A 41,756-nucleotide genomic window follows, 5' to 3' on the forward strand; every position below is an offset into this window, starting at 1 on the left:
GCTACTTCGTTCGACATGCATGTATTAGGCACACAGCCAGCGTTCATCCTGAGCCAGGATCAAACTCTTATAAAAAAATTGACGATTATGGTATTTATATCCAGTTTTCAAAGAACTATTTTCTTGTAGAACTCTCAAGGTCTACAAAAACAATTATAGCATAATTTGTTGTTTGTTTTAAAAAAAATAAATTATTTTTTAATTGTTTATCAACTTGTTTGAACTTGCTAAAAATTGCTTTCTAATTATACATTAAAAAAATAAAAAAAATAAAATCTCAGCGAGATTTTATTTACGAATGTTTAGTTCTTGAATTAAGTTTAGGTATTCGTTATAGTTAGTTCTTTTTAAATAAGCTAATAATGATTTACGTTGGTTAACTTTTGCCATAAATCCACGCATTGAGTGTAAATCTTTTTTGTTGTTTTGGAAATGAACTTTTAAACTTTCAATGTCAGCTGTTAATAAAGCAATTTGAACTGCTGCTGAACCTGTGTCTTTATCGTTTTTTCCGAATTTTTTAATTAATTCAAGTCTGGTGTTTTTGTCTACCATATTTTCTCCTTTACAACCCAGCAATAAATTTACTTTACAACCGAGCAATAAATTAATGTATTATTGATGCACTACATTATACTAAAAAATTTAAAGGCTTGTTTTATTTCGTCTTTGAAAACTTTGTCATCCGCCATGTGATTAATAAATCTTAATTGTTTAAGAATTTCAACAAAAGTTTCGACTTTGGGCAAATATTGTTTTTTAAGGTCTAGAAAAACGATTTCATTTTTTTCTAAACCAATTTTGACAATTGCATGATATTCAACATTTTCAATTACTACATTGGCCAAATAAGTTCCGGCATGTATTTTTTCTAAATTGTTAGGTCATTCAAAAGAATAATCATCAGTATTTAATTCAATAATAAAAGCATACTTTTCAATTAGCAAAGTATTTAGTAACTCGATTGAACCATCCTCAATGATTTGTCTAATTGTTGAAGAAGCTATTTTCATGCCATTAATTTTTTTAAGACTAGCAATCTGGCAATTAAAGTTAGCTTTTAAAGCATCAACATTACCTAAGCGATTGAAACCAAAACGAAAATCTTGGCCACAAACTATATCACTGACATTCATTGCTTTCAATTTATCAATAAATGTTTGGGCAGAAAGATTACGAAAATCTTGGTCAAAGTGAATAATAACAGCTTCGTCTATACCTATATTATATAAAGTATATAAACGCGTCTTGATTTGGAACATTTTCGCTTTTTGCTGATGTTTGTTATCAAACAAAAAGCAAACAATTTCTTTTTCAGGATTTTGAGCTTTTAAATTTTTAGCGATTTTGAATAGTTCATAATGACCTAGGTGCAAAGTTTCAAAACTTCCTAAAATAGCAATTTTTTGATTTTCAAAAGTTTTGTCAACTGGCCAATTATAAACTTTCATAATTATTTAATAAATCCTTTTTCTAGTAAGTAATTGTATGCTCCGTGGTCACTTACATCACCACAAACATCATCAGCTACTTCTTTAAGTTCTTCTTCGGCATTACCCATTGCAACACCTAGTCCAACTTCGCTTAACATTTCAACATCATTTGAAGAATCACCAAAAGCTATAACTTCATCTAGTTTAATATTTAGTTTTTCACAAAGAATTTCTAGTCCTCTAGCCTTGTTAACATCTCTTGCTGAAATGAAAACCCCATTAGTTCATTCTGCTAAAACTCACATGTCTAAATTATTTTTAGCAAAAAGATCATCATAAAATTCTTTAAGTTCACGGCTAGCATCTGAATTTACAGTAATTAAATAGTTTGTATCAGTAGAATTTTCATTATATTCACTAATGTCATAGAAATCTTTTTTGAAAGGTTCATAGAATCAGTGGTTAATGTCAAAAAGATTGTTGTAGTATCCTTTTTGTTTACCAACAAAAGTAAAAGGTAAATTACGAGCTTGAGTTGCTTCTAAAAATACTTTGTAATCTTGATAAGAAATTGATTTTTCAAATAAGTATTCATTAGTTTTTAAGTCAATAATAAATGAACCATTAGCTCCAATGAAATAATCAACATTAGGAGTCTCAATTCTGTTACCAACAGTAAAAATGTCTCTTCCGGTACATAGAACTGTAATGTATCCAGCATCTTTTAATTTTTTAAACATTTGCACAATAACTTGACTTAAGTCATTGTTTTTTTTACCATCTTCAAATGGTAGAATAGTACCATCAATATCAAAGGCTACTAATTTGAATTTTTTCATTATTCCTCCCTAATAATAGCTTCTAGTAGGGGTCAAAAAATTTTGATGACTTTTAATTGATCATCAAATATTTGCACTATTCCTAAAAAATTATTATTATGTTTTAATAAGTAATTAGCGTTTGGTAGATTGTATTTTTTTCTTACCACGCGCTCTTTGAAAAGTGTTTTTAATTCATCCTTGTTTAGGGTAACTATATTTATACCAAATAATTGCTCAATATTGTCAATTTCGCTAACTTTTCTTTGCTCATCTAAAAGTACATTTCCGACCTGAGTACGTTTTAAATCAACCATAATTGCATCAGTATTTAAAAGCAAAGCAACATCATGCACAATCGAGCGAATATAAGTACCTTTCGAAACAAAAGCTTCGAATGTAACTTCATCATTTTCTAAGTCATAGTTAAGAATTTTTAGTTCATGAATTTTAATCTTGTTTGGTTTTAGACTAACATCTATATTTTTACGCGCTAGTTCATAAGCTCGCACACCATTAATTTTTTTGGCGCTGAAAACTGGAGGTATTTGTTCTTCTGAGTTTTTAATTTGCTCGAAAGCTCGTTCTAATTGATTATGAGAAATTTCTTTTCATTCTAAAATGCTGACAATGGAGTCACTATCCCAAGATGCACTGTGGCGAAAAAGTCGCATTGTACAAATATAGCGTTTGTCTTGACTTAGGATGTAATTTAAGAGTTTTGTATCTTGATCAGTTGCAACAATCAATAGACCAGTTGCTAAAGGGTCTAAGGTTCCACAGTGACCAATTTTTTGAATGTTGTTTTGTTTAGCAAAATCTCTAATTGCTTTAAAACTTGACACACCTTTTGCTTTATTTATTTTGAAAAACATGTTAGTAAGTTTTTTTGATTGGAAATTGGCTTGAAAGTTTTAAAACTTCTTTTTTAATGATTTGATGTAAAGCAACATTATCAGGCTCACTTAGTGCTTTGTGAATTAAATTGGCAATAGTAACGAATTCATTTTCTTCAAATCCGCGTGATGTCATAGCTGCAACACCCAGTCTTATACCACTAGTAACTGTTGGTTTTTCACTATCGAAAGGAATAGCGTTTTTATTGGCAGTAATTGAAATTGAAGAAAGGATGTCAGCTGCTTGTTTTCCAGTTAAATTGTAAGAAGTTTTTGTATCAATAATAAATAGGTGGTTTTGGGTAAGACCAGAAACAACTTTGACACCTTTTGACATAAAAGCACGACAAAAAACATTGGCATTAAGAATAATTTGGTTAGCATAACTACTGAAAGCAGGACTTAGTGCTTCTCTAAAAGCAACTGCTTTGGCTGCGATTTGATGCAATAAAGGTCCACCTTGATATCCTGGGAAAACTGAGCGATTAATTTTTTTAGCCAATTCTTCGTCATTAGTTAAAATCATTGCTCCCCGTGTTCCTCGTAATGTTTTGTGAGTGGTAGTCATTACAACATCAGCATAAGGAAAAGGAGAAGGGTGAACTCCGGTAACAATTAATCCGGCAATGTGACTTACATCGGCAAGTAAATAAGCACCAACTTTTTTAGCAATTTCACCAAAACGCTTAAAGTCAATAATTTGTGAGTAAGCACTATATCCTGTAATAATCATTTTTGGTTTTACTTCTAAAGCTATTCTTTCAATTTCATCGTAGTCCAGAATTCCATCTTCATTAACTGTGTAAAAGTGTGGTTCATAAAATTTACCACTAAAAGAAATTTTGAATCCGTGAGTTAAATGTCCTCCCGATGAAAGCTGCAAACCTAAAACACGATCATTTGGTTCCAATAAGGCCATGTAAATTGCGGCATTAGCAACAGAACCTGAATATGGTTGTACATTTGCATATGCACAATTAAATAATTGACAAGCACGATCAATAGCAAGCTGTTCAATTTGATCAACGTATTCGCAACCATCATAATATCTTGCACCTGGATAACCTTCGGCATATTTATTAGTCAAGCAAGATCCTGCTGCTTTCATAACATCATCAGACACATAATTTTCAGAAGCAATAAGTTCAATATTAGTTTCTTGACGTTGCAATTCCTTATTAATTAATTCAGCAATTTCGTTATCTTTTAAATCAATTTTGCGATACATAGTTTCTCCTTTAGGGATTATGAATATAGTTTCATAATAGCTTTAAAATTATATAATATGTAACCAAAAAATGCTAGGCGACAAAAAGTCAAAAACTCAAAATAAAAGAAATTAGGTTTTTTGTTATATAATGAATTGTGTTTTCAGACTAGCTGTTGCTTTAAAAAAATAAAATTATTTGCAAAAGAAAAAATTTTATGTATAATATTAAAGCAACAAGCAAATGCGAGTGTAGTTTAATGGTAGAACTTCAGCCTTCCAAGCTGACTGTGAGGGTTCGATTCCCTTCGCTTGCACCATATGTTAAATCACCAAAAAGTGGCAAAAGGCCACTTTTTTAATTCCTTTTTGGCATTTTTGGTTTTTATGCCATACAATTCTAATGAAGAGAAAGGATGAAAATGAATAAAGTATTAGTTATTTTATCTTCAGTAAACGGACAAAAATCAATTACTAACCAAATGGCTAAGGTTTTTGTAAACAAATATCAACAACTAAATCCTCAAGATGAAGTGCAATATTTAGATTTAAATGAATTAGAAGCTGCTAAACAAAGTTTAAACAAGCAAAATTTTGTTCAATTCTTTGGTTCAGAAAGTGATGAACTAATTAATCAATTAAAAAGTGTTAATAAAGTAGTTATAACAGCTCCAATGTATAATTTCAACATTCCTGCAACATTAAAAAATTATTTAGATAGAGTTTTAGTAGCGAATAAAACATTTAGTTACAAATATTCAAAAAAAGGAGACGCTGTCGGGCTGTTAGATCATCTAAAAGTTCAAATCTTAGCAACTCAAGGTGCTCCATTGGGATGATATGAATGAGGAAACCATGTTAAATATCTTGAAGGAACGTTTAAGTTTGTTTATGCAGAACTGAATGAAAGTTTTTTAATTGACGGAACAAAAGTTGGTGAACTAGCAACCAAATCAGCGCAAGAAGTTGTTGCCATGCACCAAAACGAAATTGAAAAACTTGCTTCACAATTCTAAGACTGGGAAATTTTATTTTCTCAGTTTTTTTTTTTTTTTTTGCTGTTTTTTTACTTTAATGAGTAGATGGAACAATTACAACAAAAAACAAGAGATTGTGGTTTATTGTGTTTAAGTAAACTGTATAAATACTGGTATAAAAAGAGTTTGAATATTGAAAGCATGCAACAAGCCACAAATTATGAAGAAAAAGGAATAAATCTTTTGGAACTCAAACATAAAGCTAAGCAGTTTGGCTTAGATTTTAAGATTATGCAAGGTGAGTGAAATAGTTTTGTTAATCTAAAATTAGAGCATCCAATAATTATTGTCCTTGCAAAGCAAAATTTATTGCACACTGTTGTAGTTACAAAAAAGACAGATGATTATGTTGTTATTTTCGATCCTGCTATTGGTAAGTTAAAAATGAAGTTAGAAACATTGCAACAACAATATGCTTCAATAATCATTGATGTCACCAAAACTAGTTGTGAACAAAACTCATATCAAGAAAACAGTGTAACTTATTTCCAAACTACTTATAAATACACATTTCTAAATTCAATTATGAGTTTATTGGTATTTGGGTTGTCAATTCTTGCTTCACAAATAAGTAAATATCTTTTAAACAGTGCTCTTAAAGAAACAAGAGATTCCTACTTTTTGCATTTTTTAATCATTTTGGGTTTTTGCAGCTTACTGAAAATATCGTTTTCAACTATTAATGAATTTTGCACAAGAAAAATAGTGAATTTTTATCTTTTCCAGTATCAAAAAATATTCAATCATAAATTGCTGTATGGAAGGGTACATCAAATACAAAAATATAGCCAGCAAGATTTGATCAAAATTTATAGTTCTTTTGAGTTTTTAGCTTCGTATCGAGCATCTCTTAGCCTTCAAACTTTTGCTAATTTCGCTTTCATTGTACTATCAGGATTTTTTCTAGTCACAATCAATTTCAAAATCACACTTCTCATTGTTTGTGCAATAAGTTTTTTGTTTTTAGTTAACATTTTGGCTAATTACATGCGAAAAAAACCATGGCAAGAGCTTTTGATAAAGAACAGTGAAGTTGTTTCTGATACTCTGTTTGTTATTAATAATTTTCAACAAACTAGAATGCAAAATGTGCCTAATTTCATCTTCCAAACTAATACAAAAAATACTGAGAATCAAATAAAAGCAACAAATAAGTTTTTTTATTTAAATTCACTTTTTGCTACATTATCAGACGTTATTCTTGCTATTTGTCCTGTTTTAATAATTTATTTGTTTTGATATTCTCAAAATGACAATAAAAATGTTGGTGATTTCTTAATTTTTGTCAGTTATTACAACTTTTTAATTAATCCTGCTAAGCTGCTAGCAAACAATATTGCTCAATATTCAAACTTTATGCAAGCTAGTAAATTGTGAAATAGCTTTAACCATATAAATTTGGAAATTGATAATAAATACTTTAATCAGAAAGTTGAAATCAAAAATATTACTATCAAAAATTTAGCTTTTGGATATAGTGAATATAATCATCTATTCAAAATAGGTAACTTAGAATTAAAAGCTCAAAATCACTTAATAGGTAAAAATGGGTGTGGAAAAAGTACATTTCTTAAGCTTTTGTTAAATTTCTTTGACTATCATGGCTCCATTTTGTTTGATGGCGTTGATATTCAGAATTTAGATACATCATTTCTTAGAACAAAAATAAGTTATATCAATTCATCGCAATCACTTTTCAACAATACAATTGCTAACAATATTCATCAAAATAATCCTGTTCTTAAATCTAGATTCGAACAAAGTTTTATTGAATACAATCTTCAAGAATTTTTTGACTACTTTAAGTTATCTCTTGCGGACCAAATAGTTTTGAATGGTGAAAATTTTTCAGCAGGACAAAAACAATTCATCCAGCTTTTGAAGTTATTTGCTAATGAGAATGAAGTTGTGCTCTTAGACGAATGCTTTGAGAATATTGACTTAAACATTTTTGAAAAATTAAAACCTTTCCTACAAAAACTTTTGAGTAAAAAAATAGTCATTGAAGTTTCACACTCGCAAAAATATATTTTTGAGAAAGCAAAGGTGGTGAATTTTGATGAATTTAAAGCTTAAAAAATGAGAATTATTAATCTTGATAATAAGCCTTATTGTAATTTTTGCCATTATGTTTGTTTTAACAACTTGAAAAATGAAAGTAAAACAAGAACTCAAAATCATTAATTTCGATGAAAGACAAAATATTATTCAGTTCCAAAATTTGACAAATCATGAATTTGATTTTAATCAAACTATTAACTTGAAAATAAACAATAAACTTTGAAAAGCAAAGATTTTGTGAATACAACCAGTTGATTTAAACCTTTTTGAAGCAAAAATATCTTTCACTGAAGATGTTAACTTTACAAAAATCGTTAAGGCTTGCATTGAAATAACGGAAGAAACAAAAAAATATTGAGAGGTTATTTTCAGCAAATAAAAAACTGGCATTGCCAGTTTCTATGATTTTGTGATCTTAAAGTATTGTAAGCTTATTGCTGTTCGCAATTTTCGATTGATGATTTGATATAGAAACACTTTGTAATCATCACTTTGCTCTGGTTGAATGTACATTGACTTAGCAACTTCGTCACTACCGAAATATCATTTTTCAATGAAAGCAAAAATTCCTTGATTAGCTGGAGTGTAGTTGATGTAGTCAAAGTTTTCTACTTCAACCGCAATGTTATCATCTGTAAATGCTTCAGCAAAATAATCAGATAAAGCATCTTCATTTTCCATGTGCAATCCAAAAATTTTGTCAATGTCTTGCTGTGAAAATTGCTCTTTATCTTCTTTTAAAATATTTAAAATTTGCATACTGGTTTCATACAATGAGCTGTCTTCGTCCTTTATTTTTTCTAATTCTTCTTTAATCTCTTCATTTATTTCAGAATTAGAAATAAGAAGATTTTTCAAAGTGTTAATGTAACTTTGTTCAAGGTCTAAAACTCTAGACTGAGATGATTGTTGGGCATCAATGTTGCCAAAAACATATTCACCAATAGTTTTTTCTAATTTGATAGATTCATCATCAGTCATCACATTTGCTTGAATTCAGCCATCCATTAGTAAGAAATTATCCTTAGGTCTTACGTATCTTACCAATCCTTCTTCTTTTAAAGAACTAAAATTGTCAGCCGAATAGTAAGCATCAATTGCATCACCGTTATACATAACAGCAACATCAGCACGTCCTTCTTTTGGCTCAATAAGATTATTTGCTAGTTCTAATCCATCACCAATTAAAAAGTTGTGCTTTGTATCTCTAAGTGAGTATCCTGATGCTGCTTTTACATATTCTTCAAAACCTTTTATCGCTTCTAGATAGTTATCCTCATTAAAAGGTTTTAATTTGTTATTAACTACTCACTGTTTTTCGCCTTTATCATTTTCATAAAAAGCACCGATCATCATATTGTCGTAGTATGCATTATTTCATGCAAAAACTCTGTAATTGAATTTTTTTAGTGTTTCCATTATCCCAGTTCAAGAAAGGTCTTTAAAAATAATTGATTCATTTTCTTCATCATATAAACCTTCGTCAATCAATTTTTGTTTTTGTTCGGCCGAAAGTTTTAGGTAAGGTCGATTTTCATAATCAATACTATAAGCAATAACCTTGTCTTGAGTGTAGTAAGGAATTATGTATTCTCAGAAATGGTCTTCTTTTCCATCTCTGTCAACATCATATGCAACCATTTTCTTCGAAACAGGATCTAAAATTCTTTTAGCTTTGTATTCGTCATTAGCTGCAATGAGGTCAAAAATCATTTGATCATATTCTTTCAAGTGTTCAATTACACTTGGACGATAGACATTTGCCAACTGTTCAATCAAAGGTTTTGAATCATTTGTGTTGAAAACATTGGCAAAATTAAATTTTTTCAAACGATTTTCAATTATTAGTTGGGCTGCTTGAAAATCGCTTCCAACTCCACCTGCTGCTTTTCCATTATTTAAAGCAACAGTAAAATCATTTATGTCGTTGAATACTTTGTAATTATATCCACGACTCTTAACTTTGTCAATGATGTCTTTTTTCAAGTAAGAACCATAGTTATAAAGACTTGGTGAATATGGGTGTTTAGCTTTAAAACCAAAAGATAAAATTGCAATAAGTAAAATAGATAGAAATACTATGAATGTTACAAAACGTTTTAAATTACGTTTTAGAAATTCCTTAATTTTGTTTACCTGATTTCTTTGCAAAATATGCTTTGGTTTTGTTTTTTAGAAGTGTTAATGCTTTTGTTGCAGTAATAATGTAAATTAAATTAGCAACTAAAACAATCATTAAACATATTGCACCCAATGCTAAACTTCATGCTTGGAATTGTCCTTCGTAAAGTTGAGTTCCTAAAGTTTCTGTATTTGAGACAATTCTGGTAACAATGAAGTCATCGAAACTTAAAACCATTGAAACTACAAATACAAATCCAATTGAACCTAGCATATAAACAAAATAAGTCTTGAATCAAGTTCTTACTTTTGAATAACCTAAATCTTGACTAGCCTCAAAAATGTTTTTTGAAAACTTGTCAGATTTTGGCAACATTATCATAATTGCATATGGAAGAATGATTACTGTATGAGCTACAATAACACGAACAAATCCCTCACTTGTAGCACTTAAGACTCCAAAGAAGGCAGTCAAAACGATTGTTAGCGTTAAAGCAGTAACAACATCACTGTTGATTAAAGGAATGTTTGCTGTTCCTTGAACTACTTGTCTAGGTTTTTTGTTTTTTTGTCTTCACAAACCATAGACAGTTAGTAGTGAAATTGCTATCACTAAAACCGAAGCACACAATCCTATTAATAAAGAATTAATGAATGCACCAGCGTGATCTGCTGAAAAAAGTGCTTTATATGCAGCAGCTGAGGTTCTGTTTCAAGTTGTAACACTGAAGACACCTTTATCACTTGGTGTATTAAATGAATAAATTGTTCCAAAAACTATTGGAATGTAGAACAAAATTAAGATTATTACAATGTATGATCTTTTGAAAAAGGTAGAAAACTTACTCATCTTTACCTCCTTTGAAACGATACTTGTTTAAAAGTAAAGGCAGTAGATAGGTTACACTATACAACAACATTAAAATCGCTAATGTTATTAAAACAAGTGTTGAAGCAACAGCCAAATCAAATGGATTTGATGCATTAGCAAAGTTTTGAATCAAGTTACCGATCAATTGATTTTGACTTCCATGTGGAAGCAATCTGTCACTCAAAATAATTGAAGTTGCAGTTATCAAGAACACTGTGCTAAAACCTGCTAGCAATGCTTTCATGCAGTATGGAACTACAACTTTTCAAATTGTTTTAGCTTTTGAATAACCTAAATCTTCACTTGCTTCCAAGATATTTTTAGGCATATCTTTTAAAACTTGATATAAAGGCATGATCACGAAAGGTAAATACAAGTAAACAACCCCTAAAATCATGAAAGCTTCATTATTCAAACTATTTTCATCAAACATCACACTAAATAATCCTCTAAGTGATAATGCTTTTGAAATAGTAAAAATAAACAAAGGTGAAAAAATTAAACTTAAACCAACATTTTTTGTTATTTTTGATTTTGCGGTTGCCAGGATGTAAGTGTATGGAAAACCTATTAATAAACAAAATAGTCCACCTACAGCCCCTACTCAAACGCTTCTTCACAAAATTTTTCAAGTACTTTTGTCTTGAATAATGTGTCAGTTGTCTAACTGACCATCGATTGGACTGAATGCTTTTATAAAAACAAAGATTAATGGTAGAACAATAAATATTGAAGCAAATAATATGTAAGGTAGAATCAGCGATAAACGAAGATTAAACCCTAATTTTTTATTGATTTTCTTAAACATTAGACTTGTTCGTTATTTCATTCTTTAGAATCTTTGTTCATTAAGTGAATTGCATCAGTGTCTCAAGTTAGATAAACTTGTGTACCGGGTTCAAATTTTCTGGTTGTTTCAACATAAACGATTTTTCCGTCTACATCAACATCGATGAAATAATAACTTCCCTTGTAAACAATTTTTGTAACAGTTCCTGATAATTTACCTTTAGATTTATCACGTGAAATAATCATGTCTTCAGGACGAATTAAGGCATCTAATTGTTGTCCTGGTTCGAACTCATCGTGAATAGTCATAAAGTTTTTGCCCATAAAGTGAACTTTTCCTTTTTGCACAAAAGAAGCATCGAAAAAGTTTGAATCACCAATGAAATTAGCTACTCATTTGTTGATTGGGTAATCGTATAGTTCATGTGGTTTAGTATATTGTTCAACTTGCCCGTCACGGATAACTGCGATTCTGTCACTTAGTTGCAGAGCTTCATCACGATCGTGAGTAATAAAAATAAATGTTAGTCCTAATTTTTGTTGAATACTACGCAACAAAATTTGCATTTTTTCTCTGATTTTTGCATCCAATGCACTTAAAGGTTCGTCTAAAAGTAAAATTTCCGGTTCAATGACTAGTGATCTAGCAAGGGCAACACGCTGTTTCATTCCTCCACTAAGTGCATTAATTGGCTTTTGGTCATTTCCTTCTAGCCCTACCAGTTTAACAATGTCAGCAACAGCATTATCCATTTCTTTTGGACTAATTTTTCTAGTTGTGTGTTTCTTTTCAAAAGCTTCAGTTTTCAAGTCTACATAGTTTTCTCAGTATGAGTAGTTGAAATCACTATCATCAATTCATGATTGAATTTTTTGACGTTTGCTTTTGCTTAGTTTTTTGTTTTCTAAGTCTTTTTCGTACTCAGCCATTTTTTTGTCAAGTTCTTGCATTTTTTGTGCAGCATATTTTTTTCATTGTTGCTGTTGACGTTCTAATCTCACTAAAAGCTCAGATTTAGCTGTTTCACTTAAAGTGATGTGTCTTTTTTCAAATGCTTCAGTTTTTTGTTGCACATAATTATCTCATTCTAAGCATTCTTGATTAACAGCATCAATTTTTGATTGAATCTTTTGACGTTGACTTTGGCTTAGCTGCATATTTTGCAATTCTCTGTTGTAATCTTCTACTTTTTTATTTAATTTTTGTTTTTGCTGAGTAGCATGTTTTGTTCATTGTTTTTGTTGGCGAGCTAGTTTATCTAAAACCTCTGGAGTTGGAATATCTTTAGCAATACGTTTTAATTTCAATCCGTATTTAATGTTGTTTTCAACGTTTAGATGTGGAAATAGGGCATAATCCTGAAAGATGGTTGAAACATTTCTTTTGTGTGGTGATAAATCTTTAATGTCTTTTCCATCAAATTTTAATTCCCCACGAGTAGTTCATTCAAAACCACCAATTAAACGCAAGATTGTAGTTTTTCCTGATCCAGAAGGTCCTAGCAATGTTACAAATTCTCCACGATTAATTTTTAAATTAACATTGTCTAGAACTATTTTTTCGTCATATTCTTTAGTAACGTCTACTAACTCAATAATTGGATATTTCTTTTTGTCTTTTTTAATATCGTTATTAATTTCCATTATGATCCTTTACTTTGATTTAAAAATGTAAATTTGTAACCAAAATGAAACTAAATCGCGACTTATAAATTTGCCTTGATTTAATTTCAACTAAAGGAGGGCGAGATCGTACATATTTTGACTATATTCTTCAATTAGTCTCTTAAGAGTGCTAAAAGATAAGTGAAAAACTTCAATGAAGAAAATTCACTTGATTGCATTTTTTAGTTTTAGTTTAGTACTCTTTAGCATAAGTAAAATTTTACCATAAAAAACATAGTTTTTTGGGGCTCAAAAAAGACATAAAAATTCGCCCGATTTTTGGGCGAATAATCTTTCTTAAGAAACAGTTTTGTTGTAGTATTCCTGAATGATTTTGCTTCTTAGTTTATTGTCAGTAGGTTGATATATGTGGTGGTAAATTTTTGCACCTTGATTTTCAGAATTTTCTTCAACTTTATAGATATCTAACGCTTTTTCATCGTTAGTCATATCTTCATTTCTGAAGTAGTATTTCTTGATAAATTCGTATGTGCTTTTAACTGTTGGAGTGTAATTTATTGCATCAAAGTTAATGATTGAATCAGTGAAATCAAATGAGTCTGAAAATACGTCATAGTGGTCTTGGAAAAATTCTTTGTTTATTTCAGAGTTTTCATCTTTAGGATTGACATACATTGCATTTTTGACTGAGTTTTTAACTTCTTCTTCACTCAAGGTATTGCTTTTTTCACTCAAAATTTGCTCCACAACTTTTTTTTCAATTTCTTCGTAGTAAAGTTTTTCTAATTCTTTTACTGAGTATTTTAAGTCAGTGAACAAAATATCAGAAACATATTCAAGGAAATTGTCAGCTTCTTTTTTTGGAGTTTTTGTTGAAATGATTCAAGCATCCAAAAGAAGCATGTTTTCACTTGGACGAATGTATCCTACACTTTGCCCGTCTTCTAACGACGCAAAGTTATCATTTGAATAATATGCATCCAAAACATCACCGTTATACATTAAACCAACATCTAATTTAGTTGAGTCGGGATCGATTAAGTCTGTAACAAGTTGTAATCCATTCGAAATTAACTTGTTATTTTTTGTTTCTTTAAGATCATGACCAGTTGCTTTTTGCACGAATTTAGCAAACATTTCAATTGAATCTTTGTAATTAGTTTCATCAAAAGGAATTAATTGGTGATTTTTATCAATTCATTGCTTATAGTTAGGATCTGAGTGTGAAAGTGAATTTTGATAGAATGAACCTAGCATCAAATTATCTAAAAATGAGTTAGTTCAACCATAATTGTGGTAACCAGCATTTCTTAATACTTGATAAATTTCATTTCAATCAGCATAGTCTTTATTTTTGATTTCAAGCATTTTTTGTTCAACGTTTTCAATGTCTTTAATGTATGGCCTTGATTGCTTATTAATGTTATAAGCAACGATTTTATCTTGGTAAAAGTAAGGGATAACATATTGATAAAATTCGTCTTTTTTGTCATCTCCGTCAACACTGTATCCTACATATTGATTGTTTTCATCAAACAGTAAGTGCGGCTTAATCTTGACATTCTTAGGGTTTTTCTGCTCAATTTCTCTTTTGATAAAATCATCAAATTTAGCCATATGTTTAACAACGATATCATTGAAAAGTGACAAAATTTTTGCTTTATTATCTTCTTCTTGCTGTTTGGTTTTTACATCGTCTCAGTCTAATATGTTTTTGTTCAGTTTTGAATAATTGATTTTGCGAATTTGATTTTGATAAATTAATTGTGCAATTTGATAATCACTACCTACTCCTGCCAATGCTTTTCCTTGGTCTAGAGCACGGGTAAATTCATTAACTTCACCAAATAAACGATATGAGTATTTTTGGTTAATTTTGTGAATCAAATCTTTTGACATGTATGATTCATAATTATAAATACTTGGTTTGTAGCGTGAGCTAATTTTAAAACTCACTCCTAAAATAGCAAAAAGTCCTATGAATATCAAAATAAAAATCATTCATAGTTTTTTGAACTTAAATCGTATCTGTTTCACTAATTAATACCCCATTTGTGTAATCTTATCTTCTTTATCAACTCAGTCTTCACTGACTTTTACTCTTGTTTCTAAGTAAATCGCATGGTCAAAAAGCACTGCTAGTTTTTTTCTTGACTGCATTGAAATATTTTTAATCATTTGCCCACCTTTACCCAAAACAATACCTTTTTGTGAGTCTTTTTTCACAAAAATGGTGGCATGGATTACATAAGGCTTGTCTTCTTTTTCCTCAAAACTATCAATTACAACAGCAATAGAGTGAGGTAGTTCTTGTTTTAAGTATTTTAGAGCAGTTTCACGAATAACTTCCTTAGCAATGAAACGCATTGAAATATCAGTAAATTCTTCTGGATCGTAAAATGGTTCTTGATCTTGTAAACGGTCTGCGAATTCATGTTTAATTAGATCTAAAAGATGTTTGTATGATGGATCAATGTTTTGGCCAACTCCAACAACAATTTCAAAACCAAGTTGTTTAAGTTGTTCAGCTTTTTGGCTTGCTATGTCGTTATCAATTAGATCTAATTTTGTGATAACTGCAACTTTATTTTTAATGTTTTTAATTTTTTCAATAATGAATTTGTCACCCTTACCAATTTCTTCATTTCCTGGTTGTAAAAATAACACTAAATCAACATCTTCGAGTGAGTCATACGAAGCTTTATTAAGTTTTTCATTGAATAAGTGAGTAGCTTTATGGATTCCAGGAGTGTCAGTAAAAATTAATTGGTAATTTTCGTCAGTGTAAATTCCTTTAATTTGATTACGTGTTGTTTGAGCAACATTTGTAACAATTGCCAAATCATAACCAATTATTGCATTTAAAAGAGTACTTTTCCCAACATTTGGGCGCCCTACAATCGAAATAGTGCAAACTTTCATTATCTGTACACCTTGATTTTGTCCATGATTTTATCAACTAAAGCATTCATTTCCTCTTCCTCTTTTTCGGTTTGATGATCGTATCCAAACAAGTGCATTACTCCATGAGCAAAAATATAACAAAATTCTCTTTGAATTGAGTGATTATATTCATGTGCTTGTTGTCTTATTTTCTCATATGAAATAATAATTTGGCCTAAAAATTTGACATCCTCCATAAAATTCATCTCATCATCGGCAAAGGGAAAAGACAAAATGTCAGTTGGATAGTCTTTGTTACGGTATTGTTTGTTTAATTTGTGCATTTCTTCATTATCAACAATCACTAAATCAACAAACAAGGCTTTTCTAGTTTTTTGAATTTGAGCTGCTGCATCTAGAATTTGATGATATTTTTTTAAATATTTAAATTGATAATCAGTTTCGTTTGTTAATTCAATCTGATTGGTTTGCTCTTGTTTTAACATAAGAAAAATTATAAATATTTACAAGTAAATATTTCAAAAAAATATCAAAAATAAAAAAGAAAAACCAAGCATTTTTAGCTTGGTCTTTGGGCTTAATTTAAAGTGATTTTTGTTCCGGTTTTTTCTGCAATAATGTCTTCTAAATCTTTTAAGTCTCCGATGAATGCGGCTTTTCCGCCTTCTTCAACGAATTTAATAGCAGCTTGCACTTTTGGAAGCATACTTCCAGGTGCAAATTGATTTTCTGAGATGTATTTTTCTAACTCAGCTTTTGTTGCATGTTTTAAAGCTTTTTGATCTGGTTTGTTGTAATTTACCATTACATTATCAATAGCAGTTAAAACTACAAAGTAATCTGCTTTAGCTAGAGAAGCTAATTTTGCTAGAGCGAAGTCTTTATCAATAACTCCATCAACACCTTCAACATCACCATTTTCGTTGATGATTGTAGGAATTCCTCCTCCACCTCCAACGATTACAGTAGCACCTGCTTCAATTGCATTTTTCATTTGCTCAAATCCAACAAATCCTAATGGTAGTGGTGAAGCAACTACTTTTCTAAATCCACGTCCAGCATCTTCTTTAATTATGCTTCCTGGATTTGCTTCTTGTGCTTTTTCTAAACTGTCGTAAAAAGGTCCGATTGGTTTGGTTGGGTTAGAAAAAGCTTTGTCGTTTGCATCAACTAATGTTTGAGTAAGAATGTAAAGAGGTTCGTGTCCTTTTACACCGTGTTCTTTAAATGCGTTAGTAATAGCACTTACCATGTGGAATCCAATGTAACCTTGTGACATTGCTCCTGATTCTGGTAGCGGAATTAATGGAGATTTTGCATTTACTTCATGAGCTGAAACAAATCCGTTGAAAATCATTCCAACTTGTGGTCCATTTCCGTGCCCAATGATAACTTGGTGTCCTGCTTTAACCATTTCAGCAATTTTTTGTGCTGGAATTTTAACTAATTCTTTTTGTTCAGCAGGATTATTTCCTAGAGCATTTCCCCCTAAAGCAATAACTATTCTTGCCATCTTATTAGTATCCGATTGTAGCTAGAATAACTGCTTTAATTGTATGCATACGGTTTTCAGCTTGATCGAAAGCTTTATTGTGTTTTGATTGGAACACTTCGTCTGTTACTTCCATAGCTCCTGTAGCAACTTCTGGGTGTTCTTTTCCAAATTCAGCTTTAATTTTTGCTGAGAATTCAGTGTGATCATCGTGGAATGCAGGCAAGCAGTGTAGGAAAATAGCTGTTGGTTTAGCTGCTTTCATCATTGCCATATCCACTTGGTAAGCTCCTAATTGAGCAATTCTTGGTTTGAATAGTGAGAAATCTTCTCCTAGTGATACTCAAACGTCTGTGTAAATAACGTCAGCATCTTTAGCTGCTTCGATTTTGTTGTCACTGAACGAAACTGATCCACCATTACGTGCGAATAGTTTTTGAACCTCGTCGTAAACTTCTTTGAATCCTTCACCATTTTTAACTAAGTCGTGCATTTCTTTTGGTCCACACATAACAATGTGAGCTCCAACGAAAGCAGCACCAATCATTAATGAACGAGCAACGTTGTTTTTAATGTCTCCAGCGAAAACAACTTTTTTGTCTTTCATGTTTCCTAGGTGTTCTTCCATTGTCATGTAGTCAGCTAACATTTGTGTTGGGTGTTCAGCATCTGTTAGTCCATTTCATACTGGCACACCTGAGTGTTTAACTAGTGCATCAACATCTGATTGTTTGAATCCACGGAATTCAATTCCATCGTAGAATCTTCCTAAAACAGCAGCAGTGTCTTCGATTGATTCTTTCTTACCAAAGTTTGAACCTTGTGGTCCGATGTATGTAACACCTGCTCCTAGGTCGAAAGCAGCAACTTCAAATGCACAACGTGTACGAGTTGAGTCTTTTTGGAACATAATAGCAATGTTTTTACCAGTTAAAGGACGTGAATTTGTGTGTAGTCCTTGGTATTTTGACTTTTTAAGATCTTTTGATAGATCTAATAAGTATCTAATTTCTTCTGTTGTGAAATTTAGAGCTGTATCTAAACTTCTTCCTTTCAAATTAACAGGCATTTTGCCTCCTTTAGAAATTTAAAATGTATAAATAAATTTTTAAAAATAGCATATTTATATAAACCATATAAACATACCTTAATTTTACTAGTTTTGAATTTTTTGTCAAATATTTTTGTTGAAAATAATTGCTTGATTTGCTTAAAAATGTAAAAAACAAACAGGACACTTAAGTCCTGTTTGTCAGTATATTAATCAACTGTTTTAGTGTCAAAATCGCCGCGAATGCGCATTATTGGTTGAATGCTTATTCAAGCTTTTGGATCAATTTTTAAAATTTCCTTTTCCAATATTTGTTGTTCTAAGAATAAAGCAATAGTTTCAATTCTTTCTTTTTCCATACCAGTGAATCCGCTACGATCTTTAACAATGTTATAACCGTGTCAATAATTAATAGCCTTAAAGTGCTCACAAATTTCATTAATTTTGGTTGTATAAATGGTAATTTTGATTTTGCGATATTTAGGATATATAAAGGTAATTAGAAGATTGTAAACTCCAATGTAAAGAATTGTCGAAATAACTCTAACAACAAAAGTTGAAAGATTTCAAGGGTGATCTTTTACTAGTCCACCAAGCTCAACTCCACCAATCATTAAAATTGAAAATCCAGCAAACATGCAGGCTACAAAAAAGCTAACTTTACCAACTGACATTTTCTTTACTTTTGAAATGTAATAAATAATAACGTCGCTTCCGGCTGTTGAACCTGAATTTTTTCAAGCAATTGCTGCTGCTGTTCCACCTAGCAGTGCTCCTGCAAGGGTATAAATGATAATAGGTCAAGTTTCAACTGAAACATTGAAGTTTGGATTTAGAGCACTAAATTCTTTTCAACCTTTTAGTGAGCCGCTTGCGTGTATGATGTTGCCACTACTATCTTTTATATCTGAAACTAATTTTCATGATTTTCAGGTTCCAACAATTTTATTACCAAATTCATCAACTTGCCCATTATAGAAAGTTCCTGAATAAACATTTCATGCTATGTGAGTTTCATTATTTTGTCCAAGTGAGTGACGGGTATAGAAAATACTAAAATCATTATCTAATCATTCTTTGATTGGATAGTTTTGACCAACACCATTGAATATTAGTTCACTAATTACTTGAAAAATTAGTCAATATGTTGTCAAAATCATAAATAAACGAGAATTTTTCTTTCAAAAAATAATGATGAACGGAAGATTTAAGCACAAGTAAAGTAAAGCAAAGTAACTTCTTAAAAAATCAAGAGTATAAGTTAAAGATTGAATTAAGGCACTGAAACCAGAAGCAACTGTGGCTGCTTTTCCTAAGAAAAAGGCAATCCCAATGTTAAATAATAAAGCTGAAATAAACATTCAAGCCAGTTTTTTAGGAAACTTTTTTCAAACATTCAAAAAATTGACATTGTAAGGATTTACATCAAAATAACTAGGTACTTTTTTTGCCTTTTTAGCTTTTTTGGCACTCTTCTTATTTATTTCTTGATTGTCTGCGTCTTGAATTGTTTGCTCTAACTTGCTCATAATTACCTTTCTTACTTCTTAAAAATACTTGAAAATTATACAAAAAAACATTGCCATTAAGACAATATTTTAATCGATCGAGCTAGTATTAAATTTTCCTTTAACTTCACTTATCGGAACTACACTAATTCAAGCATATTTGTCCACTGAGTGAATTAAAGAAATGATGAAATCTTTTTCTAAATACAGCGATGTAATTTCAATTCTTCCAATGTCTTTGTGTGTTTTACCACTAGTTCCATAGTAAATATTTCATGAGTGAGCAAAATCTGTTTCACGCAATTTCATTGAAATCTTTTCAAGTCTTGTTGAATATATTTCAAATTTGATTTTTTTGTATTTTGGATAAACTTTATCAACAACAACATTGTATAGACCAATGTATAGAATTGTTGCTATGACTCTAACTATAAATCTTGTTTGTGGCTGATCTTCAACTCTTCAAGGGCGAGATTTAATCAAATTACCAATTTCTAGTCCACCTAACACAATAGTTGAAAATGTGGCAATACACAAGTTGACGATGATTCCAACTTTACCTACCGAAATCTTTTTAACTCTTGAGATATAGTAGATGATAATATTAGAACCAGCAATTGAACCCCCACCTTTTCAAGCAATTCCAGATGCTAAACCATCCAAAGCGGCCCCAATAAATGCATAAGCAAAAATAGGTCAAGTTTGTCCATCGTATACTCCATTTGCTGCTGCTCCATCATAATTAAATGCTCTTCAGTAGGTTTTTGTACCCTCTTTAAGACCATCAATGTGCGGAGAGTAAATGGTAACTTCAGCCTTAATGAAATTATCAATAACTTTGATATTACCGATAATTAATTGGATAATAACTTGGAAAATCATTCAATAAATTGTTAATACCATGAAAAGTCGAGGATTTCTTTTTCAAAAGAAAAAGATGATTGGTAAGTTTAAAAGCACATAGAAAAATCCAAAGTATCTTCCTCAGTCCATTGTATAAGTAATAATTTGTGTAAGAGCAGAAACTCCAGTAGAAACAGCTGCAGCCTTACCTAAAAATGTTCCGACAGCTAGGTTTCAGAAAAATGCCGAAAGAAACATGATAATTACTTTCATTGGGAATTTTCTTCAGACATTGATCATGTTGACATTGTATGGATTCATTATTGCTTTTCATTCAGCATCAGCAAGCTGTTTTTTTTCGCGGTTAAGAATCTTTTCGGCCTTTTTTTCTTCTTTTGTTTTTTTATTCTTAGATTGCGAACTTGAAAGGCTTTGCTCGGTTTTTTTATTTTTTAAAAAGTGTGATTTAGGCATTCATCTCCTTTCATTTATTAAGTTTTAAAAATTATTTTCTTGAGTATCTTTGTCTTTAAATTTGTTAGCTTCACGGAAGAAAAGAATTTCTGCTTCTCCTGTTGCACCGTTCCGGTTTTTTGCCACAATGACATAAGTTAAAGATGCTTCAAAAGTTAAATTTGAAGAACTGTCAACTGTAAGGGTAAAGGTTAGTGGTGATTGCTTTGATGTAGAAGCTGTATCATTAAAATCACCAAGTGAATTTGCTTTTTTATCTAAGCGATAATAATCAGGACGATATAAGAATAAGACACTATCGGCATCTTGCTCAATCGATCCTGACTCACGTAAATCAGAAAGTACTGGTTTTTTGTCTTCACGCATTTCAACTCTTCTTGATAATTGACTTAGCGAAATGATAGGACAAGCCAATTCTTTAGCTAACTGTTTTAAAGAGCGTGATATCTTAGAAATTTCTAACTGACGATTGTCTGAACTTGTTTTCGAATCAGTAATTAATTGCAGATAATCAATAACTATTAAATCAATCTGCCTCACACGACTGAAACGACGACAAATAGCAATTAAATCATTCAACGTTAAAGCTGATTTGTCATTTAGGTAAAAATGTCAATTTTGAAATTTTTCAGTCGTTGCATCAATCTTGATTCAATCTTCTTCAGTGACGGCACCAGATTTCATATTCGATAACTTTACTCAAGAATTCATTGAAACCATTCTTTCAACAAGCTGCTGGTTAGTCATTTCTAAACTGAAGAAAAGAACAGTTTTATTTTGTTCTGCTACATTACTTGCAATATTAAGAGCAAAAGCAGTCTTACCCATTGAAGGACGCGCAGCTAAAATCACTAAGTCTCCCGGATTGAAGCCTAGTAACAAAGCGTCTAAATTGCGGTATCCAACTTTTAGACCAGTTGATTCTAAATTATTTTGACGTTGGTGCAGAATGGTTGTAGTCTCCTGGACTACTTCTGAAAGGGATTGATAATGAGCTTTATTTTCACTCAGATCAATGTTAATCAAGCTTAGCTGTAATTCGCTTATTACTTTTGAAACTTCCATTGGACTTTGCAAGTTTTGTTGTGCCTTTTCCATCGCTAAAAGTAATTGTCTTTTTTTAGCAAATTCAGTTAATGCTGAAATATATTGCGAAATTAAATCTTTGTATCCGGCATTTTCGATTACATAATTAAAGTAATCTTCACCTTTTATGTCTTCAAATTCGTTTAGTTTTTCATAAATCTTATTTTTGATTAAGAAGGTAGTGATAACTTCAATATCGTACGCTTCATTGATAGTTGAAATTTCACACAGTGCTTTATAAATTAAAAGATTGTTTTTAGAATAAAAAATATCATCAGTGATTGAATCATTGATGTCACTTAAGACTTTGTAATCTCTAATCAAAATTCCTAGTAATGAAATCTCATTATTAAGAATGTTATTTAACTCTGATTCACTGAATGACATTTTTCTCCTTTACTACTTTGCTTCGTTGATTCTTACTTTTAAGAATGCTTTAACTTCAGGGTGAAGAGTAATGGGAACTCCGTGGATACCTAAAGTTGCAATTTTCATTGATGCTAATGAATGAGCTGGAAGTTTAATATTATGTTTTTGTTGTAATTCTTTTTCAATGTTTTTCGTTGTTATTGAACCATGAACTACATCTTTGTTAACTTTTAGCTCAAATTCTAAAGTTACGCTCTCGATTTGTGCTTTTAAAGCCTCAGCTTCTTGAATTCTTTGTTTTTCAGTTTCAGCTAAATTTTTAAGCACGTTTTTTCGGTTTTTTAGAGTTGCATCATTTAATGGTTGGGCATAACCATTTTTAACTAAGAAATTTTTAGCAAAACCATCTGCTACATCGATGATTTCATTAACTTTGTATTTTTGATAAGGTTTAATTATTATAACTTTCATTTTTCACACTCACTATTGCTTGAATTATATTATCGACAAATGTTTCCATTGGTTCATTTTCATCGCTAACGGCTGCTGCAGCTGCAAAGTGTCCTCCTCCATTGACAGCTTCAGCAATAATTTGAACATTAGTATCGATTCCTCTGGCTGACATTTTATATTGTTTCATTCCTGGGATTTTAGCAACCACAAATGCTGCTTTTCTTCCTTGAATTCTTAAAATTTCATCGGCTGCTATAGAAACAACATCGCTTTCCACATCACCTTCATAAGTTGCCAAGAAATATCCTGGTTTTACTTCTCGTAAATTACTCAAAATTTTGCTTACTATTTCATAAACATTTTCATCCATTTTAAGTGTTTCTATACTTGTTGCACTTGAAGCCCCCAGTTCTTCTAAGAAACTAGCAGCGAAGAATGTTCTTGATGATGTTGTTTTTAAAAATCTATTGGTATCCATGTAAATACCATCTAAAAGCATCTGTGCTGCTTCTTTTGTTATTGCTTTTTGTTTATGACTAAACATAATGAATTCAGTCACTATTTCTGATGCACTTGAGGCTCCGGTATCAACATATAAATTCTGTTTTAAAACATAGTCAGGACTACGACTAATTCGATGGTGGTCGAAAACAAAAATATTGTCTTGAGAAACGTTTTTAAAAGCATTTTTGTTTTCAATTCTATCTTCAGTAGCACAATCGACTACTAAAACCATGGTTGAATCACTATTAAGCTTAGTTGCTTGTTTTGGGGTGATAAAAATATTTTGATTTTTGTTTAAATAGCGGTTGATTGATCGCTGACAAGTAGGATCAAAAGTTTTATTTTGAATAAAGGCTCTTTTGTTTAAAGAGTGAGCAATTAGATAAAATGCGTATGCTGAACCTAAAGCATCCAAATCAGCAAGTTTGTGACCATAAATTAAAACGGTATCTATCTTGCTACTACGCATTTTTTCCATCACTTCAGCAGTAAAGTGGGCCATTCTTGTTCTATTGGTAGTGTGAGCAACTTCGTAACGCGACCCAAAATAAATTGGTTTGTTATTTTTTTCGATTACTGTAATCTGATCGCCACCACGCGCCTTAGACTGACTTAAAGCATCTTTAGTTTTTTCAGTTAAATCATTTAACTTTTCTAAGCCATAAGCAAAACCTACTGAAATTGGAATTCTTATATTTTTGTCACGAATATCATTACATTCGATATTAGTCAGTTGTTTAAAGTCTAAAGACATTAATTTTTTTAGTGTTTCATTAGTTGTAATAATGAAAAAATTGTTATTTACATACCGACGATAAACAAAATCATGCTTTGCGGTCAAATCATCTAAAACACTAACTACAGCATTATAAATTTTAAAAATTTCTTCTTCTGAATAAATCGATTGATATAAAGACATATTGTCAATTTCAACTTCTCCAAAAGTAATTTTTTCATTGTCGTAAATTCTAAAAACGTTCAATTCATCAGTCACATCTTTTATAACTGCCACATTCTTAGTCAAGTCTACATTCATTTCATAGTCAAAATCTTCGTAATTTATCTTACGCGAAAATTGCTCTGAATCAATGTTGTCAAAATCGACATAATTTTTTAAATTTTTACCGATTATTGACGAACCGAAACGCTGACTTATGAATTTTGACACTCATATAATTCTGGTTCTTTCGTCAAAAATTACTACTCCTACCCCTTCTTTAGCAATTTCATTTTCAATATGATAATTCAGTGTGTTTTTGATCAAACTATTACGCTGAAAAATGACAATCAAGTTGTAAATTAACAGTCCAAGACTCGCAATCATCATTGCTGAAAAAATTGAAATAAAAACTACGCTTAGTGTTTGGTTAGTGCTATAAAGACTTTTAAAAACAAAAAATAGAATAAAAGGAATAACAAAAAGCAATGTTATTCCCAATCATATTCTGATGTTTTTTCAAGTTTTAGATCTACTCTTTTTGTTCATGTCTATATCTATATTATTATAGTCCAAAAAAGCTGGCTTTTAGTTAGATAACTAAATGGCTATTTTTTCTTTGAGTGATTCTAGATTTTTTTTGTTTTTTGAACTTACAAAAATAATATCCATGTCTCTGTACAGTGTTTGAATATCTTTTTTGGTTTGGTGCAATTGTTTCTGATTCGCTTTGTCGATTTTGGTGGCTACTAACAAGATTTCAAGATTTAATTCGGTGCAATAATCAATCATTTCGCTGTCAATTGGAGTAATTCCAATTTTTGAATCTATAAGAACACAAATCTTAGTTAAATTTTTTGATTTTTCTAAGTAATTGGCAATCATTTTCGAAATATGCACTTGCTCGCTTGCTGACATTTTTGCAAACCCATAACCTGGTAAGTCGACAATAATTTTTTGATTATCAGTTTGAAAATAATTTAATAGTCTTGTGCGTCCAGGAGTGGAAGAAACTTTGGCGATTTTTTGATTTGCTAGTGCATTTAACAGCGAAGATTTACCAACATTTGAACGACCTCAAAAAGCAATTTCTTCATTGTTATGTTGATATCAAGAATCCATTTTGTCAGCACTTTTAATAAAATTTCACATAATATAACTCCTTAAAACTATTTAAATTGTAAAGAAAAAGAGCCGAAAAGGCTCTTAAAAATTATTTTTTGTTAGCTTTGTTACTTCCAATGAAAGGTAGTAAAGCAACAAGTCTCGCTCTCTTGATTGCTGTAGCTAAATTTCTTTGGTGACGAGCACATGTTCCTGTAATACGTGAAGATAGAATTTTTCCGTGTTGGTTAACATATTTTTCAACCAATTCTCTGTCTTTGTAATCGATGTATTGGTGATCTGAAAGACAGAATTGACATGGACGACGACGAACAAAAGGTTTTTTAGAAACTACTCTTGCCATATAAAAATCTCCTTATTAATCTTCGTCAAAAACGTTTTGGAAATCGTCAATATCAAAATCAACGTGTTCTTCCTCGTCTTGACTAAAACTTTCATTTTTAAAAGAAGTGTTAGTTTGTTTTTTATCCATTTCGTAGGCATTTTCTAGATTAATTCCTACTCTTTGCTGGGTTTGTTGGAAGCTTGGTCTTGGATTATCGTTGTTTGTTTTGTTACGACGTTTTTCAGCAATTTCTCTTGTTTCAAGGAAATCAAAGCTATCAACTAAAACTGAATAGTTTGTAATTCTTTGCCCATTGGCAATTGAAGAAGTTACTTGTAAAGAACCTTCGATGCTTATTAAGGCCCCTTTGTCTAAGAATTTGTTGATGCTTGATGCTGTTATTCCAAATGCAACACAAGAAATATAATCTGTTAGTGGTGGATTTGGTCCGTATTGACGTCTTGTAACAGCAAGTGTAAATCTAGCATACTCACGATCACCAGCTTTAGTTTTTCCGCCTTGTGGATCGTCAGTTAATCTTCCAATTAATAAAATTTTATTCATAACACCCCTTATTAGTTAAAACTACTCAGCTGAAGATTCGTTAGCGTCTTTTTTGTCACGTGGTTGTCTGTTTTCCACTGGTCTTCTATCTGCCTGTTTTTTTGGTTTTTGGAACTTTTTAGCACTGTTAACTTTTGGTTTTCTTTGTAATGCTCTTTCTGTATCTAGATTAATTACTAGGTTTCTTAGAACTTGTTTTTCTAGATTTGCACGACGTCCAAATTCTTTAATTTCTTCGCCTTGAGCATCTACTTTAACAACAAAGTATTGTGCAGTATTTTGCTTTTTGATTGGGTAAGCTAATTGGGTTTCTTCTAACTTAGTAACTTCAGCTTTGTTTTTGAAAACTGAAGATAAAAGTGATGACAATACACTTTCGTTAGCAGTTGAATCCAATAGTACCATAATTTCGTATTTTGCCATTGTTCTCCTTTTGGACTTTAAATTGGATCTAATTTTAGATCAAGGAGTTTAACTTACCTTGATTGTTATTTATAAAAAATAACTATGTTATTATACTTGAAAAAGACTTATTTTAGTGCTACTTTGCTAAGTTTTTAGCATCAGTTGCAATTACTAATTCTTCGTTTGTTCTAATTACATACACAGGAATTTCACTATCTGGTGTACTAATTAAAATGCAATCGTCAAATTTTTGGGTATTTGCTTCACTCAATTTAACGTTATATGAGTGAATTCTGTTGATAATATTTTGTCTTGTTAATGGGTCATTTTCACCAATTCCGGCTGTGAAAACAATTGCATCTGGTTTGTTAGCAATTTTGTTCAAGTAAACCGCTAAATAATCAGCTACTTTTTGGGCAAATAAGTCTAGTGCAAAACGTGCATTTGGATCAACTAATTGTTTTGCTTCTAGATCGCGCATATCGCTTGAGATTCCACTTACTCCTAGAAGTCCTGACTCTTTGTTAAGAATGTCAGTTGCTGCTTTTGCGTCAATTTTTAGTTCGTTTGCTAAATATGCTACGATTGATGGGTCTACATCTCCAGAACGTGTTCCCATCATAACCCCTGCTAATGGTGTGAATCCCATCGAAGTATCGTATGATTTTGAGTCACGAACAGCACATAGTGATGACCCGTTTCCTAGGTGTAAACTAACAAAGTTAACCGGTTTTTTATTTAAAATTTGCTCTAATCTTTCAGTCATGTAACGGTGACTAATTCCATGGAACCCATATTTACGGATATTGTGTTTTTTAGCAATTTCACGATTAATTGGATAAACGTGGTTAATTTCTGGAATAGTTGCGTGGAAAGCAGTGTCTGTATTCATTGTTTTCTTTGCATTTGGTAATAACTTATCAAAAGCTTTGATAGCTTGAATTGCTCCTGGGTTGTGTAATGGAGCTAATTTTGTGTATTTTTCAATAGTTTCAACTACTGAATCATCAATTATCATTGATTTCATCAATTTTGGACCAGCGTTAACAACTCTGAAACCAACAACATCGATTTCATCAATTGATTCAATAACGTGATTTTCTTGTCATTGAACTAGAGTTTCACGAACTGCATCTTCGTGATTTTTTAGTCCAATTTTCTTTTCAAATTTTTGTCCTTGGTATTTGCAAATTAAATTACCATCAATATTAATTCTTTCAGCTAATCCTGAAGCAATTAATTCTAATTTATCTTTTGTAAAAAGTGATCACTTCATCGATGAAGAACCAGCATTAATAACAAGTATTTTTTTGCTCATATAATATTCCTTAAAAATGTGTTTTATAAATACTTTTTAATTATAAGACTTTTAATTTTTTTTAACTTAGAAAGTCAATAGTTGATTTGAATTAAAATTTTTTTTGTGAAACCAAACTACTTTAGTCATGTTTTTGGAAAGTAAAAAGTAACAAAAAGACAGGTAAAACCTGTCATTAATTAACTTTTTAGATAAGAGAACAAGCTAAGTGTTTGTAAAGTCAATGAGTATAAATTGGTGTACAAATCAAAACCAAAAAATAGTCCAAGATTTCACATGCTAACGTTGTCTAAGTTATTCTTAGTAGATTCAGTTGCTAGTCTTATTGCTCTAAAGTTGATACCTATTGATATTGTTGCAATAACAATAAATAAAACTGATAGGAGAGAATAAGCTTTTTGATTTCTAAAAACAGTGAACATTGTTGTTATCATAACTATAAAGCTAGCAACTAGACAAACAATTATAATAGGTCACAGTTTTTCAAATTTGATTATTCCGAAATATCCTAACAAACCAGTTACAACAAAAATTGCAAATGGTATTAAGAATGAAAGTGTTAGTGTTGATCCATCAAGATAACCACTTCATTTCAAAAAGGTGGCCATGATAGTCAAAATTATGGTTGAAGATGCTACATAAATTGCATACCCAACTGCAAGTCATACTGTTTTGATACTACCTAATTTTTTAATATTAAAGAACGATCTAATAACTATTGATACACCAATCTGAGCTGCTAAAGCAATTAAAATAACTAATCAAGGTTGAAAAGTATCTTTGCTTTCAGGCCGAACAATTAATTTTCCTAAAGCCGGAATGTATGAAAATAGTCCGGCAAATAGAAAAGTGATAAAAATCCCCAAACTAAATCAAAGCAAACTGATTGAAAGTAGTTTGTTTTGTTTCTTTTTTAACAATTTAGTTGCTTCTGATTGAGCAAAATAGTTAGTGTTATCATCAATTCTTGAACCAAAATCCATGTTTATCCCTCCTGATTATTTAAGTAAATTTTTGATAGCTTTTTCAAATAATAATACAATGTTGATTTTGACTTTAATTCGCCATTTTGCGACATTAGCAAAACTAAGTCACTTAGACCTAAATCTAAATTTTGTTTTTTCAGTTCGAAAAAGTCTAACATATCTTGAGTAAATTGGTTAACTAAATTATTATCCAAAATGAATTGATATTGCACTAAAAAATCAGTATTTTTGCTCGCAAGTCTTTGCTGGTTGTAAAAATCAAAATTAGTTAAGCGATTAACTGCATTAGTATAGTCACGATTGATTTTGGCTTCCTCGAACTTCATGTAAGCATTAATTGCACCTATTGCTTTAAGAAAATCGCAAATGCTTTCTACTTTTTTGATGTATAGAATAAATTGTTTTTTTCTTTCAATTAATCGAAAACAAATGTCGTATTTTTCCAAAAAATTCTGAATCATTTTAGCTTTTTGTTGGCTTGAAAACTTAACTTCCAAGTGGTACATGGTTTGACTTACATCACTAACACTGCCTGTCAATAGAAAAATAGCGGCAAAGTAATCATTTTGTTTGACATAATTGGCTTTTTTAATATCTTTTGGCACTACAAAACTAATTTGATTTTTGCGTGGTTGACTATATTTAATTTGCAAGGTTTGTAAAATTTGAAAAACAAATTGTCTTATATATTCTTTATTTATTGTAAAGAAACAGTTTTCATCTTTTTGTGTTGCTAAAAAGCCGTGAATAAAATTAACGGCAACATTTTTAGTGATTTTTCTACTAATGATTTCTTGTTTAATTTCTGATGTAAATGTTTCTTTCATTTTTTACTCCACTAAAATTTTAGCCTTGCAATTGCAAAAGTAATAAAAAATGGCCGGTAGTAAGGGATTTGAACCCTTGAATGTATTGCTACATTATTTGTTTTCGAGACAAACCTCTTCAGCCACTCGAGCAACTACCGACATATATTTGTAAATTATAGTTCAATACTTAAAAAAGATAATAAAAAAAAGCGACGCCCTATTTTCCCTTGGAGGTATCGTCGGCGCTGAAGGGCTTAACTGCTGAGTTCGGAATGGGTTCAGGTGGACACCTTCGCTTTGGTCGCTATGTTTATATTCTAGCACAAAAAAATATTATTTGCAATTTTTTATTTTTTGTTTTTCGTATTCTATTTAGTTCATAATTAATGGATATGAAAAAAGATAAATTATTGCATGATGCTTATTGATTATCCTTATACCAAACTGACAAAGGTTTTGTTTATGCCCAACGTCGTAATGTTAATTCAGTAGCGGTTTTATTATTTAGAAGAAAAGGAAATAACGAATTTGAATTTTTAATTCGTTATCAACCTTTGCCTGAAATTGTTGAAAAACAGAAATGAGATGATTGCTTCCCTTGCCCAATAACTGGTGGATTTGAAAACAATGAAACTGATAGTTTGAAAGTTGCTATTCGTGAAGTTGAAGAAGAAGCGGGATTTGTTGTTAACAAAAATAATGTTTTTGAAACTTTTAAGTTTTTAGCTTCAACACAAGCAAATGAAATTGTTTTTGGTTACATTTTTGATGTTACCGGCTTAAAGCAGCATGAAGCTTTAGGGGATGGAAGTATTTTCGAACAAATAAGTTACAACCGTTGAGCTAGTGAACAAGAATTACAAAACATAATTAATAGTGGAATGGTTCTTACTGCATTAGTGCACTGCTATTATTTCTTCAAACAAAAAATGAACTTAATATAATAAAAAAGGCCTCAGTCATAACAACTGAGGTTTTTTACATTTTGTTTCTGAATTTATGTATTGCCACAGTTTCATTTGCTATTAATGAAACAGTAAGAATTAATGTAATGATTGAAACTTTTATTAAAGTAGTGAAGTTATTTATTTCAACTATTAAAGCTATCGAAAACAATACTCTCATCACATGAGTACTGGATCTAGAAAATTCATTTTTAATGAAATGCTTTTTTATTAGCTATTTATAACTTGTAGCAAATTTTTTGATTCTTTCTCAGTCATGGAATCGAAATTTCAGTACTGTTAGTATTGCGTGTGCTCATGTTGTTCAAGTGACAGTTGTGATTCACTCACCTTTTGTTTGTAAAGTTTAAAGCTTAAAATTTTGGCCACACATTCAATCGTTATTGATAATACAACAAGTGTAATACTTGAATTTAGTAAGATTTAGAACTATTTTACTTGTTTGTTATCTCTCTATAATGTACGAAAATACAACTAAAATAAGTGTAGTACTGGTTTTAAATAGGCCTTTGCAACAAAGAAATAAGTGAAACCACTGCTCGAAAACAAATAATAGAAAACGTCCAAAGCAGAAAATAATTCACTCTAATTTGTGTCTTTTTCTTACATCCAAAATTTTAATGATTGCAAGGAAGTAAAAGATTTTTCCAAACAAAAGCCAGTCATAGTTCAATAAGAAATTCAAAATTTGACTCAAAATTAGCAAAATAAAAGCACCCAATTTCTAAGTGCTTGTGAAAAGTTATTATTATTTTGCTTGTTTCATTGAACGCATTACTGCCTTGATTTGTGCTTCAGATGGTTTTCTTCCCATTTGCATAAACATAGCACGAATTTGTTTTTCACTAATTGGCGGATTTTCTTCTAATTGTTTTTTAATTTTTCTTTGTGATATTCACATACCCAAAAAACCACCAATTAAAATTCCTAATGCCACCATTCCTAGTGCTAGTGCAATGATTGCTCCTGTTGACATATAAACTCCTTTTCGCTACTTCTTTCTTCTAATAATACGTGTAGCAATAAAATATATTATAAATGGTAATATTAGAACCACTAATATTGAAATTATAAATATCTTCATTAACGTAATGTTATATTTACGTTTTTCTTTTGCAATTTCATTGAAATTAAAGGCCCCTAAACCCATAAAAGATTGAATAGAAGATATTTTTATTTTTCTTAAGATTGAAAAAACAATATGGATTAAAACAACTACTGCGATAATTGCAGAGAACAGTCCAATTCATAAATTAGTGTTAGGGAATGAGTTGTGAATTCAAGTTTTGAAATCCAAGACATATACCTGTGAACCATCAGCCCTAGTTGCACCATCAAATTTGATTCATTGAGCATCCTTCAAAGCTCAGAAAATAAGAGTGAAAATACCAAAATAAAATACAAAGGCGATTGTAATTCAATTATGTGTTACTTGGTTAAACATTAGTTTGCGGTATAGTAACAAAACGAATGCCGGAACTTCTTGTGTACCTTTATTAATGGCATCGCGATACTCATTGATGCTTCTTTTTAAATTCACTAAACTAATTGCATCAATTATTAATTTTCAGGTCAATAGTATTGAAGCAATTGCTAGTAAAACGTATCAAATTCAAGGTGAAGAAGGATTTGGATTTTTCTCTGTTGCCTCGATGAAAAGTGTTGGCTTAAACGCAAACAATAAGCACAAGATAAAAGCAACAAATAAAAGCAAAGATACACAGATGATATTAAAAGTTTTAACTCTGATTTGAGAATTGAAAACACGCATTATTCCATTAGGTATGACACCTTTTTTATCAATTCTCTTTGAACTTTCAAATGTTTTTTCTTCAATTGTTGTGTTTAGTAATATTGACTGAGTGTTTTGTAATGAAGCACTATTGTTAGGTAGTGCATTTTCGGTCTTAATATTGTTGTTCGAATTTTGCCCAAAAGGTTTTAATCCCATTCTTTCTCCTATTTTTTCGATGTGTCTGTTTTCAATATTGCTAAGAATGCTTCTTGTGGTACTTCGACACTTCCGATTGCTTTCATTCTTTTCTTACCTGCTTTTTGTTTTTTCAGTAGTTTTTGACGTCTAGTAACATCTCCACCATACAATTTAGCAGTAACGTCTTTACGATATGCCTTAACAGTTTCTCTTGCAATAATTTTACCACCGATAGCAGCTTGAATTGGAACTTCGAAGTTTTGGCGTGGAATTACATCTTTAAGTTTTTCACACAACTCACGACTACGCACATATGCTGAATCACGGTGCACAATCATAGCCAAAGCATCAATTTTTTCACCGTTTAATAAAATGTCAACTTTTACTAAATCACTTTCTCTTAATCCGATGAATTCATATTCAAATGATGCATACCCTTTTGAATAAGATTTCAGTAAATCAAAAAAGTCAAAAATTATTTCATTTAGTGGCAATTCATAAATTAATCTACGGCGATTATCATCGATATATTCAAGGTCAATATATTTTCCTCTTTTGTCTTGACACAATTCCATAATTGCACCTAAATAATCTTGTGGTAGAAAAATACTTGCTTTTATATAGGGTTCTTCAATCGTTTCAATATAGTTTCTGTCGGGCAATAATGATGGGTTAGTAATATTTAAGGTTTCACCATCAGTCTTAGTTACATAGAATTCAACGCTAGGAGCTGTCGCGATAATATCTAGACCGAATTCTCTTTCTAAACGTTCTTGCAAAATTTCCATATGAAGCATTCCTAAGAATCCAATTCTAAATCCAAAACCCAAGGCTTTTGATGTTTCAGGTTGATAGCTAATACTTGAGTCTGATAGAGAAATTTTTTCTAAGGCATCTTTTAAATCATTAAAATCGCGAGTATCAACTGGGTAAAAACCAGTGTAAACTACCGGCTTCAGTTTTTTATATCCCGGCAAAGGCAATGGAGAAGGTCTTTTAGCCAGTGTTATTGTGTCTCCAACTTGAATATCTTTAGCATCACGAATAGAAGCAGCAATTCATCCTACTTCCCCAGCTTCTAAATATTCCTTTTTAATTTCCTTTGGAGTTCTAATTCCTAATTCAGTCACGTGGAATTTTTTGTCATTATGCATTAGTAAGATTTCATCACCGACTTTTAAAGTTCCGTTAAACAAACGAACTAGCAAGACAACTCCGCGATATGGGTCAAAGTATGAATCAAAAATTAAGGCAGTAAGTTCCTTTTCAGGATCTGCTTCTTTTGGAGCGGGAATGCGACTAATAATGGCATCAATAATATTTTCAATCCCTAGTCCAGTTTTTGCTGAAACTAATATAGCATCACTAGCATCGATGCCAATAACATTCTCAATTTCTTTTTTTACCATTTCCGGATCAGCTGAAGGTAAATCAATTTTGTTAATAACAGGAATAATTTCTAAATTGTGTTCAAGTGCTAAATAAACGTTGGCAAGTGTTTGAGCTTCAATACCTTGGGTTGCATCAACTAATAACAAAACACCCTCACAAGCAGCTAGCGAGCGAGAAACTTCATATGTAAAGTCAACGTGGCCTGGAGTGTCGATTAAGTGAAAAATGTAATCCTTGTACTTAATTTGGACTGCATTGAGTTTGATTGTAATTCCTCTTTCTCTTTCCAAGTCCATTGTGTCTAAGTGTTGTGCTTCAAGATCTCTTTTTTCAATAGTCTCAGTTATTTCAAGAATTCTGTCAGCTAAAGTACTTTTTCCATGGTCGATGTGGGCAATAATTGCAAAATTTCTTATTTTGTTATTAGTCATAGTTTATTAATTTTATCAAAGAGCGCCATTTTTTTGTGTGTTTATAAAACACATAAAAAAGAAGTAATATTTTTTAGCAAACATCTTAATATAAAAAGATACTTATTTTGAGTGCTTTTTCAGTCTTTTTTAATTCAGAATATGAATTAAAAAGAAGGCTTGTTTTTAGCCTTCTATCATTTATTGATTACTCAAAAATTTCTTTGATTTTGAAAGCCACTGACTCAGAAACCACTTTTTTCAATTCTTCAATCGAAGCATTGTAAATTGCTGAATAAGAACCGAAATGAGTCAAAAGCTTTTCTTCAGTTTTAAAACCTACACCAGGTATTTTTAATAAACTTACTTCTAAACTTGAAGAAATGGATTTTTTTCACTGATTTGCTTTGGCATATCTGTCAACTTCTTCCTGAATGTTGGCAAGAAAATTGTACAAATCGATATCATCTATTTTTATCGCTAACTTGTTGGCATTTATTATGTGGTCAGTTTTGTGTTTGTCATTTTTTACTAAACCTATCAAATCGACATCTTGTCAATTGTTTTTGGCTAGCACCTTTTTAGCCTCATTAATTTGGGCAACGCCGCCATCTACAATCAATAAATTTGGTTTAGAGCCATTTTTTGTCATATCAATAAATTTTTGAACCCCTTGTTTCATATACTCAACATCTGCCTTGCGATAGTCGACCACTTCCAGATTAAACTTACGATACTCACTTTTGTAAACGTTTCCATCAATAATTCTAATCATTGCACTAACAGGATTTTGATTGCCAAAATGAGAGTTGTCAAAAACTACGATGTCTCTTGCTGATTTGATATTGAGTAGTTTTTGTAATTTTTCAACGTTAGCAACAGTTTTAGTTTCATATTTGTTTAATTTTTGAATTTCATTGTCAGCTTTTATTTCGACATTAGTTTTGACATTTTCCATAATTTTTTCAAACTGACCTTTTTGTGGATATTGACTTTTGATTTCATGGCTTATGTCAAAATCAAAATCTTTAAGTTCAGGATTAAAAAATATTGTTTTTGGTTTTTGGTTTTTGGCATAAAAAGCATTTAAAAATGCATTGATGGTTTCTTCGAAATCAAAAACTATGTTAAGAGCACCAGTTTCGCTATTTAATAATGTTCCGAAGCGATATACTTGAATTCCTCAAACTGCATACTCATTTTTTCTTGCGAAATAGAAAATATCAACATCTTCATAATTTTGCAATTCAACCAACTGTTTATCTTGAATTTTTTTAACAGTTTCAATCAGTCTTTTGTAGCTAGCGGCTTCTTCAAAACGAAAATTATATGCGCTTTCTTGCATATTAGATTCTAATTGCTTTAAAAAATTCTTCTCTTTAAAAAGTAAAATCGATTTTATTTTATTAAAAGCATTTTTTCAATATTCATAACTTTCATTTTCAATCAAAAAACCGTTTCGATACAAAACTTGACTTTCTAAATATTTTCTTAAATCACTAGAACCATATCCCGGTGGTAATGGTCCATAATAAATTGTGTTTGGTTCTTTTTTGTATTTTCAGGCAATTTGAATATTAATCTTATTAGTTAAAGATATTTTTAGATATGGATATTTTTTATCATCTAAAAGCAAGATGTTATAACGCGGTCTGAACTTGGTAATTGATAATTGTTCATATAATAGGGCTTCTTTTTCATTTTGAAAGGTAACAAATTCAAAAGAAGCAATTTCTTCAACTAATTTAGTAGTTTTATAAGAATTAAGAGCACCTAAAAAATACTGACGCATTCTTTTGTAAAGATTTTTTGCTTTACCAATGTATATTATTTCGTCATTAGAATTTTTTCAAAAATAAACTCCAGGCAAATGTGGAATGTCGTTTAGGTCGCTAATTGTCATGTTGTCTCTTTAATAAAATTAACAATGATTTTTCACAACTAGCTTTAAATTTATCATAGTCAACATTTAAACATTTGGCAGCTTTAATAATTTTTCTTTTTCGTTTAGTTTTGTCTAAATAATTCTTGTATTGTTCTACTAGCTCATTTTTTTGTTTGTGAGATTCTGAGTCATTATCTGAGATTAATCACTCATTTTTTAAGAGTAATTCAACAGCTTTTTTAGAAGATTCTTTTAGATCGCTTAAAAGTACTTTTGCATTACCCCTATCCATGATGAAGAAAATTATTAATGCAAGTAAAATGAAAAAAGCAAAAATACTGCATGAAATTACTCATTTTAAATAACTTAAATTTGGGTAATTATCATCAATAAAAGATTGTGACACCTGAGTAAAAGTCGCACCTACAGCAACGTTTGTCAAAATTGAAAGTGTTGAAACTGCTCTTGAACTACGAATATCTCTAATAAAACGATTATTGTCTCGAAGAATTTGATCTATTTTGTCATGGTTTACTATGATTCTTGATTCTAAACTATCGATTATTGATTCTCTTTCTAAAACATCGTGAATTTCTTTCTTTATTTTTTCAATATAGAAGTCACTATAAAGTCTTTCATAAAAATGCTGTTCGCGATTGTCATTAGACACAAATCCAAATTCAAGAGTGCTTAGTGTTTTGTGAATTTTTAGAGCATCAAAACTACGTGTTTTATCAACCAATTTATTATTTACATTTTTGTTTTTACCAAGGTTAGAGGATTTCACTTTCTTAAATGAAGATATAAGATCGTCTAAAATATTTAGCGCTTGAGTGTAGCCTCATTTTTGCACTAAAGCAATGATAAACAAAATTTTATAATCACTTTCAAATATGTTGTAGTGCGTCGAATGTTTTGTCTCATCCAAAGAATAAAAATATGTAATGATTGAATGAGCCTTAGTAATTATCGCCTCTTTTGTGTTCGCTAAAACTTCTGTATTTCCTGGATCATAATTTCAAAAATTTCATGCCATCATACGAGCATCTTCATTATTGTGATCATTAATTGACTCTATATCTTTTGTTACATTTTTATTGACATACACAAATGCATAAGTAAAAGCATTTCTCACATAAGTTAATATGGTATTTAATTGATTATTATGTTCATTTTGTTTTTTTTCATCTTTTTTATCAGCAACTCATTCCTGAAACTCTTCTTTTAGGCTGTTTCTAAACAAAAAGTTTTTTGCAAAAACATTATTTATAAGAAAATTTTGAAAGTTTATGTAATCATGATTCTCTTCATCAAATAGAAATTCACGCGTTGCAGAAGGACTTGAATCATTAAGAATCGATTTTTGTGCTTCTTCGATGCTTTCGTCAATTTTATAATTTGGGAAGTCAAAAGTAGCCTTTATCACTATGAAATTTACATCAGTTATATATCGTTCTAGCCTAAATTCATAGTGATAAGTATATTCAGTTCCATTGTAGCTATTTTCACCTTTTAGCACATTAATAACTTTAGTTCTTTTAAAGAATTCCTTGTTGTCTCCATTGTCTGTAATAAACTTTCGCAGTGAATTAGTTAAATAATAAATATTATCTTTAAGATCGTGCACTTTATACTCAGATTCTTTGTCTTCTTTCAATTTTATATAGTCACAGCTATCAAAATGAATATATTTGTATACAACTAGTTTTTTTGCCTTGTCTTCTGTTTTATTATTTTCTTCATTTGTTGTCATCAAAAACTCCTATCTTGTTGCGTTTAAAGTAAAAAAGACTGCAAAAGCAGCTTTTATGTGTTATTTTTTGAAAATTTTGTTACCCAATTTAATGTAAGTATTAATTTTTTGTTCTACATTTTCAAATGCCATTTTGTAAACTTCGTCTGAATAAATGTCGACTCCGGCATCTTTTAAAATTTGTGCAGGTCAATCTCTATCTCCGGCTGAAAGAAACTTGTCAATGTATTCGTTCAGTGCTTTTTCACCTTCTTTTTTGTACTTGTTGTAGAAAACATTTGCTACAATGTAGCCTAGAGCATATTTGTAAACATAGAAATTGTAGTAAAAGTGTGGCACAGTAACTGAATAAATATTTATATGATCGCCAGGTTTTGATTTTTTATCACTCATTGCATACTTGTTAGCAATATCAATGTAGATTGATTCTAAGTCCTTGTATGAAGCAATAGGTTGTTTTTGATCCGTTGCTTGATAAAGATTGTACTCATAATTAGATCATTGAGTTTGACGAATAACAGTTCCGACAAAATCATTAATGCTTTCACCTAATAAATAAAATTTTTCCTTGTCGCTTTTAGCTTTAGAAATTAAGTAATCGTTTAGCATTAATTCATTAAAAATGGATGCTATTTCTGCTAAAAAGATTGGGTATTGACTTCTTTTAATGTCCTGTGTAATGTCTGAAAAGTATGAGTGCATTGAGTGGCCCATTTCGTGGCATAGTGTTCCCACTGAATCTAGTGAACCATTAAAATTCATCAAAATGTATTTTTTGCCTAGACCGTATGAAGCACCAATTGAATAAGCACCACTACGTTTGTTTGGCACATTAACAAAATCAACTCAGTTTTCTTGCATTGCTTTTGTTGCAACTTGTGCATAACGAGTAGGCATCACCGACATCAAGTCAACAAAAATTTGCTTTGCTTCTTCAACAGAATATTCATTTTTAATATCCACTAAATCTAAAGCACTATCTCAAACTTTACGTTCTTTTTTATATTTAATTTTGAAGAATTCTTTATTGGCTTTATTGAAACGCTTAAACATTGCCATATTATTAGCAACATTGTTATAGATAATTTCTAAAAGTTTTGGGTCGATGTTGTCATCCGAAAGCAAAGCTTCAATTGATGAGTTGTATTTTCTTAGTTTTGCACTAGTTGAGTATTCTTTAAAGTGTTGAATTAGCAAGTTAGCAAAACTTTCTTTGTGTTTATAGAAACCTGCTAAGTAGTTTTGATAAGCTGTTTTACGGGTTTGCTCATCTTTTGACTTCGCTAGTTTAATTCTAGTTCCACGAGTAATTTTTTGTTTGTAACCTTTTGAAGAAATAGCATAACCGAAATCAACTTCACTTGATTCTAAGATGCTAAAAACAGCATGTACTGAAGGGTGACCACTATTTGCCTCTGTTAAGTAATTTTCAACTTCATCACTTAACTTGTGATCTAGTGCACTTAAGGCTTCTTCAAAGTCTTTTTTAACTGCTGCAAAATCTTTATCATTTACTCATTTTTCAATTTTTGCTCTGTGTTGTTTTACTCTGTTTAATTCAGAACCTAATCTTGCTGCACAATCATCATCTTTATTTGAAAAATCAGCAATCAATTTATTAATTTCAGGATCAACAACGTTGATGTTTCTTTTATTTGATAAATAGTTTCCGATTTTAAAATCTACTTCAAGCTTTTTGTCATAAATTTTTAAATAATCTAAATAAGCTTGTTTAGAGCTGTATTTGGAGTCTTTAAGTTCAATAATTTTTTCGTATAAATCAAAATACTCTTTTTGTAATTTTTCTAGTGTTGTCCCTTTAAGAATATCTTCTAAATCTCATTTGTAATCTTTAGGAACTTCATTGTATGAATTGTATTTTTTCATTATTCTCCTTTGTTAATTTTGATTAGTGATTCAACTGGAACTTTTAGTCTATTTCTTGCATCAAATCCATCTAATTCCATCAAAACAACTACTCTTAAAACTTCCACTTTTTCTCTTTCTAGAAGTTTAATGATTGCTTCTAATGTTCCTCCAGTTGCCAAAACGTCATCTATAATTACTGCTTTTTGTCCTGGTTTAGTGATTCCATCTTGAATTTCTAAAACATTGCGCCCATACTCAAGACCATAGTCACAAGACAACACAGGGCCAGGCAATTTACCTTTTTTGCGCACCATAATAAACGGTTTTTTTGTTTTAGCAGCTACTGGTGTCCCAAATAAAAAACCACGTGCATCAGGTCCAACGATAATATCGGCATCATTGGTAAATTTAGCTATTTCATCAATTGTGTAATGTAAAGCTTCTCCATTAGCTAACAAGTATGAAATATCTTTAAAAACAATTCCTTTTTCAGGAAAATCGTACACTGTACGAATCAAATCTTTTAGTTCTTTCTTATCCATAATACTAAAATTATACCTTTTGGCTTACTTTACTTGACAAAGCAATAAAAAATACTGCTAAGCAGTATTCTAAAAATCTCCTTTTATTCTTGAATCATCATTTTGATTATTAACATTATCAAATGAATCCAAATCAGTTTTGCTTATTGAATTATTATGCAAAACAGCAATAACTCTGTTGGCTCTTGCTCAAAAAATTCAAACCAATATTAAATTTGCAAAACCAGGTAAAAAGACTGACAAAATGAGTCAAATTTTGTGTTTTTGTAGACTCTTATGTTTTGCTACAAGCACTTCAGTAGCTGATATTTTGATTTTGGTGTTGTATTCATTTTCATATTTTCAATACATCAAATAACCTAATCCTAAAACCAATAAATTTAGCAAAATCCCGCAAATAATCATTGCATTTCTAGCAACAATAAATGTTTTGTCTCATGTACCCATGTAAATACCAACATAAATAAACATACTAAAGAATCACGAGAAAAAATACAAAAATGCTGCTGTTTGTAGATAACTAATCAATTTGTTGGGACTAAAATAATTCATTATTTGCTCCTTATTGAAGTTTAAAGTGAATATACTTCTTTTTTTCACAAATATTGTAATTCGAAAACAAAGTTGTTTCTAGTATTTTTTTTACTTAATTTGGTATTGTTTTTAGTCGTTTTTTAGTTTTAAAAAAGCAGCAGCCAAACCCGGCTGCTTTTAAACGAAAAAATGAGAATTATTTGATTTTAAAAACTGTTATATAAATTAAATTTGAAAAAAAAAGAATAAAAAAAATGGCGATCGCGGCGGGACTCGAACCCACGACCACATGCTTAGAAGGCACGTACTCTATCCAGCTGAGCTACGCGACCACTTTTTTTTCGTAGTCAAGTGCTTTTGGCTACATTTGTAATTTTACTATTTTTAAAATGAAAAAATCAAAAAAAATAACAAAACATATTTATGTTAAATAAAAAACAAGAACAAAAAAACATGGAATT

38 protein-coding genes, 3 tRNA genes and 2 rRNA genes are annotated in these 41,756 nt (G+C 30.6%); 5 read left to right on the forward strand and 38 right to left on the reverse strand.

What is annotated here, in order from left to right; genetic code table 4:
- The 6 genes from ACWXVV_RS02765 to glyA all read right to left on the reverse strand — a co-directional run.
- A 16S ribosomal RNA gene (locus ACWXVV_RS02765) occupies positions 1-75 on the reverse strand; the annotation flags it as partial.
- Between the two features lie 213 nt (positions 76-288).
- On the reverse strand, positions 289-555 hold the full coding sequence (gene rpsO, locus ACWXVV_RS02770; RefSeq protein ID WP_438341312.1) for a 30S ribosomal protein S15: 267 nt from the start codon (positions 553-555) through the stop codon (positions 289-291).
- Between the two features lie 71 nt (positions 556-626).
- Positions 627-1,451 carry an FAD synthase gene (locus ACWXVV_RS02775; RefSeq protein WP_455967805.1) on the reverse strand — a complete coding sequence of 275 codons (825 nt, stop codon included), beginning with the start codon at positions 1,449-1,451 and terminating at the stop codon, positions 627-629.
- A 2-nt stretch (positions 1,452-1,453) separates the two neighbouring features.
- The gene (locus tag ACWXVV_RS02780) at positions 1,454-2,272 is read right to left on the reverse strand and encodes a YcsE-related riboflavin metabolism phosphatase (protein ID WP_438341314.1); all 819 of its coding nucleotides are present in this window, start codon (positions 2,270-2,272) and stop codon (positions 1,454-1,456) included.
- Complete coding sequence (truB, locus tag ACWXVV_RS02785) at positions 2,272-3,126, reverse strand: tRNA pseudouridine(55) synthase TruB (protein ID WP_455967803.1); 855 nt, start codon at positions 3,124-3,126, stop codon at positions 2,272-2,274. The genes ACWXVV_RS02780 and truB overlap by 1 nt, the downstream gene beginning before the upstream one ends.
- Position 3,127: 1 nt before the next feature.
- A complete protein-coding gene (gene glyA, locus ACWXVV_RS02790; protein WP_455984767.1) occupies positions 3,128-4,375 on the reverse strand; it encodes a serine hydroxymethyltransferase in 1,248 nt (415 codons plus the stop codon).
- A 225-nt stretch (positions 4,376-4,600) separates the two neighbouring features.
- On the opposite strand from glyA, the gene ACWXVV_RS02795 reads away from it, so the two are divergent.
- The 4 genes from ACWXVV_RS02795 to ACWXVV_RS02810 all read left to right on the forward strand — a co-directional run bounded on the left by ACWXVV_RS02795 (position 4,601) and on the right by ACWXVV_RS02810 (position 7,831).
- A tRNA-Gly gene (locus tag ACWXVV_RS02795) sits at positions 4,601-4,674 on the forward strand.
- 102 nt (positions 4,675-4,776) lie between these two features.
- A complete protein-coding gene (locus ACWXVV_RS02800) occupies positions 4,777-5,370 on the forward strand; it encodes an FMN-dependent NADH-azoreductase (RefSeq protein ID WP_455967801.1) in 594 nt (197 codons plus the stop codon).
- A 66-nt stretch (positions 5,371-5,436) separates the two neighbouring features.
- A complete protein-coding gene (locus ACWXVV_RS02805; protein WP_455984768.1) occupies positions 5,437-7,467 on the forward strand; it encodes a cysteine peptidase family C39 domain-containing protein in 2,031 nt (676 codons plus the stop codon).
- Positions 7,451-7,831 (forward strand): hypothetical protein, encoded by a 381-nt coding sequence (locus ACWXVV_RS02810; RefSeq protein ID WP_455984769.1) that lies wholly within the window; start codon positions 7,451-7,453, stop codon positions 7,829-7,831. Before ACWXVV_RS02805 ends, ACWXVV_RS02810 begins: the two co-directional genes overlap by 17 nt.
- 20 nt (positions 7,832-7,851) lie before the next feature.
- Here the strand turns inward: ACWXVV_RS02810 and ACWXVV_RS02815 are convergent, their stop codons facing one another.
- From ACWXVV_RS02815 to rrf, 23 genes are all read right to left on the reverse strand, one after another.
- Positions 7,852-9,603 (reverse strand): hypothetical protein, encoded by a 1,752-nt coding sequence (locus ACWXVV_RS02815; protein WP_455984770.1) that lies wholly within the window; start codon positions 9,601-9,603, stop codon positions 7,852-7,854.
- Positions 9,575-10,423, reverse strand: a complete 849-nt coding sequence (locus tag ACWXVV_RS02820; protein WP_455967795.1) for an ABC transporter permease — start codon at positions 10,421-10,423, stop codon at positions 9,575-9,577. Before ACWXVV_RS02820 ends, ACWXVV_RS02815 begins: the two co-directional genes overlap by 29 nt.
- Positions 10,416-11,252 carry an ABC transporter permease gene (locus ACWXVV_RS02825; RefSeq protein WP_455979035.1) on the reverse strand — a complete coding sequence of 279 codons (837 nt, stop codon included), beginning with the start codon at positions 11,250-11,252 and terminating at the stop codon, positions 10,416-10,418. The genes ACWXVV_RS02820 and ACWXVV_RS02825 overlap by 8 nt, the downstream gene beginning before the upstream one ends.
- Complete coding sequence (locus ACWXVV_RS02830) at positions 11,252-12,877, reverse strand: ATP-binding cassette domain-containing protein (protein ID WP_456012481.1); 1,626 nt, start codon at positions 12,875-12,877, stop codon at positions 11,252-11,254. Before ACWXVV_RS02830 ends, ACWXVV_RS02825 begins: the two co-directional genes overlap by 1 nt.
- A gap of 318 nt (positions 12,878-13,195) precedes the next feature.
- Complete coding sequence (locus tag ACWXVV_RS02835) at positions 13,196-14,860, reverse strand: hypothetical protein (RefSeq protein ID WP_455984791.1); 1,665 nt, start codon at positions 14,858-14,860, stop codon at positions 13,196-13,198.
- Positions 14,861-14,899: 39 nt separating this feature from the next.
- Positions 14,900-15,781, reverse strand: a complete 882-nt coding sequence (era, locus tag ACWXVV_RS02840) for a GTPase Era (protein WP_455979037.1) — start codon at positions 15,779-15,781, stop codon at positions 14,900-14,902.
- Positions 15,781-16,248 carry an rRNA maturation RNase YbeY gene (gene ybeY / locus ACWXVV_RS02845; RefSeq protein WP_455984772.1) on the reverse strand — a complete coding sequence of 156 codons (468 nt, stop codon included), beginning with the start codon at positions 16,246-16,248 and terminating at the stop codon, positions 15,781-15,783. The genes era and ybeY overlap by 1 nt, the downstream gene beginning before the upstream one ends.
- 92 nt (positions 16,249-16,340) lie before the next feature.
- A complete protein-coding gene (arcC, locus tag ACWXVV_RS02850) occupies positions 16,341-17,276 on the reverse strand; it encodes a carbamate kinase (protein WP_438341328.1) in 936 nt (311 codons plus the stop codon).
- A 4-nt stretch (positions 17,277-17,280) separates the two neighbouring features.
- Entirely contained in the window at positions 17,281-18,324 is a 1,044-nt protein-coding gene (gene argF, locus ACWXVV_RS02855; protein WP_455967787.1) for an ornithine carbamoyltransferase, read from the reverse strand.
- A 191-nt stretch (positions 18,325-18,515) separates the two neighbouring features.
- Positions 18,516-19,835: a YitT family protein gene (locus ACWXVV_RS02860; RefSeq protein WP_455984773.1), complete on the reverse strand. Its 1,320-nt coding sequence runs from the start codon at positions 19,833-19,835 to the stop codon at positions 18,516-18,518.
- Positions 19,836-19,904: 69 nt separating this feature from the next.
- On the reverse strand, positions 19,905-21,131 hold the full coding sequence (locus ACWXVV_RS02865) for a YitT family protein (RefSeq protein ID WP_455984774.1): 1,227 nt from the start codon (positions 21,129-21,131) through the stop codon (positions 19,905-19,907).
- 24 nt (positions 21,132-21,155) lie between these two features.
- Complete coding sequence (gene dnaB / locus ACWXVV_RS02870) at positions 21,156-22,604, reverse strand: replicative DNA helicase (RefSeq protein ID WP_455967784.1); 1,449 nt, start codon at positions 22,602-22,604, stop codon at positions 21,156-21,158.
- A gap of 12 nt (positions 22,605-22,616) precedes the next feature.
- Positions 22,617-23,057 carry a 50S ribosomal protein L9 gene (gene rplI / locus ACWXVV_RS02875; protein ID WP_455984776.1) on the reverse strand — a complete coding sequence of 147 codons (441 nt, stop codon included), beginning with the start codon at positions 23,055-23,057 and terminating at the stop codon, positions 22,617-22,619.
- On the reverse strand, positions 23,038-25,029 hold the full coding sequence (locus ACWXVV_RS02880) for a GGDEF domain-containing protein (RefSeq protein WP_455984777.1): 1,992 nt from the start codon (positions 25,027-25,029) through the stop codon (positions 23,038-23,040). The genes rplI and ACWXVV_RS02880 overlap by 20 nt, the downstream gene beginning before the upstream one ends.
- 51 nt (positions 25,030-25,080) lie before the next feature.
- On the reverse strand, positions 25,081-25,632 hold the full coding sequence (gene yihA / locus ACWXVV_RS02885) for a ribosome biogenesis GTP-binding protein YihA/YsxC (RefSeq protein WP_455984778.1): 552 nt from the start codon (positions 25,630-25,632) through the stop codon (positions 25,081-25,083).
- A gap of 61 nt (positions 25,633-25,693) precedes the next feature.
- The gene (gene rpsR, locus ACWXVV_RS02890; protein WP_455984779.1) at positions 25,694-25,948 is read right to left on the reverse strand and encodes a 30S ribosomal protein S18; all 255 of its coding nucleotides are present in this window, start codon (positions 25,946-25,948) and stop codon (positions 25,694-25,696) included.
- A gap of 15 nt (positions 25,949-25,963) precedes the next feature.
- A complete protein-coding gene (locus ACWXVV_RS02895; protein WP_438341337.1) occupies positions 25,964-26,494 on the reverse strand; it encodes a single-stranded DNA-binding protein in 531 nt (176 codons plus the stop codon).
- A 21-nt stretch (positions 26,495-26,515) separates the two neighbouring features.
- Positions 26,516-26,917 carry a 30S ribosomal protein S6 gene (gene rpsF / locus ACWXVV_RS02900; RefSeq protein ID WP_455984780.1) on the reverse strand — a complete coding sequence of 134 codons (402 nt, stop codon included), beginning with the start codon at positions 26,915-26,917 and terminating at the stop codon, positions 26,516-26,518.
- Positions 26,918-27,035: 118 nt separating this feature from the next.
- On the reverse strand, positions 27,036-28,217 hold the full coding sequence (locus ACWXVV_RS02905; RefSeq protein WP_455984781.1) for an acetate/propionate family kinase: 1,182 nt from the start codon (positions 28,215-28,217) through the stop codon (positions 27,036-27,038).
- A gap of 179 nt (positions 28,218-28,396) precedes the next feature.
- The gene (locus ACWXVV_RS02910; RefSeq protein WP_438341340.1) at positions 28,397-29,200 is read right to left on the reverse strand and encodes an MAG0110 family membrane protein; all 804 of its coding nucleotides are present in this window, start codon (positions 29,198-29,200) and stop codon (positions 28,397-28,399) included.
- 2 nt (positions 29,201-29,202) lie between these two features.
- Positions 29,203-30,030 carry a DNA-binding protein WhiA gene (whiA, locus tag ACWXVV_RS02915; protein WP_455984782.1) on the reverse strand — a complete coding sequence of 276 codons (828 nt, stop codon included), beginning with the start codon at positions 30,028-30,030 and terminating at the stop codon, positions 29,203-29,205.
- A 50-nt stretch (positions 30,031-30,080) separates the two neighbouring features.
- Positions 30,081-30,170, reverse strand: a tRNA-Ser gene (locus tag ACWXVV_RS02920).
- Between the two features lie 46 nt (positions 30,171-30,216).
- Positions 30,217-30,321, reverse strand: a 5S ribosomal RNA gene (rrf, locus tag ACWXVV_RS02925).
- A gap of 83 nt (positions 30,322-30,404) precedes the next feature.
- Here rrf and ACWXVV_RS02930 point away from each other — a divergent pair.
- Positions 30,405-30,956 (forward strand): NUDIX domain-containing protein, encoded by a 552-nt coding sequence (locus ACWXVV_RS02930; protein WP_455979049.1) that lies wholly within the window; start codon positions 30,405-30,407, stop codon positions 30,954-30,956.
- A gap of 769 nt (positions 30,957-31,725) precedes the next feature.
- On the opposite strand, the gene ACWXVV_RS02935 is transcribed toward ACWXVV_RS02930, so the two are convergent.
- From ACWXVV_RS02935 to ACWXVV_RS02975, 9 genes are all read right to left on the reverse strand, one after another.
- Positions 31,726-31,953 carry a YneF family protein gene (locus tag ACWXVV_RS02935; protein ID WP_438341344.1) on the reverse strand — a complete coding sequence of 76 codons (228 nt, stop codon included), beginning with the start codon at positions 31,951-31,953 and terminating at the stop codon, positions 31,726-31,728.
- 15 nt (positions 31,954-31,968) lie between these two features.
- Positions 31,969-32,928, reverse strand: coding sequence for an MSC_0882 family membrane protein (locus ACWXVV_RS02940; RefSeq protein WP_455984783.1), 960 nt, complete (start codon positions 32,926-32,928; stop codon positions 31,969-31,971).
- Positions 32,929-32,936: 8 nt separating this feature from the next.
- Positions 32,937-34,733, reverse strand: a complete 1,797-nt coding sequence (gene lepA / locus ACWXVV_RS02945) for a translation elongation factor 4 (protein WP_455984785.1) — start codon at positions 34,731-34,733, stop codon at positions 32,937-32,939.
- Positions 34,734-34,920: 187 nt separating this feature from the next.
- On the reverse strand, positions 34,921-36,615 hold the full coding sequence (locus tag ACWXVV_RS02950) for a GIY-YIG nuclease family protein (protein ID WP_455984786.1): 1,695 nt from the start codon (positions 36,613-36,615) through the stop codon (positions 34,921-34,923).
- On the reverse strand, positions 36,605-38,350 hold the full coding sequence (locus tag ACWXVV_RS02955) for a hypothetical protein (protein WP_456012482.1): 1,746 nt from the start codon (positions 38,348-38,350) through the stop codon (positions 36,605-36,607). Before ACWXVV_RS02955 ends, ACWXVV_RS02950 begins: the two co-directional genes overlap by 11 nt.
- Positions 38,351-38,410: 60 nt before the next feature.
- The gene (pepF, locus tag ACWXVV_RS02960; protein WP_455984788.1) at positions 38,411-40,237 is read right to left on the reverse strand and encodes an oligoendopeptidase F; all 1,827 of its coding nucleotides are present in this window, start codon (positions 40,235-40,237) and stop codon (positions 38,411-38,413) included.
- Positions 40,237-40,761: an adenine phosphoribosyltransferase gene (locus ACWXVV_RS02965; protein ID WP_455967774.1), complete on the reverse strand. Its 525-nt coding sequence runs from the start codon at positions 40,759-40,761 to the stop codon at positions 40,237-40,239. Before ACWXVV_RS02965 ends, pepF begins: the two co-directional genes overlap by 1 nt.
- Positions 40,762-40,830: 69 nt before the next feature.
- Complete coding sequence (locus ACWXVV_RS02970; protein ID WP_455979053.1) at positions 40,831-41,313, reverse strand: hypothetical protein; 483 nt, start codon at positions 41,311-41,313, stop codon at positions 40,831-40,833.
- Positions 41,314-41,550: 237 nt separating this feature from the next.
- Positions 41,551-41,627, reverse strand: a tRNA-Arg gene (locus ACWXVV_RS02975).
- Between the last annotated feature and the right edge of the window lie 129 nt (positions 41,628-41,756).

It is taken from the genome of Mycoplasma sp. 3392, from assembly GCF_053851755.1.